Below are 44,232 nucleotides of genomic sequence, written 5' to 3'. Positions count from 1 at the left end.
CGATCCGCTCGGCCGGAAAGCCCGGATCGACCGGCAAATACGCAGCACCCGCCTTGAGCACCGCCCACACCGCCACGACCATCTCAACCGACCGCGGAACCGCAAGCCCCACAACACAACCCGGCCCGACACCACGACCGATCAGACACCGAGCAAGCCGATTCGCCCGAGCGTTGAGCTCCGCATACGACACCAACTCACCGCCGCACACCACCGCAGTGGCATCCGGCGACTCCGCAACCTGGGCCTCGAACAGCTCCGGCAAGGTCGACTCGGCTGCGACCACACCTTGCCCGTTCCACACCTCAAGCAGCTGGTACCGCTCTTCGTCGGTGAGGATGTCGATGTCCGCCACGAGCATGTCGGAGTCAGCCGCCATCGACTCCAGCACGCGCACCAACCGCCGCAGGACCAGTTCCGCTTCCTCCGTGGTGAAGCAATCCGGCCGGTAGTCCAGGCGCAACGTCAGCTGCTCGTCCCCCGGCAGCACCACCAACGCCAACCCGTAATGCGTCGAGTCGAGACCTTCGACGTTCGCGACGCGCAGCGAAGGCCCCGCTGCCGCTTCGACAGCCGTTCCTGGCTTGGTCGGGTAGTTCTCGAAGATGACCACCGAGTCGAACAGCTCACCAACACCCAGCGCACCCTGGATCTCCGGCAGCCCCACATGCCGGTACGGCATCAACCCGATCTGCGCGGATTGAACCTCCGCCAGCAAATCTCCAACACGCGTCCCAGACGACCACCGAACCCGCGCCGGAACCGTGTTGACGCACAACCCCACCAGCGACTCGACACCCCGGACCTCCGGGGGGCGAACCGCCACCACAGAGCCGAAAACCACGTCCCCGCAGCCGACCAACCCGCCGAGCAACACCCCCCAAGCAACCTGAACCACCGACGACAGCGTCACACCACGCTCAGCCGCCAGACACCGCAAACCGCCCAGCAAACCCGTCGAGACATCAGCCACCGCGCGACACGGCACCACTCCGTCCCGACCCGCGCCCGGAGCCACCAAAGTCGGCTGTTCCACCCCCGCAAGGGCATCGGCCCACACCCGAACAGCCCCCGGACCGTCCTGATCGGACAACCACGCCAAATACTCCCGCCACGCCGGAGCCGGCGGGAGCCCGCTGGCGTCGCCGTCGCGGGAGTACAGCTCGACCAGCTCATCGACCACGATCGGCAGCGACCAACCGTCGAACAGGGCGTGGTGGCACGTCATCACCAGGCGGACGCGGTCAGCGGCGAACCGCACCGCCATGAAGCGCACCAGCGGCGGTCTCCCCATGTCGAACCGCTCGTTCCGGTCCGCCGCAAGGACATCCGCGAAGGCGGACTCCGGATCGGCCGCCGCCACCAGGTCGAGCTTCCGCCAAGGCACCCGCACCCGCCGGGCGATCACCTGCACCGGCCCCCGGCCACCGCGGCGCACGAACGCCGCGCGCAAGCTCGCGTGCCGGTCCACCAACGCCTGAGCGGCCGCCCGCAACCTCGGGACGTCGCAATCGCCTTCGAGCTCGACGCACAGCTGGACGATGTAGACGTCGGGCCCTTGCTCGTCGTACCAGGCGTGGAACAGCAACCCCTCTTGCAGCGGGGTAAGCGGGAGAATGTCCTCGACTGCTGATTTCTTAGCGGTCACGGCAAACCTCACCAGTCCAGCCGGATTTCCACTGCAACGTTAGAACGCCAACATCCGAAAACAAACAGCTGCGATCACCCCAGGCGCACCTTTCAGCGACAGCGGAAACCATGCGACACCCACATGACCCGCACGGGATTTCACGAGTGCTCGAATGCCACCCGACAGCGAACGAAGCAACCGAATTCCGCATTATTGCAGCAATTCGAACACCGCCACCCAAAACGAGGTTGGAAATGCTCAACTCACCCAGCAGCCATCGGCGGCTCCAGGTTCCCGATCGCGACCAGGTAGTCCAGACAACTCGATATCAGTTCCGAGACGCCCACCGGAGGAGCTGTTTCCGAGCCGCCCGCCCGATCCGCCTCGAATGGGTGACCGACACGTCGGAGCGGCAGGTCCGGCGCCGGTCCTTCCTCGCCCAACAGCGGCAGGAACGGGAGCAGTGCATTCTCCGCGCCGGCTTCCACCGCAACGCGCAAATCCCTACGCCACTCCCCGTACGGCTTGCGCGACACCCGATACCCCGAATCGCTCAGCAGGTCCACGAGCTCCGCCCAGCGCACGGGCGGAGCACCCGGCAGGTGGTGCGCTCGGCCCAACCCCGTTCCGCTCAACGCGATTCGCGCGATGGACGCAGCGACGAAGTCGACCGGAACCGCGTCGACGAACAGGTCCAGCTCCGGCGCCGAGCCCAGCTGGATGCAGCCCTTCAGCCAGGCGCACAAGAACAGCTCCGGCGGGCAGGCCCCGGTCGCTCGACCCCCGACGACCTGCCCCGGGCGGTGGATCGCGACCGGGAGGCCGCGCCGCCCGGCCTGCGCGACGAGGCGGTCCGCCACCCACTTGGTCTGCGCACGACCGCTGATCACACCGTCCACATCAGGAGGTTCCGCCTCGCCGAAAGGCCGCACGCCCAGGGCATCGGGGAACACCTCGAGCGATGACACGTAGTGCACCGGTTTCACTCGACCTCGGCACGCCAGCCGCAGGACTTCCAATGTTCCCAGCACATTCGTCGTCTTGAGCTGCCGGTAGGAAAGCACGGCGCTGGTCCCGGCGCCGCTGTGCAGCACCAGATCGGCCCGCCGTGCCAGTTCCTCGTACGCGGGACGATCCAGACCGAGGTAGGGGCGGCTGAGGTCGGCGGGGATCCCGACCAGACGTCGTGCATCTGCCCTGCGCCACAGACCGTACGCGGCCAGGTTCTTCCGGACCCGGTTCACGGCACCGTCCCGGTCGCCAGCCCGCACGACGACGTGCACGTCGGCATCGGAGCGGTCCAGCACGTCGCGGAGCAGGAACGCGCCCACGAACCCGGTCGCGCCGGTCAGCACGACATTCCGGAAGGGCGCGACCGGCTCGGCTACCCGACCCGGCCGGACGTCGTCCGGCAGCAGCGCTTCCGCAGCCAGGGCGTCGGGGTCGATTCCGCGCGATCGGTCGCTGGGAACGGCTTCTTCGCCGACCAACCGCGCCAGCTCCGCGATGACGGGCCCCGCGTACAGCTCGTGCGGCCCGATTTCAACGCCGCACTCGTCCCGCACCCGGTCCAGCAAGGCCGCGGCGGTCAGGGAAGTGCCGCCCAGATCGAAGAAGTCGTCCGCGACGCCGACCCGGTGCACGCCGAGCACGTCCTGCCAGATGCCGACCAGCCGGGCTTCGACCGGACCGGTCGGCGCGGCGTACGCGGTTCCGGTCAGCCCGTCGGGAAACCGGCCGCCGACCTCGATCCGCCCCGGGACCATGGCTCCGGGAAGGCGCTCCCGGGCGAAGGCGCGCAGTGCCGCGCGGAACCCGGGCGCCCGCGCCACGGCCAGCGGATCGGTTGCCCCGGTTTTCATGTGCGCCGCTCCACCGGCTCGAAGGCAGCGTCGAACTCGTGCAGGCCGCCATGTTCCGGAACCAGCAGCCGGACTCTCGCGCCGTGCCGCTCACCGAACTCCACGACACTCTCCGGGTCGACGGCCGACGACCCGTCGACTTCCCACAGCAGCCGCTCCAGTTCCCAGGCCGTGGTGTCGTCCGCGACCCCGCCGAGCAGTTGGAGCAGTGCCCGCGGGCGCACCAGCCGGCGATTGGGGATGCCGTTGACGGTCAGCGGCCCGGTGCCGATCCGCTGGGCGAGGCCGTCCAGTCCGGCCGGGAGTTCCGACCAGGCCAACGCATCGGAGACCGGGCCGCCGGGTGGCTCGTCGAGCAGCAGGGTGACGTCGTAGCGGAAGCAGGTCGGCTCGTTGACTTCGTGACCGCGCTTGAGCTCGATCCGCGCGTGGCCGAACCTCTTGAAGTACGCGGGCCAGAGGCACAACTCCGGTTCGCCCGCGACGCTTCGCCAGATCGCCGCAGCGAGTTCCGCCGCCGACGTCAACGGTTGGCAGCGCTTGAGCTCCGCTGCCGCGTAGCGCGCGTCCAGTTCCGCCAAGCCCCGCACGTCGCCGACGAAGACCGCGCGCCGACCGACCCGGGCGGCCTCGGCGAGAACGCGCTCCAGGTATCCGGTGCTCGGGAAGTACTGGACGACGGAGTTCAGCACCACCACGTCGGCGCTGGCGGTCGGCATGCCGGCGAGCGCGGTGGCGTCGGCATGGTCGATGGCGACGTTGTGCGGTGGCTCGGGGCCGAGCGCCTGCCGAGCCGCTCCGACGGCCGACGAGGAGGGCTCGATCCCGCGGTATTCCGCGATGTGCGGGAGCAGCGCGCGCAGCAGCAGTCCGGGGCCGGCACCGACGTCCACGACCGACTGCGGCGCCAGGTCCGCGATGCGGCGCGCGGTGCGGTCCAGCCACGCGCGCATGTCCTGGGGCGGAATCGGTTCGACGGCACCGGTTCCCGGCTCGGCGCCGGCATAGATCCGTTCCCACTCCTGGCACCAACGGCGCACGTGGGCCGCTTCGGCGACGTGGTCGGTCGGCTCGGCAACAGGGGCGACCCGCGCGACCAGCTGCGCGCTACCGGACCGACCGGTGCTCGCGGTCACCTCGACGGATTCGACCTGGGCATGCTGGGAAAGCACGTTCTCCACCTCGGCGAGTTCGACTCGGTGCCCGAGGACGGTCACCCGGCGGTCATCGCGCGCCTGGAGCGTCAGGGTTCCGTCCGTTTCCCGGCGCACGCGGTCCCCGGTCCGGTAGGCGGCTCCGGATCCGCTCGCGACGAACCGCTGCGCGGTGAGCCCGGGCTGCGCGAGGTAACCCGCGGCGATCCCGGCCCCGCCGATCAGGAGCTCACCGACCGCTCCGACCGGCACCTCCCGCAGGTCCTCGTCCACCACCAGCATCTCGGTGCCCGGCAGCGCTCGCCCGATGGACACCGCCGCGTCCGGGCCGATCTCGTGGACCGCGGCCCAGGAAGTCGTCTCCGGTGAGCCGTATGCGGCGAACAACCGCACCCCCGGCAAAGCAGCCGACAGGCGTTGCGCCAGATCCGCTGGGATCGCCTCCCCGCCGACGAGCACCGCGCGGGCGCCCCTCAACGACTCCAGACCGGTCGGCTGCGCGGCCAGGAAGGAGGGTGTGCACTGCAGCAAGGTGACGTTGTGCCGCCGGACGAGCTGCGCGAACGAGTGCTCGGCGTCGGCCACCTCCTCCTCGTGCAGTTCTTTCAGCCGGTTCAGCGTGGGCAGGCCCGCGATCGCCTCGTCGACGGCGACCCCGAAGTCGATCAGGCACGCGATCTCGTCCGCACCCGCGGCTGCCAACCTGCGCACCACTTCGGCGCCCTCCGCCGGCGAACCGAACAGGCCGGACCGCTCCAGGTACCTGTCGAGCGCCAGGTCCAGCACGGATTCGAGGTCCGCGTCGGTGACGGCGGTCCCGGCGCCGAACAGCACCCGGCTGAGCTCCGCGGAGCTGCGGAGGTACTCCCGGAACGGGCCCCTCGCCAGCGCCTTCGCCCGCTCCGCGTCGTCGAGCAGGAAGGTGTGCACCATGACCGACACCCGGCCCGGCCCGGCGAACCCGTGCTCGGCCCTGGCGTTCCGGTACGCCGCGATCTTCACCGCCAGCTCGTCGAGGTCCTGCCCGAGCAGGTGGGTGAGCACGTTCACCCCGGCCGCCCCCGCGCGCTCGAAGGTCTCCACCGAGCCCGCCGAGGTGAGCCAGATCGGGGGCTCGTCCTGCACCGGCGACGGGAAGACCCGCACATCGACCTCCGCGCCGCCGCCGCCCCGCCGCCGAACCGGCTCCCCGCGCCACAGCCGCCGGAACTCGTCCAGCTGCTCGGCCATCCGCTGCTTGCGGCGCGGGAAGTGTTCCGGGAAGAACACGAAGTCGTTGGTGTTCCAGCCGGATGCGAACGCGAGGCCGACCCGGCCATCGGAGAGGTTGTCCACCAAGGACCACTCCTCGGCGATGCGGACCGTGTCGTGCAGCGGCGCGACCACGCTGCCGCACCGCAGCCCGATCCGCTCGGTCACGGTCGCCAGCGCCGCGGCCATGACCGCCGGGTTCGGGTACAGGCCGCCGAAGGAGTGGAAGTGCCGTTCGGGGGTCCACACGGCCTCGAACCCGTGGGCGTCGCCGAACTTCGCGGCCTCCAGCACCAGGCGGTAGCCATCGCGCCGCTGCTCGTCGGCCGTGGCGGCGGCGAAGAAGAACAGGCTGAAGCCGAGCGGGTGCTCGGCGGCGGGAGCCGGGTTCTCGATCAACCGGTCCCCGGCGACGACGACCTTCGCGCCGCAGGTCAGCGGCCACAGCAGTGCCAGCACCCCGGCGTCGAAGGAGATGCTGGTCAACGCGAGGACGACGTCCGATTCCGCGCAACCGATCCGGTCGCGCATCCCGGCGAAGCGGCCGAGCGCGTTGCGGTGCCGGACCACGATTCCCAGCGGCCGACCGTGCGGTCCCGATGTGTACGTGACGTACGCCGGGGACTCACCGTCCACAACGGACTCCGGTGGTGCGGTGGGCCGCCGGGCGATCTCCGCGGCGTGCGCGTCGATGCGCACGAGGTGGCGGGCGGGAAGCCCCGATGGGCCGGCACCACTGGTGATCAGGCAGTGCAGGTCGGCGTCGGATGCGATGCGCGCCAGCCGCTTCGCCGGTTCGGCGGGGTCGAGGGCCACGAACGAGCCACCGGCCTTGAGCACGGCCAACAGCGCCACGACCAGATCCGTCCCGCGGCGCAGACCCACGCCGACCAGGGAACCCGGCCCCGTGCCCAGCGCGCGCAGGTGGTGCGCGAGCTGGTTCGCCCTGGCGTCGAGCGCCGCGTAGCTCAGCTCGGACCAGCGGTGCGCGATCGCCACCGCGGCCGGGTTCCGGCGCGCCTGTTCCTCGACGGCGCCATGGATCGTGGACGCAGTTTCAATTGAAACTGCGGTCGCGGTGCCATCACGAACGCCGACCATGTCGCGCCCCTCCCGGCCTGGCCCGCATCATCGGTCTGCGGCGACCGGTTCGAGCTCGCCGGCCAGCCGCGCCCGCAACCCCGCCTTGTCGACCTTCCCGGTGCCGTTGCGCGGTAGGACGTCGCAGTGGTGCACTGCGGTGGGGAGCTTGAACCGCGCCAACCGCTCCCCGAGGAACGCGCGGATCTCCTCCAGGGTGGCCGCACCGTCCTGGCACACGACCACGACGGGGGTCTCGTCCCACTTCGGGTGCGGCACGCCCACCACGGCCACCTCGCGGACGCCCGGGAACTCGGCCATCAGCCGCTCGATCTCGGCGGGATAGATGTTCTCCCCACCGCTGATGATCACGTCCTTGAGCCGGTCGACGACGTAGAGGTGGCCCTGCTCGTCCAAGTGTCCGATGTCGCCGGAGTGGAACCAGCCGGCGTCGTCCACCGCCTTGCGAGTCGCGTCCGGGTCGTTCCAGTACCCGGAGATCACGTTCGGCCCGCGGACGCAGATCTCGCCGACCTCGCCCGGTTCGGTCACCGCGGCCCCTGTCGCCGGATCGATCAGCCTGATCTCGGTGTGCGGCATGGGGAAACCCGCCGATCCAGGTTTGCCGTCCACCAACTGCGGAGGCAGGTAGGTCGCCAGCGGCGCGGTCTCGGTCAGTCCCCACGCCTGCTGCAGCTTCACACCCCGCGCCGAGTAGTCGCGGACGAGCTGGTCCGGGACCGGCGCGCCACCGACGATCGCGGCGCGCAACGCCGACAGGTCGGCCCGCTCGAAACCGGGGGTCCGGGCGATGGCGTCGAACATCGTCGGCACCGCGATCAGGTTGGCCACCCGGTGTGCCACCAGGTCTTCCAGGCACTGCTCGGCGTTGAACGCGCGCCGGACCACCAAGGTGCCGCCGTGCGCGAAGGTGCCCATGGTGAAGCCGCTGAGCCCGGCGATGTGGAACATGGGCGCGATGACCAGGGCCGGGTCGCGGAACCGGGTTTCGATCGCGGTCGCCGTGTTGACCTGGTTCCACCACAGGTTCCCGTGGGTCAGCAGCGCGCCCTTGGGCCGCCCGGTGGTCCCGGACGTGTACATGAGCAGGGCGACGTCCGCCTCCCGGACGTGCACCGGTTCGTCGTCCCGGTCCGGCGGAGCCGCCGCCGACAAGCTCTCCCAGCGCGGGTGAGCGGGTTCGGTCGCCGAGTCGAGCAGGAAGCGGCGCACCGGGACCGAGTCGGCGATGCCGTCGACCAACGCCCGCTGCTCGTCCTCGACGACGAGCGTGTGCGCACCGGAATCGCCGAGCAGGAAAGCCACTTCGTCGCTGGACAGCCGGAAGCTCAGCGGCAGGAAGATCACGCCGAGGTGCGCCGCGGCAAGCGCGGTCTCCAGCAGCAGCGCGCTGTTCCGACCGAGGTAGGCGACCCGATCACCGCGGCGGAGCCCGCCATCGGAAAGCACCGCCGCCAACCGCCGCACCCGGGCGGACAGCTGCGCGTAGCTGATCTCGGTGCCCTCGTAGACGATCGCCGTGGTGCTGCCGGCAATCCGAGCCCACCGGTGCACGGCGGCGGCCGAACTTATGTTGCCTTCCCTCATCTCGCCCTCCAGGTCGCGCGGAATGGTCGTTCAGCCGCAGCCACCGGCATGCCCCTGGTCGCCGCCGAGGCCCGGGTCCAGCTCCGCGGCCGCAACGGGCACCGGCGCGGCGGCCGTGCCGGCCACCGACCGGACGAAGTCCGGCAACCGGTCCACTCCCCAGAACTTGTTGAAGCGGTCCACGAAGAACGGGACCCCGAACACGCCGTCCTCGTCGATGTCGAGCAGCGCTGCGGTCCCCCGCCGGCGCAGTTCCTCGTCGTCGACCGCGTTCGAGACGTGGTCCGGCGGCAGCCCGAGCTCGGCGGCGAGCTCCGCCATGGTGGCGCGGTCGCAGATGTCACGCCCTTCCTGCCAGCGGGCGCGGTAGGCGCGGTCGACGAACTCCCGCCCCAGTCCCTCGTCCAGCGCGACGAAGTACGCCAGGTGCGGTACTTCCCACACCGGGTCGCGGTCGACCGGCCAGGTCGGTTCGAGGCCGCGCTCGCGGGTGAGCCGACGCACGTCCTGGAGGATGTAGAGGCTCTTGGCGCGGGACATCGCCACGTACGGGAAGCTGCCGCCCGCTTCGGCCAGCATCCGCTCGCTGCGGGCGTCGGGTTCCCAGAACGGCCGCCACTCGACCGCTGCCGCCACCTCGGGGTGCCGGTCCACCAGGTCTCGGTAGGCGAGCCAGGAGTACGGGCTCCGCAACGAGAAGTAGCACCTGGGGACGCTGTTCTTCCTGGGCATGACGGGTTCTCCGCTCCTCGGCCGTCTCAGAGCCTGTTGGTGAATGGTCTGGGTGGGTGGTCGCTTAGCGGAACCTGAGAGGTTCCCTGGACTGTGGGTGCCCCTCCTTATGTATGTCCAATACGCGGCGGAGGGGCCGTCCTCGCCAGGAAACCTCTCAGAACCCGCCGATGGTCGTCTTGGCAAGGTGGATGCAAGCGGCTGCGCCGCTTCCAAAAGCGCGGACGGCATTCGCCGACAGGCTCTCAGATGAGGATGCCGCCATCGATCTGCAGCACGCTGCCGGTCACGTACTCGGCGGACACCAGGTAGCCGACCATGTCGGCCACCTCTTCCGGTCGGCCGAACCGCCCCAGCGGGATGTTCGCCGCCGCGGCCGCGCGGGTGCTCTCGGACAGGCCGGCGGTCATGTCGGTCTCGACGAAGCCCGGCGCCACCACGTTCGCGCGGATGCCGTACTTCCCGACCTCCTTGGCGAGCGCCTTGGTGAAGCCGATGATCCCGGCCTTGGACGCCGAGTAGTTGGTCTGCGTGGCGTTCCCGTGGACCCCGGCCACCGACGAGATGTTGACGATGCAACCCCGCCTGCGCTTCATCATCTCGAAGACGACGGCGCGGCAGACGTGGTAGGTGCCGTCGAGGTTGGTGTCCAGGACCTGGTGCCAGTCCTCGTCCTTCATCAGCAGCAGCGGGTTGTCCCGGACGATGCCCGCCGAGGTCACCACGACGTCGATGGGCCCGAGTTCCTCCTGGGCGTCGGCGACCAGCGCGCGCACCGCATCCGCCCGCGACACGTCCGCCTGCTTGGCGACCACCCGCGCCCCCAGGTCGCCCGCTTCCTTCTCCAGCAGCGCGGCCGCTTCGGGGTTCGACGCGTAGCAGAACGCCACGTCGAACCCGTCCCGCGCCAACCGCAGCACGGTCGCCCTGCCGATCCCCCGCGATCCGCCCGTGACCAGGGCGACCCGCCTGTCCGTCTCCGTCATCCGCCCGTCCCCTCCGCTCCGGCCGCCGCCGCGCCGGTCAGTTCGGATGCCGGTCGCAGCGCCATCACCACCTGGTCGATCTCCATCACGACCTCGCCGCCGACCGCGCTCTCCCCTTCGAAGATCGCCGTGTCGGTGAACGTCCGCGCCAAGCGGACCCGGTGCTCCACGACGTCGCCGGGGCGAACCCGCCCGGTGCGGCGCACGCCGGCGATCCCGCCGAAGAGCATCACCGCGCCGGTACGCACGTCGGGGTTCGGTTTCGCCCCCGCGATGAGCAATCCCGCCGCCTGGCACCAGGATTCGAGCAGCAGCACGCCCGGGTAGTCGTAGTCCTCGTCGTCGGCGTCGTCCCCGAGCTCCCGGTACCACGGCTCGTTGCAGGTGACCGCCTTCAGCGCGGTAAGCCGCTCGCCGGGGACGAGATCGACGACCCGGTCGACGAGCAGCATCGGGTGGCGGTGCGGCAGGATCCGCTTGATCCCGGCGATTCCGCCGCCCCCCGCAGTCACCGCGCCCGCCTCCGCGAAGCTGATCCGGACCTGCGCGGCGGGCCCGCGCTCGGTGGCGACCGAGGCGGCACAGGTCCAGCCGGCACTGCGCCGCCGCCACTTGAGGTCCGCGGTCAGCGAATCGCCCGGGAAGACGGGGCTGGTGAACCGGACCCTGTCGATGCCCGAGAGTTCCCACCGCCGCTCGGGTTCCGGGATGGCGGCCAGCGCGCCGCGGTGGACGAACTCGACGATGCACACCCCGGGGAAGATGGGGAACCCCGGGTAGTGACCGGCGAAAACGGGTTCGCCGGGCTCGACGACCATCGCGAGCTGCTCCTGGCCCGCGGTCTCGATCGCGCCCGCGATCGGGCTGCACGCCGTGCTCATCAGGCGGCCCCCAGTTTGGCCGCGAGCAGGTCGTGGGTCTTCGGCAGGGACGTCAGGCCCTGCACCTCGGGCTCGGTGAACTTCACCCCGTACTTCTTCTCCAGCACGACGATGACCTCCAACGCCAGCAGCGAATCGCCGCCGAGGTCCTCCACGAACCGGGCGTCGTCGGTCACGTCGGACACCTCGACGTCGAGCACCTCTGCGACGATGCGCCGCAGGTCCTCCAGGTCGATGGGCGTCGCGTCGGTGTCGGGCATCGTGTGCATCCCTTTCGTGGCGGTACTGCGCTGCAGAGCCTGTTTCCGAAATCGTCCTGCGTAGCGGTGCGGGCCGTTCTGGTCTGCGGGAAGCCCCGATTCACGTATGGCCGCTACAGCCCGGATCGGGCGGGGTCGACCAGCTCCAGCAGGGCCGCTCCGACGACGCCGTTCGATTCCGCCGAGGTGATCACGACCTTCCGGGCACCGCCTGCCCCGCCGTCCTCCGCGAGTGCGAGAACAGCAGCGACCTGGAACGCCGCGGACGCCGCGGATGTGTCCCCAATGGACTCCGCGCACGGCACGCGCCGGGGCGTGGCGGTGCCGAGCACGTCCGCGATGGCCGCGCGTTCCTCCTCTCCGTCGACGCCGGGTGCCTGCGAGTCGGCGACCGCCCAGATCTCCTCCGGCGCTACCCCGGACCGATCCAGCAGGCGGCGCAGGCCCGCCCCGAGGACCGGGCGGATCTCCCGCCCGTCCTTGGCGAACCCGAACTCCAGGCCGATGACTTCGGCGATGCCCGGCCTGCCGTTGTCCCGGGCGGTGCCAGCGCGCTCCAGCAACCACACCGCGGCGCCTTCGCCCAGCACGTTGTCCCGGCGATCGGTGGCGTGCCATTCGAGCCAGGCGCGCGCGGTCGAGAACTCCTCGACCGCCCCGCACAGCAAGGTTTCCGCCCGACCAGCCTTCTGCAGCCGCAGCGCGTACTGGAGGGCCAGCAGCCCGGTGGCCCTCCCACCGGCGATGGTGGTGTTGGGTCCTTTGAGGCGGTGCCAGATGGCGGACTGACCGGCGGCGCAGTTCATCACCGTGTTCGGGAAGCGCGCCGGGTCGACCAGGTAGGGCCGCTCGCCGACCAGCGAGTCCCGGGTGAAGTCCATCATGCTCTGGGCGCTCCCGGTGCTGGTCCCCAGCGCCAGCCCGGTGTCCTCGCCAACGCCCGGCAGCCGCTCTCCGCCGGCGCCGTCCAGCAGCCGGCCGACCGCGGCGACGGCCAGCCCGCTCGCCCTGTCCATCGAGCGGGTGCCGCGCCTGCCCAGCACCGACCTGATGTCGAAGCCGGGCACCAGGTGCGCCTCCTCGAACGGCACCCGCCACTCGTCTCGGTCGAGCCGGACCGCGGCCTTGCGCCCCGAGCGCACCCCCTCTGCGAACTCGGCGCTGCTCAACCCGAAGGGGGAAATGGTGGACCACGCGGAGATGACCGGGTTGCCGACGGCGGTGGTGGGGGCCATTCGTGTTTCCTCCGGCTTGACGGGCGGTTCGGGGCGGTCGGGCTCAGAAGAACCAGACCCGTTCGTAGTCGGGCCAGCGCGAAGCCGGCTCGTGCGCGGGAACGACGTGCACGCCGGGAACCAGGCGGTCCCGCGCGCTGGGGCCGAGGACCGCCAGGTCCGGCTCCTCGACCCAGACCCCGACGCCGTCGTCGAGCAGCTGCCGCAGCGAGTGGCGGGGGTCGGGCAGCGAGTCGAGCACCCGGCCGGCGATGCGGATGGCGGGTTCGAACTCGGTGTCCACCGCGTATCCCGCCGCCGGCCCGCGCAGCGCGATGTCGACACCGCCGCTCTGGCGGTGCAGTTCGCGGACGAAGTAGAGGACGTCGGCGAACTGCGTCTCGACCGATCCCCGGTAGGCACGCTCGATGATCATCAGGGTGCTTCTGCCCGCCACGCTCAGCACACCCCCATCGCCAGGACCTTGTCGGTCGCCTGCACGTGCTCCCAGAACCTGGCCGGCGGGCGCTTGCGCACCTCCGGGATCTGCTCGGCCGCGCCGCGGTCCGCGCAGCAGAAGCGGCAGACGTACCAGTTGAGCCGATCCGGGTGCGCGCTCAGCAGCTCGCGCACGAGCCGCGCCGTCGACGGGTGGTCGGCGTGCCGATCGGCGAAGTTGATCGGTTTGCTGTCGCCGAGGCTGACCCGGGTCAGGCCGGTGGCGTCGCCGCACGTCCAGACCTGCACGGCGGCGCCGCGGTCGAGCAGCGCATCCGCCAACCGGAACACGCTGGTCACCAGCTCGGTCTGGTGCGGCGTGCCGAGTACCTTCAGCAGCACGTCCGTGTGAGGAACCGCGAACACCATTTCAGTGCCACACCGCCCGCAGTCCCGTCTCCAGCAGTTTCTCGGCGACGTCGGCCATTTCCACGACCCGGACGCCGGGGACCAGATCTTCGGCTCGCACGGCCCGCTGCCGCAGGGAGAACGAATCCACCCAGAGTTCGCCGCCGTTGCGCAGGAATCCGTCGATGCTCGGCAACGCATCCCGCACCGCGGCCGGCGCGGCGTTCTCGATGAGCAGGAGCGACACCGCGTCGCCGCCTTCGAGCAACCGGACCGCGTCGCCGACGAACCGGTCGCACCCGGCGCCCGCTGGGGGGCCGCCGCTCTCGATCAGCAAGTACTCGTGCATGGGTCTCCGTTCCCGCGCCGCCTGGGCCCGTCAACCGCCCAGTGCGCGCACCACGCGCTCGTCGAAGTTGACCAGCCGCCAGTCGCTGCGGCTCTCGATCAGGGCGTAGCCGTGGGTGATCCGCCCGGTGGCGGTCTGCACGAGCCGGCCGTCGCGGACGACGTAGCAGTCCATCCGCGAGGTGTAGGTGAAGTCCTTGAAGATGCCCTCGACGGTGTAGATGGTGTAGAGGTCCTCCTCCATCAGGGCCTCGCCCAGGATCTGGATGTTCGAGTGCGGGACAACCGGGATCCACCGCCGGTCGGCCAGCAGCTCGCGGATGGAGATGCCGCGGTCGGCGAGGAACAGATCGACGACCTCCTCCATCTGCCGCAGGTAGCCCGACATCTGCAGCCGCTCGGTGAAGTGGCAGTACGGGTAAGGGATGCGCCACTTCCAGCCGAAGGCGTTCTCCCCGGCGGTGAGCCGCTCCAGCACCGGGTCGCCGCCGGTGGTCCCGCGCCCCTGCTGGAGCGCGGTGTTGTCGGCGGGCTCGACGGTCGCAGCGGGGCGCGCGGCGGGCAGGTGCGCGCCGAGCTCCGGCACCACGAAACCGGCCAGTTCCGCGGGTGGTTCACCTGCGGCGGGCAGGTAGTCGGTGGGGCGCAACGAAACCTTGACCTTGGCGACCACCGCCTTGGTTGGTTGCCCGGCGCGCTCCAGGCTCAGCGTGACGCGGAAGCCGAGCACCGGATCGCCCGGCTTCGTGACCGAGACGACCTCCGCATCGGCGAGGTCGTCCAGGTGCAGCGCGTGCAGGATGCGGGTGTCCAGGTCGACGATGTCCAACCCCAGGCCGTAAGCCTCGAACAGGCCTCGGGCACCCAGGCCCGCGCTGCGGAAGTGCTCCAGCACGGCCTCCTCGACGAGGTAGTTGACGTGCTTGAAGCCGATCCACGTGCAGATGTTGGAGCCCTCGTAGCGGGGCCGCAGCGCCACGTGGGTGGTGTTGGCGAACAAGGACTTCGTCAGTACCGGCTCGGTGTCGGCGGTCATCGGTTGCGCTCCATGTTGGGTGACGGGCTCCTGGCGGTGATCAGAGCCTGTTGGTGAATGGTCTGGGTGGGTGGTCGCTTAGCGGAACCTGAGAGCTTCCCTGGACTGTGGGTGCCCCTCCTTATGTATGTCCAATACACGGCGGAGGGGCCGTCCTCGCCAGGAAACCTCTCAGAACCCGCCGATGGTCGTCCTGGCAAGGTGGATGCAAGCGGCTGCGCCGCTTCCAAAAGCGCGGACGGCATTCGCCGACAGACTCTCAGGCCGACAGGGTGCGGAGGAACGTGTTTGCCAGATCGGCGAACGACTCCGCCGACGCGACCATCGGGAAGTGCTCGCTGCCCGGGAGGATGTGCACCGAAGCGTCCGGCAGCGCCTTGCCGAGGGCTTCCGAGTCGGCGGGGAACGCGATGGAATCCGACTCGCCGCCGACGACGAGGAACGGCATCAGCAGCCGTTCGGTACGCACCTCCGGCATCCGCAGGTAGGTGTCGAGGAACCGGATCCAGCCGTAGGGCCCGATGAGGTCGCGCACCTTCACCGCGATGGCCAGCCGCTGCTCGGGCGAGAGGCGCCTGCTGCCCGGCCGCACGCGCATGCCCGCGGCCAGGATCTGGTCGAAGTTGTGCAGGTAGTAGCCGATCGAATCCCAGTCGAAGTCCTCCGGTTCGGCGCGGTAGAGCGGCGAGACGAGGACGACGCCGCGCAGTTCCCGGCCCCCGACCGCGATCCGGCCGCTGGGCCCGGTGTCCTGCCGGTCGAGCCAACTGAGCACGGCGTTGGTCCCGAAGGAATGCGCGACGACCACGTCCGGACCGCCCGGCATTCGGGCGACCGCCTGGCCGATCCACTCCTCGACCGGCTGCGATGTCCAACCGGCGATTCCCGTGCCGCGCCAGGGCAGTTCGGCGACCCAGAGCTCGCACCTGGGGTCGGCCAGCGCGACGAACGCGTCCCAGATCGCGGCGTTGCTGCACAGCCCGTGCACCAGGAGGACGCGAATCGGGTCGTCGGGCACCTCCGCTTTCCTAGCGCACCGCACCGCGACCGGTTCTTGGCCGCCGAGAAGGGCTACCTGGCTCGGCGAAGCCGACGTGTCAGCACTCATCGCTCCCCTTTCCCCGCTGACCGCAACACCATTCCGGCGACCCCGTCGGCCGCGTCGTCGCCCGCGGTGACCAGCGCGGAACCGGCGCCACCGGCGCCGAGCCAGCCGATCGCGGCGGCGCACTGCAGCACACCGAGCGCGCCGGAAGCGAGCCCGAAGGCACCCGTGACGTCGTGGCGCGGTGTTCCCGGGGTGACCTCGGGCCGTTCGGCGGCGTCCGGGGTGAGCCAGATGCCGGGCGAGCCTCCGCCGGCGAGCACCCGGTCGACGCACGCGGCGACGCTGCCTTCCCGGCTGTACTGCCCGAGTTCGGCGACCGCCAGCGCACCGCGCGCCCGTGCCGCCTCGTCGCTCTCCACCATCAGCGCGACCGCGCCGTCCAGCAGGTCGACCTCGCCGGTGAGGGCCTCGACCACGTGGTTGCGCGTCTCCACCCCGACGACGAGAGCACGCTCGCACCGGCCGGCGGCGACCAGCGCCGCACCCCAGTGCACGGCGTCCAGGCCGGCGGTCGGGCCGTTGCAGAGCATCAGGTTCGGGCCGCGCAGGCCGAACTTCATGGCGACCGACGACGCGACGACGTTGCTCGAAGCGTTGGGCAGGGCCATCGGGCTGATGCGATCAGTGGACTCCTCGGCGATGGCCGACGCGATCTCGCAGACGGTGTCCAGGTTGCCGAGGTTCGAGCTCGCCACGACGGCGACCGATTCACCGGCGACGGTCAACTCGCCGTCCGCCGGGCGCAAACCGGCGTCGGTCAGCACCTCCGCCGCCGCGCACAAGGCGAGCTGCGAGGCGCGATCCTTGTAGCGCAGGCCACGGCGCCCGATCCGGGCCCCGGGGTCGACCGGCTCGCCGCGCTGCCCGTCGGTGCGCAGCAGCGCCGCGAGGTCTTCAGCGCCGGGCAGTGCCAGGCCGACACCCGTGATGACGATCCGCATCAGCCGTCCATCCCTTCCACGACGGCGACCGCGTTGACACCGCCGAAGCCGAAGGCGTTGACCTGGGCCAGCCTGAGGTCCGGGTACCGGCGACGGTCGCGGACGAACCGGAAGCGCTCGGCGTCGGGCGTCGGGTCGGTCAGGCCGGTGGTGGGCGGGACCTGGCCGGATGCCAGCGCCAGCACGGCGACGATCAGGCTCAGCAGCCCCGACCCGCCCGAGGTGTGGCCGGTCATCGACTTCAGCGCCGTCAGCAGCGGCAGCCCGACGTCGACGCCGAAGACCTCGCTGAGCGCGGTCGCCTCCGCCTCGTCGTTGAGCGGGGTTCCCGTGCCGTGCAACAGGATCAGGTCGATGTCTCGCGCTTTGACGCCGGCCAGCTCGTGCGCCGCGCGAATGGCGCCGGCGATGCTGTGCGCGTCGGGCGCGGTCGCGTGGGCCGCGTCGCAGTTCATGCTCGCGGCGCGCAGCCGGCCGCTGGCCCCGGCCAGTGCCGCGGGGTCGTCCCGGCGCAGCACCACGGCCGCCGCCCCGTCGCCCATGAGCGTGCCCCGGCGGGCCCGGTCGAACGGCCGCACGCGGTCCGGTGGATCGAGCTGGACCCGGTCGAGCAGCCCGAACATGCTTTCCGTGACGGTGTCCACGCCGGCGACGACGACGGTGTCGGCGAGCCCGGCGGCGATCATGTCGCTGCCCATCGCCAACGTGTGCAGGGAAGCCGAGCAGGCATTGGAGAACGTGTAGGTCCGGGCGGCTCCGAAGCGCTCCCGCAGCGCCGTGCCGAAGTGCAACCGGTCGAGGTCGAACTCCGCGCCGTCGCGCCACTTCAGCTCGACGGACCGCAGCTCGCGCAGCCCGGTTCCGACGAGCACGGGAACGTCGGAGAGGTCTTCGCCGAGACCGGCATCCCGCAACGCCTCGGCAACCGCTCGCAGCAGCCAGTCCGTGGCGCGCGACGGCACGTCACCTCCCGACGCCGGGCGGTCATCGATCTCGTAGGCGTTCTTGGCGCGGAACTTGTCGCTGTCGAAGCCGCGCAGCGGCGCCAGTCCGCTGCGGCCCGCGCAGAGCGCGTCGAAGACCTCGTCCGCGGTGTTCCCGACGCTCGCCACCGCTCCGGTGCCGGTGATCAGGCAGCTCATCGGGAACGCCTCTTGTGCGCGCAAAGCCTTGTCACACCCGCTCCTCTTCGTACTTGCCGTAGATCACGACGGCGTTGTTCCCGCCGAACGCGAGGCCGTTGTTCTGCACGATCCGCGGCTGCGCCTCGACCGCCTCGTTGGGCACGCAGTCGACGCCGCACTCCGGGTCGGTCTCGACGTGGTTGATCGTCGGCGGGATGAAGTTCTCGGTGATCGCGAGCACGCAGGCGATCGAGGCGAGCGCACTCGCAGCGCCCATGGTGTGCCCGAGCATCGATTTGATGGAGATCGTGCGCGGGGCGGTGTCCGCGCCGAACACCCGCCGGATCGCCGAGGCCTCGGTGACGTCGTTGGCCTTGGTCCCGGTGCCGTGCGCGGAGATGAAGTCGACCTCGCCCGGCTTGACGCCCGCGTCGTCGAGGGCGAGCCGCATGCACCTGGCCACGCTGTCCTCGTTCGGCGCGACCTGGTGGAACGCATCGCAGTTGAGCCCGAACCCCAGCACCTCGGCGTGGATACGGGCCCCGCGGGCCAGGGCGGACTCCAGGCTCTCCAGCACGAGGACGCCCGCGCCCTCTCCGGTGAGGATCCCCTTGCGGTCCTTGTCGAAGGGCTGGCACCGCTCCGGGGCGATGGTCCCGATGCGGTAGAACCCGGTGAACGTCTTGCGGCACAAGGCATCCGCGCCGCCGCAGAGGGCGAAGTCCACGTCGCCGGCCCGGATGGCGTCAAAGCCGTAGCCGATGGCGTAGTTCCCGGCGGCACACGCGGTCGGGAGGGTCACCGCCTCGACATCGCGCAGCCCGAACTCGTCGGCGACCGCGGTCGAGAGCCGGCCCGCCGGGACTCGCGCGGCCACGGCCGGGTCCATGTCCCCCGGCCCGGACCGCAGCTCGGTTTCGACCAGCTGGTCCAGGTCGCGGGCCTCGCCGTCGGTCGTGCCGATCACGCTCAGGCAGCGCCGCTCGCGCAGTGCCTCTTCGCTGAGCCCGGCGTCGTCGACGGCCATGCGGGCCGCGGCGACCGAGAACTGGCTCGCCCTGCCGAGGCCGTCGGGCGCGATGTTGCGAATCCACCGCTGCGGTTCGAAATCATCGATCTCACACCCCAAGGAGTGCTCGTACCCGCTGGTGTCGAACGCGCTTATCGGTTTGACCGCGCTGTCGCCCGCGCGCAGCCCTGCCAGGAAGTCCGGCACCCCGATCCCGATGCTGGAAACCGCACCGATACCGGTGATGACAACGCGATGGGTCGCGGCGTCGCGCATGGTTTCCTCGCCTCCTAGGCGTCATTGCGTGGGCGTTCGGCAGGAGATTTCCAAGCCGGGAGGAGGATCCCGACGATCTGGGCACCGCCGGACCGGCTACTCGTCGGCTGCCTCGACGAATACCGAGTACACGCCGTTGAGGTTCACCATCCGCCCCAGTTCGGACTGGTCGATGACGACGCCGAACTTCTTCTCCAGGGCCGCGAGGATCTCGATCGCGCGCAGGGAGTCCGCGTCGTGCTCCTCCTTGAAGAGGCTCACGTCCGTCAGCTCGTCGGGATCGATCTCCAGGATGTCGCAGACGATGTCCTTGATCTCTTCCTTGCGTTCTTCCAAAAGCGCAGCCATAACGCCCCTTCCGCACCAACTCGTGGTTCGCGACCTCCGCGCGAGCGTGGCTCGACGCTATTGCCGGCCCCGATCGAACAACAAGGCCTGCGGCCACAAGCTGCCACCGGCCGTCGGCCGCGCGCCGCCGAACCACCTGGTTGGCAACCAGCTGTCACTCGATTCCATTGGTGCACAAGCGGAAACCCACGATCAACGCGCCGTCACGACGCGGGCAGCAAGCCGATCTCGGCGGCCCGCACACCGGCTTGGAAGCGCGAGTTCGCCCCCAACAACTCCACGATTTCGGCGACGTAGCGCCGGTACGTCCGGACCGACACGGCGAGTTCCCGCGCGGCCACCTCATCGGTGTGGCCGTCGTAGAGCATCTTCAACACCCGCTGCGCGAACTCGGTGTGCGCCCGGCCGCCGAAGTCGACCGGCTTCGCCACGGGACGCGCATTGCGCCAAACATCGGCGAAGAGGTCCTCCAGCGCACGGATCACCGGCGCAGCGCGGACGACGACCGCCTGCCCGTCGCACGTCGCGTCCGAACGCACCAGCGCGGTCCGCCCGTCGACGACGACGGCCTCCAGCGAACTGATCCGACCGAACCGGGCCTCGAACGGCGCCCGCTGCTCGTCACCGGCCCGCAAGAGCGAAAGATCGAGAACCGCGGGGGCGCAGAGCAATCTGACCCGCACCTGGTCGCCCGCGAAGCGGGCCAGGTTGCGCAGCACCGAACGCGCCGACATCCTCCACTCCGAGTTCGAGGCGAGCACCACTTCGACGTTGTTCCGCGCCCGGCCGACCAGGTTCGTCATCGCCTCCAGCGCCGCGTCGACGTCCCGGCCCACGACCCGGAACGCCGGGTCCGATGCGGATTTCTCGCGATGCTCGGCGACTGTGGCCCCAATGAGCGCACGCACTTCCAGCAACGCCTGCTCGATCCCATCCGCCAGGTGCCCGAACGCCGCCTGCTCGCAGGCACGCCCGTGCGCCGCCTGGTCCCCGACCATCGAATGCTCCACCGCGTTCGCCTCTCCGCCCACCCAACCCGAGATGTTCACGAATCCTGCGCCGGACCCCGCGCGTCCAGCAGGCCCGCTTCGACCGCCAGGGCACCTGCCTGGAACCTCGATTTGGCCCCGAGCTCCTGCATGATGCAGGCCACCTGGCGGCGGTAGGTCCGCAGCGAGATGCCGAGCTTCTGCGCCGACTGGCTGTCGGTGTGCCCGGCCCGCAGGTGCTCCAAGATCCGCCGCACCGGCTCCACGCTCCGGCGTTCGAGGGGAAGCAGGTGGTCCGGCAGCGGCCTGCCGGTATCCCAGGAGGCGACGAACAGCGACTCCAATGCCCGGACCACCGCGGGCAGGCGGATGATCGACGCCTGCCGGTCCGCGTCTCCCGCATTCGACCGCAGCAACGCGATCCGGCCGTCCACCAGGACGACTCCCTGCAGGGGGCTCCGGGAGAGCTTGATCTCGCATTCCGGCCGACGCATCATCTCCACCGCGCGGTCCACCCGCAAAGCTTGCGGAGCGCTCAGCACCCGGACGCCCACCTCCGCACCGATTCCTGTTGTCAGGCAGAGGAGTTCCCCATCGGAGGGGAGTGAGACCGCGATGCACACGGATCTCTCGGCCCGCGCTACCATCTCTTCCACCGCGCACCGCAGGTCCTCGTCGAGCCCGACCATCACGAAGGAGCTCTGCGACGATCTCCGGCGGTGTTCGTGCACCGCGGTCTCGATCAGCTCGTTCGCCCGCAGCAGCGAACGTTCCAGCCCGTCGTCGACAGCGCCGACGTCGTCGACAGCGCCCCGCCGTTCCCTGGCGGCTATCTCGCGCAGGCCTCCTACCGAACCTTCAGAAGCGAAAGCCAACTCGAACACCATTCAACTCCTGGCCCATCCAAGTCGCATTCGATCAGCACGAACTGCTAACAAGCCCACCCGACCTTCCCGCGAGCAGCAGGAAGGAACCGCTTCGCCGAGCGGCGAAACCACAGAACCGAAAGAGCACCGAACACGCGGAAGAACGGCGCCCGCCGCACACTCCGAGAAGCGGACTACGCCGTCTTGACCGAGATCTTCAGCCACCCACCTGGGCCGACACTAGCCAGCGAGCGGGAAGCCCACCAACCATCTTTCAGTCCAGGGTGAATCGTCACCGCGCTACCGCTTCCCGGTGCCCGTCCTCAAAGCCGAACGCGAACCGAGGAGCGCGGCCGGAACGCGTGCCGGTCGTGCGGCGCCCACCGGGGAGCCGGTCTCGCGGCAGGCTCCTCGGCCGCTCCCACGACGGACGACGCCCCACTCCCCGCTGCCTGCCGCCCGCCGCACGATGCGGCGGCTGGCGGCGAATTCCTCGCGCGCACGAACATGATCCGCATTCGGAACAGGCGCACCTCCACCGTCCGAATGACACGATCGCCGCAGGAGCGGAAGCCCTTCGGCCGGACGAGCCGACGGCCGCCCGGCGCGCCGGCACCGACGGGATTGCTCATCTGCACACCCCCGACGAATGTGATTGCGGCCTCAGCGCCGCAAGCGCGATGGTGCTGGCGCTTCTCAAGAAAAAGCTCTCGATTGTGATCTGGCACACACAACGCGGCCGTCACCTTTCACACTGCCTCGAAAGGATTGCCGGAGCCCGTTCGAGTGCTCCAAGCTCGCGTGACCTGCCACTCGGGCAACCGGCGACAAGACGAACTCACCGGATGAAAGGAATTGACGAGGGGTCACCAAGCGTCGGCGCGATGCGAACTCAGCCGATGCCGCGATTTCGCCGCACCTCCGCCATCTCGGCCCGAAACGGCCACGCCGCGGCCCGAGCCGATCGCGCGGGCGGATCAGGCCGAACAGCACCCTCGCCGCATGTTCCGACCTCCGGTGTTGCGCCCCCGCCTCGGTCGGCCACGCGTCGACGACTCCGAGCCCTGCCTTCCTCGACTGCCCAGGGCTGCGACGAAATCAACAAGCCCGTGGCCACAGCCCCGGTCTTTCCAGCTCCGCCGTTCACATCGGTGCAATGTGGACTGTAACGGCCTGCACATTCCGGCAGATCGAACCAACAGGCACGGCCATCGAGGTCGAATTGGTGCCGCGATCACCTCGCGGCGAATTGATCACATCAGTGCACGCCGCCGGCTGAACACTTCTTTCGCCATGAATGTCCCCTGTGGTCACGTGCGGCGGCGCCGGGGCCGACGGTGGCAGGTAACTGCCACCCCTCCGAAGCGCCGTCCGCCGACACTCACGGCGGTGGCAACTTGGTGTCCCAACGCTTGTGCACAAGATCGCGATCTCCCTACATTCTGCACATTCTCGCAGGAAATCCGGAAGGAGTGAGAACAGCGGCAGCCGAAGATGGCGCGGAGGACGGCACGAGAACCACCGGCCCCGGCGCGAAGCCCGGCAAGCCGATCAGGATCGTCCGGCCGTCAGCGGGACCCGAATCCGGTCCCGCCCAGGGCACTCGCCCGAACGGCATGTGAAAAGCGTGACCAACAGCCCTCACCACCGCCCTCCCCGGGCCACCCCGGGGACGGCCGGCGTCCTCGCGCTGGATCCAGGCCTGGACTCGGTGACGCGAGGGCGATCGTCGCAAGGTCCCGATAAGTCACCCCCGTGGAGCCCAGAATGAGCAGTGAATCAACGACAGACGTGCTGGTGATCGGCGCCGGACCGGCGGGCCTGACGCTCGCCAACTACCTGGCGCTCCAGGGCGTTTCGGTACGACTGATGGACCGGGCCCCCAGCCCGCCCGTGCGGTTGTCGAGCTCGGTGCACGGTCCGGGATCCGAAGTCATGCAGCGGATGGGTTCGCTGGGCAACCTGCCCAACGAGACGCCGCTGCTCACGAGGGCCACCGCCCACCTCGGGCTCCAGCCGATCCGGCTGCGCTACACCACGCCGGGCAAGGAGAACCTGGCTCCCCCGATGCTGATCAACCAGGGCAAGATCGAGGCGGCCATCCGGGAGCACTGGGCCGAACTCGGCGGAGCCGTCGAATGGGACTGCGGACTGGTCGACATCGAGCAGGACCCGACCGGCGTGACCGCGGTGCTCGCCAACGGCGAGCAGGTCCGCGCCCGCTGGCTGGTCGGCTGCGACGGTGCCGAGAGCATGGTCCGGAAGGCCGCCGGGATCGGCTACATCGGCCGCAGCAAGCGCTACCTGCTGGTCGACGCGCACATCGACTGGGACCTCGACCGGGGCGGGCTGACGAGCTGGATCCACCCCGACGGGCGGGTCGGCGCGATGCCGATGATCGACCCGGACGGCGCCAACAACCTGTGGCGCCTCCTGGCCCTCGACCCCGACCAGGGAACCGAGAAGCCCACCGACGACGAGATCGTTTCGCGGGTGCGGACCGTGCTGGCCGAGCGTTCCCCCTACGGCGGCATCGAGTTCCGCGACACGACCACGAAGCTCACGTTCGTCTCGCACGCCAGGATCGTGGACAACTACCGCGAAGGACGCGTCCTGGTGGCCGGCGACGCCGCCCACCCGCACGTACCGTTCGGCGGGCCCGCGATCCACACCGGCATGGGCGACGCGGAGAACCTGGCCTGGAAGCTCGCCCTCGTCATCCAGGGCAAGGCGAGCGAGGCGCTGCTCGAGACCTACCAAGGCGAGCGCCGCCCGATCGCGGCCGAGATCGTCCTCGGCAAGACCGCGCCCAGCCAGATCGAGAAGATGCGCAACCCGATCGTGCGGTTCGTGCGGGACCGCGTGGTGGCACCGATCGTCAAGATCCCCGGATTCGAGCAGCTGACCACGTTCTCGCATTCCGAGCTTTGGGAGACCTATCGGGACGGCCCGTTGGGCGGCGGAGCTCGCTTTGACGCCAAGCCACGGCCCGGCGACATGGTGGGCGACTTCGAATGCGTTCGCTCGGCGGACCGCCGCCGCACCCGGCTGTACGACGAGTTCCGCGGGCGGTGGGTGCTGCTCGTGCCCGCAGGCGGCGCGGATCCGTGCGTCGACGTGGTCCGGAAGCGGCTGGGCGAGGAGCACTTCGCGGTGCTGGAGCGCAAGGCGTCGAACGCCGCCGGCAAGAAGGCCCGCGCGGAGGCTGACGAGGTCTGGTTGGTGCGCCCGGACGGTCACCTGGCGTGGCGCGGCGAACCGCAGTCGGCGGGCCTCGACGAGTGGCTGGAGGGCATGCTGCGGTACGGCCGGGCGAAGAACAAGTGACGCTGCTCCGTGGACGGGCCGTTGAGCTGGCCTTCGCGGCGCGCGACGTCCTCAGGGACACCGCGCCGCGGGGCCGGCTCCTCGCCTGACCGAGACACGGCCAATCGGGAAGGGCCTTCGCAGGATCAGTCCTGCGAAGGCCCTTTCGTCATCACTGTCTTCATAGCACGCGTTGCAGAAAGTCCCTGGTTCTGGTCAGTTCGGGGTTGTCGAGGACCTTCCCCGGCGGACCGGTTTCCAGCACCTCGCCGCCGTCCAGGAACACGACGGTGTCGGCGACCTCCCGGGCGAAGCCGATCTCGTGCGTCACCACGACCATCGTCTGGCCCGCCGCGGCCAGGTCGCGCATCACCGCCAGCACCTCCCCCACCAGCTCCGGGTCCAGAGCGCTGGTCGGTTCGTCGAACAGCAGGAGCTTCGGTTCCATCGCCAGCGCGCGGGCGATGGCGATGCGCTGCTGCTGGCCGCCGGAGAGCTGGCGCGGGTAGGCGTCCTCGCGGTCCGCCAGGCCGACGCGGCGCAGCTTCTCTCGCGCCCGCACCAATGCGTCCTTCTTGGACAGACCGAGCACGCCGACCGGCGCCTCGATCAGGTTCTCCAGGACCGTCAGGTGCCCGAACAGGTTGAAGCTCTGGAACACCATGCCGATCCCGGCGCGCTGGCGGGCGATCGCTCGGTCGCCGAGCTCGTGCAGCCGGCCCGCCGACTCGCGGTAGCCGATCAGCCCGCCGTCCACCTCGATGCTCCCGGCGTCCACCTTCTCCAGGTGGTTGATGCAGCGCAGCAGCGTGCTCTTGCCCGAGCCGGACGGGCCGATCACGCAGGTCACCTCGCCCTGCCGCACGGCCAGATCCACGCCGCGCAGCACCGGCGTGGCGCCGAAGCTCTTGTGCAGACCGGAAATCCGGAGCATCAGCGGGCTCCCTTCAGCACGGCGCGCAACCGCTGCAGCGGCGTCGGCGGCAGCTCGCGGTGGGCACCGCGGGCGTAGTGGCGTTCGACGTAGTACTGGCCCGCGGTCAGGATCGACGTGATCACGAGGTACCAGACGGTCGCCACCAGCAGCAGCGGGATCACCAGGTAGTTCCGGTTGTAGATCAGCTGCACCGAGTACAGCAGGTCGTGCACCGCGATGACGCTGACGATCGAGGTGCCCTTCAACGTGCCGATGAGCATGTTGCCCGCCGGCGGGATGATCGCGCGCATCGCCTGCGGGAGCACGATCCGGCGCAGCACGCGCATCCTGGTCATACCGAGTGCCTGCGCGGCCTCGCTCTGGCCCGCGTCGACCGACAGGATCCCGGCGCGCACCACTTCCCCGGCGAACGCGGCCTCGTGCAGCACCAGGCCGATCACCGCCGTCGTGGTGCCGCCGAGCAGGTTCACGGTGTCCACCGCGAACCACGGGCCGATGCTCAGCGTCGGGTACAGCGCGCCGATGTTGAACCAGAACAGGAGTTGGACCAGCAGCGGGATGGACCGGAACAACCAGGTGTAGGTCCAGCTCAGCCAGTTCAGGACGGCGTTCCCGGACAGCCGCATGACGGCCAGCACGGCGCCCAGCGCGAAGCCGAGGACCATGGTGACGGCGGTCAGCCACAGCGTGAGCCAGAGGCCGTTGAGCACGGCCGGGAGCGTGAAGTAGGCGGCGACGACGGGCCACTGGAAGTTCGGGTTCGTGGCCATCGAATGCACCACGAGCGCGAACACGACCAGCGCCGCGACGGCGGCGATCCACCTGCCGGGATGCCGCGCGGGCACCACCGGCGGCGGGGCGACGGTGGCGGGCCCGGCGTCGGGCACCGCCTGCAGATGCGTTGATCGGGTCATCAGGACTTCCCTATCGTGCGGCGAATCCCGCGGAGATCAGCACGCCGATCCCGCTGAAATCGCGCTGCTTGGACGAAAAGGAGAGGAACGCCTCGCAGGAAACGGCCGCCGAACAACGTCGGCGGGGTCCACCACCGCCTGACACGCTAGCCGCCCCGGCCGCCGGGTCAAGGCCGTCCCACAGGTTGATCGTCGTTGACACCCACCCGGCCTCCGGCGATTCTCGTTGCGTGACCAGGCAACTGCGTTTGGTGAAACGCGCCCACATCGACCTCGCCCTGGTGTGGTCGGCCGCTTGTCGCGGCTGACGTCTCCCCCCTTCTCCTTCGCGCCGTCAGCCGCTGCAGAGCGCTATTTCCAAACTCAACTTGCGTGGCGGTGCGGATAGCGGAACCTCAGACGCCGCCTGGCTGTGGGATCCCCGACTTACGTATGACCAATACGCGGCATCGGGGCTGTCCTCGCCAGACGACGCCTGAGAACCCGCGGCGGTGCGAGTTGCGAGGGTGGGCTAAGCGGCTTCGCCGCTTCAAACACACAAAGCCCGCGCTATCACACCCGACTGCACCACATCCAAACCAGCCTCTGCAGCTGACCGCCTCGCACGGGCCGTCCACCACCACCACCGCGCCCGATCGCTGCACCCGAAGGGTTCACACCGAATGCTGCCCCGTTTCAGAACGATCGTCGTGATGCTGGCCGCGGCCGGCTTGCTCGCCGGATGCGCGCCCGGCGCGATCCCGACCGAAGCCGCGCCCGGTCTCGATGCGACCGCCGACGTGGTCTCCGCAGTTCCCAAGGACGAAGCGATCGCGGCGCTGCTGCCGCCGGACGTCAGGCAGGCCGGGGCGCTGACCTTCGGCAGCTCGCTCGACGGCAGCCCGCCCGGCGCGTTCTACCTGTCCGACAACCGAACCGCGGTCGGCGTGGACATCGACATCGCCGAGGCCGCCGCCCGCGTGCTCGGCGTGCGGATCGACCGGCAGGACGCCGCGTTCGACACCATCCTGCCCGCGCTGGGCAGCGGCAAGTTCCAGGTCGGCACCGGCAACTTCGGGGTCACCGAGGAGCGCAAGAAGACCGTCGACTTCGTGACCTACCTCAACGACGGCCAGGGCCTCGCGGTCCGCCAGGACAGCGATCTCGCCCCGGTCACCGACGTCACGCAGCTGTGCGGGCGCACCATCGGCACCGGCGCGGGCACGACGTTCGAGACGACGCTCAACGCCCACCAGCACCGCTGCGGCGAGCTGGGCCGGCCGGCATACCAGGTGCTGGTCTTCAAGGAGATGAGCGCGCAGTACTCCGCCCTGCAGCAGGGCAAGGTCGACGTGCTGATGAGCACGATCAACGGCCTGCGCTACACCGTGAGCCAGCAGCCGAACCTGCGGTTCCTCAACGAGTTCCGGCGCCTGAACGTCGGATTCGCGCTGCCGAAGGACTCGCCGCTGGCGCCCGCGTTGCAGGCTGCGGTGAACAAGCTGATCCAGGACGGCACCTACGAGCGGATCGTGCGCAAGTGGGGCGTCGAGGCCTCGGCGATCAGCACCTCCGAGACGAACCCGCCGGAGCTGCGCTGAGCCGGTGACGCGATGAAAAGGGCGCTGTTAGACCGTGGAGGCCGCAATGGGCAAGGGCATCAGCGCCGCGCCCGGACGATCCACGCGGTCAGTCCCGGACGACGATCCGGGTGCCGCTCTCGGCCGGTGCGGCCACGTGGCCGCACCGGCTTCTACAGCCGTTGCAGTCCGGCAAGCACGTCGGCGAGTAGCTTCCACGTAACCCTCGGGCGACTGCGCGCGACGCGTTTCGCTGCGGCGCGCTCGGCGTCGAGTGCTTTCTCGTCGGCGAGCGTCGGCGGGTCGATGTCGGCGATCTCCGGGAGGGTAGAACGGCTGGCGGTCGGCGGTTCGGCGGCGAGATCACCAGTCCAGCTCACGGTGTACCCGGCCGCGATGATGCCCGTGCGGCGGTGCTTTGCCGCTGCCATGCCTACGAAATCTCCTCGAACGCGATCTCGATGCACTCCGAGCACATCGGCCATCCGTCCGGCGGGCGCTCGTCCGGCCCCCATCCGATCTCTCCGCAGAGCCCCGAGACGACCGTCCCGCCCCCGTACGGCTTGGTCGACTCGTTGGGCTTCGCCCAGTGGACGACGCGCTCGCGCCAGGACGGCGCGTACAGCAGCATCACGCCCGACGACTCGACGATGACGTCCGCCGGGGACGCAGCCAGAAGCTCCCGGCTCGACGGCGCGCTTTCGAGCTCAGCGCGTGCGACCGGCGGCGCTTCGCTGGTGAGCGCAGCGAACATGAGGCACGTCGGGCACGGGTTGCCCGTGAACGGCTCGACGATCTCGGCTTCGTCCGGCGCGAGCCGGTCGCCGCACGGCGACACCCACACGAGGTGATCGACGCGGTAGGCGTGCACTTCCGGCGGCCGATCCGGCGGCGCGTACTCCGGGCGTAGCCGCGCCAGGATCACCGCCCCTGAACGCTGGCCGTTCACGCTGCACGCCCCGGAAAACGGCGGCGGAGCCGTTCCTCCCGACGCTGCGCCTCCGCCTTCAGCGCCTGCTTCTCCCGGTGTCCCGGCAGCCACCACACGATGAAAAGCGGAACGAAGATCACCGACCAGGCCAGCAGCCCGAGCAACATCGCCAGTGCCTCATGCATGCCTCGAACATCGACACCAGACCGCGCCAGACCTAGGCATTCGGGTTGGGCAGGTTGGGGCAGATCGGGGCGCCTGGCAGCATCAACAGCATGGCCCGCGCCCGTAACGATCGACTCCGCGCAGCCCGTGAGGCGACCCCCTCGCCACGGGTGCCAGGGGAACCGTTGTCCCGTGCTGAGCTCGCCGAAGCCGTCAACGCCTGGGTTACTCAGCACACCCGACGAGCCGGAGCCCTCGACGCGCACTACATAGCTCGGTTGGAACGCGGCGCGGTGCGCTGCCCCGGACGGGACTACCGCGCCGGGTTCCGGGCCGTGCTGGGTGCCGCCGATGACGCCGAACTCGGGTTCTCCACCAGCACCCCACCCACCGGAAAGGCTCTGCGAGCGTCAGAGGATCACCCCGAACTGGCCCAATCCGGGTTGATCCTCCCGATAGCCGATCAGGACGCACCCGCAACAAGTGACTACCTCGACGAAATGCGCCGGACGATCTCCCACCTCGTCGCCCTCGACGGCGTGCACGGGGGAGCCGAAGTCGCCCCGATCGCCCTGCGGTGCTTCCGGCGGGCGCAGGGCATTCTCGGCGAAGGCCGCTACGTACCGGCGATCGAACGGGACCTCGAAGCCGTCACTGCCGAGCTCGGCGAACTCTCCGGATGGCTGCTGTTCGATGCCGAACGGCACGACGAGGCACGGGCGGTCAACGCCGAAGCGCTCGAACTCGCCCACATCGCAGGCGACACGTCAATGCAGTGGTTCATCCTCACTAACCAGGCACTGGCCAGCGTGCACGTCGGCCGTGACCGCGAAGCACTGCGGATCTCGACCCGCATGAGCGACCGGGCCGAACTACCGGGCCGCGTCCGGGCACTGTTCGACGTGCGCGCCGCCCGCGCCCTGGCCGCGCTCGGCGACGAGACCGAAGCCCTGCGGGTATTCGATCGTGCCCGTTCCGCATTCACCGACGGCACCACCGGCCGCGATCCGGTCTGGTCATGGTGGTTCGACGAACGCGAACTCGCCGGACACGAGGGGATGGTGTACGCCAGCCTCGGCAACCACGACAAGGCACTCCCGCGCCTGGCGGCCGCCGTCGAACGTTCCGAAGGACGCGAACACTTCCGGTGGGCGCTCTACATTCACCGGGCGAACCTGCTCAGAGCATCCCTGCTCGCCGGATCATGGTCCGAAGCCGAACGGGTCGCCGCCGACGTGGCTTCGATGGTCGGCGAGATCGCATCGGCACGGACAGAAGGCATTCTCCGCCGGACCGTGGCACTACCAGAGCAACGCCCAGCGTTGCCATCCACCCTTAGCGACGCACTCGACCACATCGCACACCGAGTCTCATAACGTGCGCCCGTTCGGCGTTGTGGCTGCCCGTCAGCCCGCCCGGTGCGTCTCGGGAATCATGCCGACAACAGGAACAAGCGGGGCGGCGCCCTTCTGCCTCGTGCCGCTAGGCCGTGCGGCCGAGGACGGTGGAGTGCGGGACACCGTCGAGGGCCTTGGTGAACTGCTCGATGACGTCGGCCAGCGGTCCGGCGCTGTCCGGGTGGACGCTGAGCTGGTCTTCGACCACCGAGATGTGCTTGTCGAGCAAGAAGAAGCTCTGCACCGCGTGGCGGGCGCCCAGCGAGTGCACCACCGGGCGCAGCGCGTAGTCGATGGCCAGGACGTGGGCGACCGTGCCGCCGGTCGCCAGCGGCAGCACCGCCTTGCCGGCGAAGCCGAACTGCGGCAGCAGGTCGAGGAATGCCTTCAGCAGGCCGGAATAGGCCGCCTTGTAGGTCGGGGTGGCCAGCACGACGCCGTCGGCCTCGGCGACCTTGCCGATGGCTTCGGCGATCGCCGGAGCCCGGGTGTCGGCGCCGAGCAGCGAATCCGCGGGAAGGCCGCGGACGCGCAGGTGGTCGGCGCTGCGGCCGGACGCCGCGATGCGCTGGGCGATGTGCTCACCGATCCGTTCGGTCTTCGAGGTGCGCGACGGGCTGCCGGAAATGACGAGGACGCTGGACACACGTGCTCCCTGGGTCCGAGATTTCAGTCCGATGTGGACTACCTGCTGATCCGGATCTCCACCGCGGTGCGGAGCCCGGGCTGGCGGAGCGCTAGGAACGACACGCTTGGGCCGACACGCGGCGGAAATCCACGTGCCGCCGCTTCGTGAGCACCGGGAACATCACGAATCAATCGCAACAGAGCACCACCGGCATGTCAATGCGGGCATCCACCCGTCCCACCAGCCGGACGCGAGGCGGCGCACCGGGCGGGATCGACCCGCCGGACGGCCTGATGGACACAGTGGACGATCAGTCGGCGAACAGGTCCGGGAGCGGGCGGCGGTCGGCGCGCGGCACCGGGATCGCCAGCGGGTAGCCGATCCGCATCAGCAGTTGCGGCATCCCGCCGAGGCCGAGCTCGACGCTCAGTCCGGCGCGGACCTCCGACAACCGCAGCGGTTGCGTCATCACCGACGCGACCAGGCCCAGCCGCGTCGCCTCCAGCCAGGCCCGCTCCGCGGCCTCGCCGGCCATCAGCTGGTCCCGCGGGCCGTCGGTGATCGTGCTGAAGACCAGCACCGATTCCTGCGCCAGCGACCGGGCGATCTGCGCCTGGTCCGGCAGGCGGGTGGCGCCGGTCGCCAGGCCGGTCGCGGGCACGCCGCGCGTGGGCAGCACCTCCGCCGGCAGCCCCTCGTCCGAGACCGGCCCGATCCAGGCGCCCAGCTCGCGCTGGTAGGTCTTGTCGGCGTGGTTGGTGCGCGCGGCGTGGGCGAGCAGGCGCGCCAGCGCGTGCTCCTCGGCGGGCCCGTCCACCCAGGTGGCCTGCGTGGTCGCCGCGGCCGCCACGGCGGTGCGCGCCAGGTGCGGGACCGGGCGCGCGGCGAAGGCGCGCCGGAAGCTCGCTCGGCGGCCGATGGCCTGGCGGCGTTCCCGGTCGATCGCGGTCGCCGGCCGCCGGTGCATGCCGATCACGGCCGCCTCGCCGTCGTCGGCGTGCCAGTGGACGTCGGCCACCCAGCCCAGCCCGCGCATCGCGATCGCGAGGTTGGCGACCGCCGCGCCGCACGACATCCGCCGGTCGCGGCCGTCCGGGTCGTGGTGGGCGAGCTCCGGAGTCGAGCGCAGCCGCAGCACGGCGGCGCGCCCCTGCACCCGCAGCGACCAGGGCTGCGTGTTGTGCACGGAGGGCGCGCGGCGCACCGCCTCGGCCAGCACCGCCACCTCTTCCGGGGTCCACGGCCGCTCGTCGGCGGATTCGGGCGGCTGGCGGCGGAGCATCGGGGGCCAGCTCATGCCAGTCCCGCCTCTCCGCGTTTCACAGTTGTGGTTGCGTCCGGCTCAATCCCGCGTTTCGCAGTTTCTTGTGGCTGGTTTGCGTCACGTTCCCCTGAGGTGCGGTTGAGGACGACTCGGGTTGACACAGGGCTACTCATGCGTTGATCACCTCCACGCGTCGGCAAACACCACGACAGTGCCGTCGGCGGCGGGCACCGAGCAGAGGAGAAGGTCCCGGTTGTGACCGGCCCCGCAGTCACAGCGCGTGATCACCGGTGGCGATCTGGCCAACTCGATCGGCGAATTTCGGCGTTTTGGCACTGGCGTACCGGCGGGTGCTGCGACCAAGCTGGGGGCGCGATACCGAAGGAGGACTGCATGTCGACAGCACCGCGCGACACCGCGTTGTGGCACCCGTTCGCGGACATGTTCCAGGTCAAGAAGAGCCAGTTCTGCGTCAGCAAGGCAGACGGGGTCTGGATCTACGACCAGGAGGGCCGCCGCTACCTCGACGGCACCGCGAGCCTGTGGTACGCCAACGTCGGCCACGGCCGCACCGAGATCGTCGAGGCCGCCGCCGCGCAGATGCGCGAGCTCGAGTCCTACTTCGTGTTCAACGACTTCACCAACCCGCCGGCCGAGGCGCTCGCCGACCGGCTCTCGCAGCTCGCCCCGATGGACGGCGCGAAGATCTTCCTCACCACCGGCGGCGGCGAGTCGATCGACACCGCCGCGAAGCTGGCCCGGCAGTACTGGGCGCAGCGCGGGCAGCCGCAGCGCACCCACATCCTCAGCCGCGGCAACGCCTACCACGGCACCAACGGCATGGGCACCAGCATCGGCGGGATCGAGGTCAACCAGGCCGGGTTCGGCCAGCTCGTGCCGGAGGTCGGCCGGGTCGCCCACGACGACGCCGAAGGCCTCCGGGAGGCCATCGACCGGCTCGGCGCCGACCGGGTGGCGGCGTTCTTTGCCGAGCCGGTGATGGGCGCCGGCGGGCTGTACCCGCCGGAGCCGGGGTACCTGGAGGCGGTCGCCAAGATCTGCGCCGAGCACGACATCCTGTTCGTCGCCGACGCGGTGATCTGCGGGTTCGGCCGGGTCGGCACCTGGTTCGGCGTCGAGCGGTGGGGCCTGCAGCCCGACATGATCACCTTCGCCAAGGGCGTGACCAGCGGGTACCTGCCGCTGGGCGGCGTGGTGGTCGCCGAGCGGGTGGCCGAGCCGTTCTGGAACCACCCGGGCCGCCCGTTCCGGCACGGCGCGACCTACTCCGGGCACCCCACGGTGGCCGCCGCGGCGCTGGCCAACCTGGACATCCTGGAGCGCGAGAAGCTGCTGCCGCGGGCCGACGAGCTGGAGCGCCCGCTGCACGACGCGCTGCAGCAGCTGGCCGACCACCCCGCCGTGGCCGAGGTGCGCGGCGGCACCGGCCTGCTCGGCGCGGTCGAGCTGGCGCCGGAGGTGCTGGCCGCCGACCCCGGCGCCGTGGGCCGCGCGCAGACCGCGATCCGCGACCTCGGCGTGATCGTGCGCCCGCTGGGCAAGGCGCTGGCGGTGTCGCCACCGCTGATCATCAGCGAGTCGGAGATCGACCTGATCGGCAAGGCGATGCGGGAGGGCCTGGACTCCCTCGCATGACCCGATCGGGGTGCCCGCCGACCGCGGGCACCCCGGCGGGGCACCGGGCCCGGGCACTGCCGTTGCGGAACCGATACGTACCGGTCTGTACCAACCGCGATTCGTCACGTACGTTTCTGGCCAGACCACCGTGCCCGGCCTGCCCGGCGCCGACGCGTTCCGCACTCGGCACCGGAATTCGCTGCGCTGGAACGGGGTTCCCCGGAGATCGTCCACAACAGACAGTCAAGGGATGGCGGACAGATGCACCGAGCCACCTGAGGCACCGCACCGGGCGGGGCCGAGCGGTCGCCGCGTGGTGCGCACGCCGGAGAGATCGACAAGCCAGCCCGGAACCGAGCCGCGAGCGGTGACACCACTAGTCCCGCCCCTGAAGACAAGCCACCCGTTCGAGTTGGCAAGATAAGGCTCACGGGTGAAGGCGCGCAGCGGACGCGGATGGAGGACGACAACCAGGTGAACACCCAGACCGCCCAAGTCGACGACCTGCGACTCATCGCGCTGCCCAGCGCGGTGAACTGCGCTGAGATGTTCGTCCGGTTCACCCTCGCCGAGTGGTCCCTGCGGGAGCTGATCGACGAGACCTCGCAGCTCACGACCGCGCTGGTGACGGCAGCCGTCGACAGCGCGAACCCCGAGACCCCCGGTTTCATCACCGTCCGCCTGCGGCTCAGCGGCGATAGCCTCGTCGCCGAGGTCGAGGACGAGCTGGCGAACGTCCCGCCGGCGCTGGCGCCGGGATTCGCCGGCGGCCGCTGCGGCGCGACCGCCCTGCGCGGCGGCGGCACCCTCGTGTGGTGCGAGCTGCCGCTGCCGGGTGGCGTCTCGGCGAACGCCGTGCCGCTGCCGCGCCGCTCCCGCAGCAGGCGTGCCCAGGCCGAGCACCAGGTCGACGAAACGGCCGAGATCGATCCCGAGGTGATCAAGCGCCTCCTCACCGGCCTGAGCAACAGCGACCTGACGTAGAGCAGGGCACAGGTCATTTTGCGTAGCGGTGCGGGTGGCGGAACCTCAAACGCCCCCTCGGTCCGGGATCCCCGACTCATGTATGCCCAATACACAGCGCTGGGGCTGTCCTCCCGAGGCGACGCCTGAGAACCCGCGGCGGTGCGAGCCGCGAGGGTGGGCTAAGCGGCTGCGCCGCTTCAAAGACGAACCAGGTCCGAGGCTTGCCTGATCAAGGACGATCAGCTGCAAGTCCCACGAGGCAAGCCTGGATCGTCAGGGCTCGTTTGGTCGGCGCCGGTTGCGGGCATGTCCCCTGGCATGGACCATCTGACCTTCCGATTCGAGTTGGCGCAGCAGCTGCGGGTCGACTCCGTGCGGGCGAGCAGCGCCGCCGGGTCCGGGCACCCCACGTCGTCCATGTCGGCGGCCGACCTGATGGCCGCGCTGCTGGACGGGCACCTGCGGCTGGACTTCGACCACCCCGAGGACCCGCGCAACGACCACCTGATCTTCTCCAAGGGCCACGCGTCCCCGCTGTACTACTCGTGCCTGAAGGCGGTCGGCGCGATCGACGACGCCGAGCTGCTCACGTTCCGCGAGTTCGGCAGCCGCCTGGAGGGCCACCCGACGCCGGTGCTGCCCTGGGTCGACGTGGCGACCGGCTCGCTCGGCCAGGGCCTCCCGATCGGCGTCGGCCTGGCGTTGACGGCGCAGCGGCTCGACCGGCTGCCCTACCGGGTGTGGGTGCTCTGCGGCGACAGCGAGCTGACCGAGGGGTCGATCTGGGAAGCGCTGGAGCACGCCGGGCACGAGCAGCTCGACAACCTCATCGCGCTGATCGACGTCAACCGGCTCGGCCAGACCGGGCAGACGATGCACGGCTGGGATCTCGACGCCTACGCCGCCCGGGCGCACGCCGCCGGGTGGCGGGTGCTGCAGATCGACGGCCACGACCCGGAGCAGGTGGAGGCCGCGCTGAAGGACGCCGAGTCCGGCGACGGGCGGCCGGTCGCCGTGCTGGCGGCCACCAAGAAGGGCAAGGGCGTCGCCGAGGTCGAGGACCGGCCGGGCTTCCACGGCAAGCCGCTGGTGCACCCGGAAGAGGCGATCCGCGAGCTCGGCGGCAGCCGCGACCTGCGGGTGACCTGTGCGAAGCCGACCGGCGACGAGGTACCGCACGTCTTCGCGGCGCCCGGTGGCGGGCTGCCCGCGTTCGAGCCCGGCACCGAGGTCGCCACCCGCAAGGCCTACGGCGAGGCGCTGCGCGCGCTCGGTGACCGCCGTGGCGACGTCGTCGCGCTCGACGGCGAGGTGTCGAACTCGACCTTCGCCGAGCTGTTCCGCGACGCCCACCCGGACCGCTACTTCGAGATGTACATCGCCGAGCAGCAGCTGGTCGCCGCGTCGATCGGCATGCAGGTGCGCGGGTGGGTGCCGTTCGCCTCGACGTTCGCCGCGTTCCTCAGCCGCGCCTACGACTTCATCCGGATGGCCGCGGTGAGCCGGGCGAACCTGCGCCTGATGGGCTCGCACTCCGGCGTGTCCATCGGTGAGGACGGGCCGTCGCAGATGGCGCTGGAGGACCTCGCCGAGTTCCGCGCGGTGCACGGCAGCACGGTGCTCTACCCGTGCGACGCGAACCAGACCGTGCAGCTGGTCGCGGAGATGGCCGACCGCGACGGCATCAACTACCTGCGGACGACCCGCGGCGCCACGCCGGTGATCTACGAGCCCGGCGAGGAGTTCCCGGTCGGCGGCTCGCGGGTGGTGCGCGACGGCGACGACGTCACGCTCGTCGGCGCGGGCATCACCCTGCACGAGGCGCTCGGGGCGGCGGAAACGCTTGCGCGGGAAGGCATCCAGGCCCGCGTCATCGACCTGTACTCGATCAAGCCGGTGGACGTCGACGCGCTGCGGCGGGCCGCCGCCGAGACCGGCGGGCTGGTCACCGCCGAGGACCACTGGCCGGAAGGCGGCCTCGGCGAGGCCGTGCTCAGCGCCCTCGCGGGCACCGGGGCGCCGGTGCGCGTGCTGGCGGTGCGCGGCATGCCGGGCTCGGGCACGCCGGCCGAGCTGCTGGGGCAGGCGGGCATCGACGCTCCCGCCATCGCCCTCGCGGCCCGCGAGATGGTCGCCGTCTGACCCGCCAGCCCCATCCGCGCCGTCATCGCCGTGCCGCGTGTGCGCGCCGCGCCGGAGGGGTAGCCGGATGTCGACCCAACCGGTTCGACGGGCGGGGGGAACGATGCCCGTACCCGATCGCGGAGAACTCCTCAGGTTCCTCTGCCACGTGCGTTTCCCGGCCACCAAGCAGGAGATCTACCAGCAGTGCGTCGCGCTGGGCGCACCGGCGGCGCACCTGGAACGCCTCCGAAGCCTGCCCGACGGCATCTTCGTCGAGCCCAACACCGTGCTGCAGGCGCTTCCCCATCCGACCCCGTGAACCGTCCATATAAGATAAAACGGCGGTCACTCCCCGCGTTTCCGCCTGGCGTGCCACCAAACGCCGAACACGACGGCGGCGGTGCCGAGGACCAACGCGAGAGCGGTCAGCACCAGCTCGCTCACCAGGCAGAGGACCGCCAGCAGCGCGACGAGGACGAGAACCAGGAACACCAGGAGCCGGCGCACGCCACTCCAGCTCTGGCCGCTGTCGAACCGGGCGAACTTCTCCGCCAGCCGAGGATCGCCGGACACCAGCTCGGATTCGATCTCGGCGAGCCTGTCCCGCTCGTGCCTGCTCAACATGACGAGCTCCTAGCTACGTTCCCTTCGACCCCAACGAGGTACCCGCCCCCCACCTGCCTCAAGCCCTTCAAGCCTGGCACGCCGGAGTTCGCCGACCTACGCGGCAGCCGGGTGATTTTCGGGCACGCACAGCGACGATGCCGATCACTGATCGTTGCCATCCGACGCGCGCGAGCGCGCGGCCGGCCCCACGCCGACCGCGCGCCCGCGGCTGGATCGCTATCGGTCAGGGCGTCGAGCAGGCGCCTGCGGCGCACTCGGACAGCCAGTTCGAAAAGTCCTGGTCGTAGCTCGAGCCGATGGTGCGGGTGAGGAAGTCGCGCGCGCCGTTCCAGTCACCCTGGCGGTAGTAGTTGAGCACGGTGCCGAGCTCGGCGCGGTGCCGGTCGAACATGTACCGGACCGCGAGATATCCCCACCGGTAGACCCGGTTGGTGTCGGCGTTGTAGGCGGTGTCCCACAACTCGCTCAGACTGTAGGTGCCCTTGCCGGCCTCGTCGATCGCTTCCTGGTACGGCAGGTTGCGGTAGGAGTAGGAGATGTACTCGCCGACTCCCTCAATCCACCACACCGTGGGCGTGCTGGTCGACGCCGCGAAGTCGCCGTACATGTTGAAGCGCCCGTCGAGGTAGTGCGTGTACTCGTGGTTGAGGTTCCAGATCTCGAAGGTGGGCCGCTGCCATTCGGCCTCGTAGGCGATGAACCGCGGCAGGTTGCCCGGCTTCGCGGGGTCGCCTTCGAGGTACATGCCGCCGTTGTTGGTGCTGATCCCGAAGATCACGCCCGCGTAGGTCTGGTAGTCGGCGCTGGAGTCGAACGCGACCACCTCGATGGTCGTGTTGTTGTCGTCGGCCACGGGCTGGCCGCCGTCCTGGACCAAGGCGTGAAAGAAGGCGTCCTGGCCGGTGAGGCTGGTACAGCTGGCCGCCAGTTCCTCGGCCGACATCTGCTGAGCGCGGATGCTGATGCTCGGCGAGCAGGTGTGCTTGACGGTCAGGACCGCGTCGGTCAGCCGCTGCTGCAGATCGCAGGTGCCGTATTCGCCGCAGTTCTGCTTGTCGTAGTAGTCGGTCATCTGGGCGACGCTCACCCACAGCGGCGCGGTCGGGCCGGTCATCTGACTGCGGCCGAGCAGGTCCTTGAGCATCGGCCGGACCTTGTCGCGCAGCGCCTCGTGCTGCACGAAGCGCCCGAGCTCGAGGCCCGCGTTGGCGGTCAGGAAGCGGTTCTTGGTGCCGAGCAGGTCGAGGTGCTGCGTCGCGAAGGTGTACACGGTGTCCAGCACGCTGGGGTCGGCATGGATCGCTTCGACGAAATCCGGGAACTGGTGCCCGCGGAACAGCACGGTGTAGACGCTGTTGACCGCGTTGACCATCCAATAGAACTGGTCGTAGGACGAGTCGTAGGCGGTGAGCAGCCGCTTGACGACCTCCAGGTAGCGGCCGTTCTCGGTGGAACTGTCGATCAGAATGACCGATTCGGAGAGAATCTGGCCGCTCTCGTCGCTGACCGTTCCGGACTTCGGGTTGCCGAAGAACGCGTCCAGCGCGGCCTGGATCGCCGCCTTGAGCGCCGGCCCGTACTCACCCACGCTTCCCGGGTCGCCCCACTGGACGTAGTACCCGGCGCGCAGGAAGAGCACCAGCTGCAGGGTGTTCGTGCTGTTGTCGCCGGGATAGGCGGCGACGTTGTCCCGGAGCGCATTCGCGACCGTGACCATCTGCTCTTCCCGGAACGCCCCGTGGGCGTCACCGCCGGTAAGACGGAACAGCGTGTTGATGCAGTCGGGGGTGGCAGACTGGATCTGACGGACGAGTTCACTTCCGGTATTGCCGGTGAACTGTGACGGATCGCAGTCCGGCGCCTGCACCTCAGCCTGCATCGAAGGGCGCGGCCGGAACGGGAAGTCCTGCACTTCAAAGTACTTGCGCCGCTGGGCGGAGTCGTCCGCGGGCAGCGGCGGGCGGTCCTTGGCCTCCAGCGTGCGGGCCGGGCGCTTTTCCGTTGGCGCGGTGGGCTTTTCGGCCGGGCCCGGCGCCGACTGCGCGACGGCGGGCGAAATCAGGGCCAAGACCAGGCTGAGCAGCATGATCCAAAGCGCGGCAGGGCGCCGGCTCCGGGCGGCATGAGGCGGTCTTTTCGGCACGTTCGACCTCCTAGCGAGGAAGATTCCGGTCAGGGGGCGGAGCGGGATACCGGTCTCCCGGCTCCTGGAACGTGCGCACGTTGCGGGAATTCTGTCATCGGAAGGACATCTGGCCCCATAAGCGGCGCTATACAGTTCGGCTATGACGATCGAGATCCGGCAGCTGCGGATGATCTGCGCGATCGCGGAGGCGGGCAGCATCACGCGCGCCGCCGCCAGGATGGAACTCACCCAGCCGGCGCTGAGCAACCAGCTGCACGCGATCGAACGGATGCTGGGCGATGCGCTGTTCGTCCGGAGCAGGACCGGCGTCGTGCCGACGGAGTTCGGGCGGCGGACCCTCGATCGCGCCCGGATCGTGCTGTCGGAGGTCGATTCCCTGTTCGGCGGTGCGAGCGGTCCGCAGGCGTCGACCGAGCCACTTCACCTGGGATGTGCCCACATAGCGTGCATTTCGAGCATCGTGGACCGCGTCCAGGCCGCCCCGCTGGGGCGTTCGGTGATGCTGCACGTCGAGTCTTCCGCCGCGGTGCTGGCGGATTCGCTCACCAGCGGCCGGCACGACGCGGCCCTGCTAGGCATCATGGCGGGTTTCGACGTTCCGCTGGAGCGGCCGGTCACCAGCCGCGTGCTGGTCCCGCGCTATCCGTGCTTCGTCGCGCTGGCCGCCGACCACCGGTTGGCCGACCGCGAACAGGTGCGGCTGGGCGACCTGCGCGACGAGGCGTGGATCGGGCCGCCCGGCGCCGACGACGGTTCGCTGGCCGCGCTCCGCGCCGCGTGCCTGGAAGCCGGTTTCGAGCCCCGGATCCGCTTCGAGGCGCCCAGCGGCGGCGGCCGCGAGCTGGTCGCCAACGGCCACGGAATTCGGCTGGTGGAGCCCACCTTCGCCGCGCCACCGGGCACCGTCGTCCTGCCACTGGAAGGAGATCCGCTGGTCGCGCGGCTGGTGGTGGCCTGGCGGCCGGACCGCATCACCCGGGAGCAGGCGGACCTGCTCTACCGGGAGATCGCCCGCGCCTACCTGCTGCACGTCGCGGACAATCCGCTGTTCTACCAGTGGTGGCAGGCCCATCCCGAGATGCACCCGGTGCTCTGAGCCGGAATTCCCGCTCGCCTGGCCGAAGGTTGCCCCGGCGCAACCGCGAGAGGTAGACAATGTCCATGATTGCGCCTCGCTCCTCATCTCCCTCGCGCGGAATTCCGCGGTGTCCGGCCACTTCCCGAACCGGCCGGTGAGCGGGGCGTGGCCGTCGACGATGCGGTGAACTCCGATGCCGCCACTCGGACCCGGCGGCTCGTGCAGCGCCGGGCCATCCGCGTGCTGATCTGCTCGCAGGTCCTGGCCGGTGCCGGGCTGTCCTCCGGTGTGGTCGTCGGGGCGCTGCTGGCCGAGGACATGCTCGAATCCAAGCGCTGGGCCGGCATCACCAGCGCGCTGTTCACCCTCGGTGCAGCCGCCGCCGCACTGCTGATCGGCCGGTTGTCGCAGCGCGGCGGCCGCCGCAGCGGCCTCTCGGCCGGCTACGCCATCGGCTCGCTCGGGGCGCTCGGGATCGTGGCGGCGATCCTGCTGGACAACGCCGCCCTGCTGCTGATCGCGTTCCTGCCCTACGGCGCGGGCACTGCGACGAACCTGCAGGCCCGCTACGCGGGAGCGGATCTGGCAGATCCCGCGCACCGCGGGCGCGCCCTGAGCATCGTGCTGCTGGCGACCACCGGCGGCACGGTCCTCGGCCCGAACCTCACGGAAGTCACCGGCTCAGCGGCAGAATCCGTTGGCCTGCCTGCGTTGTCCGGGCCGTTCCTGCTCTCCGCCGTCGCTTATGGCGCGGCGGCCGTGCTGCTGGCCGCGCTGCTGCGACCGGACCCGCTGCTGACCGCGCGAGAGCTTGCCGCCCAACAGGATTCCGGCCCGGCGCAGTCCGGCGGGAACGGGCCTCGCGGCGGCCTGGCGCTCGGTGCGGGGGCGATGGTGCTGACCCAGCTGGTCATGGTGGCGGTGATGACCATGACGCCGATCCACATGCGCGACCACGGTCACGGGCTCGCCGAGACCGGCTTGGTGATCGCCGTGCACATCGCGTGCATGTACCTGCCGTCGCCGCTGACCGGCGCGCTCACCGACAAGTTCGGCCGGCGCGCGGTGATCGCCGCCGGCGGCGTCGTGCTGCTGGCCGCCGGGCTCGTCGCGGCGTTCGCCCCGGAGCACTCCGTCGCCGGGCTCGCGATCGGCCTGGGGCTGCTCGGGCTCGGCTGGAACCTCGGCCTGCTGGGCGGGACCGCGATGGTCACCGACGCCGCCCCGCTCGCGAACCGGGCCAGCATCCAGGGGCGGGTCGACCTCGCGGTCTCGCTGGCCGGCGCGACGGCCGGGCTCTCCAGCGGGCTCGTGATGGCCTCGACGAGCTACAGCGCGCTGGCCATCGGCGGCGGCGTGCTCGCCGTGTGCGTGGTGCCGTTCCTGATCCGCATCGGTCAGGCCGCGGAGTAGTGCACGACCCCTTCGACCTTCTCCTTCGCGAGCTTGCCCTGCAGGCTCAGCACGTCCAGGTGGGCGGCGGTTTCCAGCACCGCCATCATCTGGTTGAAGGGGTCGCCGAGCTCGTCGAAGCTGCGCTCGCGGCGGGTCCAGGTCAGCGCCCGCGCCGCCTCGTACGCGGTGCTCGCGCCGTTCACCACGACGGCCGCCATCGCGTCGAGGCGGGAGTCGTGGTGGTCGAGCAGTTCGTCGACGCGCCGGTGAACGCTGTCGGTGGCCGGGCCGTGCGCGGGCAGCAGCCGCATGTCGGGCAGCGCGCGGACGAGCCGCAGCGACGCCAGGTAGTCGCGCAGCGGGGTCTCGGTGGGGGCCTGCTCGAACCCGATGGACGGCGTGATGTGCGGCAGCACGTGGTCGCCGGCGAACATCAGCCCGGCGGCGTCGTCGATGAAGACCAGGTGGCCGCGGGTGTGGCCGGGCGTGGCCAGCGCGCGCAGCGGCCGGTCGGCGAGCGTGATGTCGGTGGACTCGCCGATCCACTCGTCGGGTTCTTCCCAGAAGTGCGGGCCGCGCGGGCCGTCGTCGCGGGCGGCGATGACCGCGTCGCGCACCGGCTTCGCGCCGCATTCGGCGAGCAGCTCGATCTGTTTGGCCAGCGGCCGGTGCCCGGGGTCCTTCAGGACGTTGATGGTGTGGCGCTCGTCCTCGCCCAGCAACACCTTGGAGCCGTACTCCCGCCGCAGCGCCACCGCCTGCGTGTAGTGGTCGCGGTGCGCGTGGGTGACCAGGAACCGGCTGATGTCGCCGAGCCCGGCGCCGATCTGGCGCAGCGCGGCGGCGAGCTGCTCGCGCGCCTCGTCCAGCGCCCAGCCGCCGTCGACGAGCGTCAGCGTGTCGCCGTCGGCGATCGCGTAGACGTTCACGGCGCGCAGGCCGTCACTGGGAAGGGGCAGCGGGATCCGGTGCACGCCCGGCGCGACTTCGTACGCGCCCGGCTCGATCCACTCGTGCCGCGAGTCGCCCATGACCACACCTCCAAGCGCGCGCCCACCTGGGCGGTCCATCAGGAGTACCACACCCATACCAACCAGTCAGTACGCCTGTGATGACATCGCGGACCCGGATTCCGGCCCCGCCCGGCCGCCGTGCCCGCCACCGGCCCGGCCGCCGCCGGACGCGGGAAGGCGCGGGAATCGCGGCCGAGCTGGGAAATTTAGCCACGCGAACGGCCCGGCGGACCACCGGCCGGATCGTCCACACAGGACACCTGCCACATGAGACGACGCCGAATCGTGGCGTTCATCACGTTCGACCGTTCGTCGATCCGCGAACACCCGGCCAGGCACGGCGTTTCGGCTGGTCACGGGCCCGTGTGCACTTCGTGTCGCCATAGCAGCAGAAAGTGCGCACGGGCATCTAGCAGGGCAAACGCCCCACTGGGCGGATCACCCGCCCCGGAGGCCATCGGCGCCGGCGCCATCCGACGGACGCGAAGCGTGGCATGTTCGTTCCAGAATGGGATGTTGACTGCCGATATGGAATGGATGTTTCATTCTGTGCCGATGGGTCGCCTCCCGGTGGCTCCGCCGTTCGCCGCCAGCT

The 44,232-nt window shown here is 70.3% G+C and carries 39 protein-coding genes; 9 read left to right on the top strand and 30 right to left on the bottom strand.

Annotated features, from left to right (window positions below; all coding sequences use genetic code 11):
• The 20 genes from E1288_RS25000 to E1288_RS24900 form a co-directional block, all read right to left on the bottom strand.
• Nucleotides 1-1,648, bottom strand: a 1,648-nt coding sequence (locus E1288_RS25000; RefSeq protein ID WP_165968241.1) for a condensation domain-containing protein, incomplete at its 3' end; no start/stop codon positions are given.
• 245 nt (nucleotides 1,649-1,893) lie between these two features.
• On the bottom strand, nucleotides 1,894-3,492 hold the full coding sequence (locus tag E1288_RS24995; protein ID WP_132489069.1) for a thioester reductase domain-containing protein: 1,599 nt from the start codon (nucleotides 3,490-3,492) through the stop codon (nucleotides 1,894-1,896).
• Complete coding sequence (locus E1288_RS24990; protein ID WP_132489067.1) at nucleotides 3,489-6,998, bottom strand: MupA/Atu3671 family FMN-dependent luciferase-like monooxygenase; 3,510 nt, start codon at nucleotides 6,996-6,998, stop codon at nucleotides 3,489-3,491. Before E1288_RS24990 ends, E1288_RS24995 begins: the two co-directional genes overlap by 4 nt.
• A 27-nt stretch (nucleotides 6,999-7,025) precedes the next feature.
• Nucleotides 7,026-8,585 (bottom strand): acyl-CoA synthetase, encoded by a 1,560-nt coding sequence (locus tag E1288_RS24985; RefSeq protein WP_132489065.1) that lies wholly within the window; start codon nucleotides 8,583-8,585, stop codon nucleotides 7,026-7,028.
• 30 nt (nucleotides 8,586-8,615) lie between these two features.
• Complete coding sequence (locus tag E1288_RS24980) at nucleotides 8,616-9,317, bottom strand: 2-hydroxychromene-2-carboxylate isomerase (protein ID WP_132489063.1); 702 nt, start codon at nucleotides 9,315-9,317, stop codon at nucleotides 8,616-8,618.
• A 245-nt stretch (nucleotides 9,318-9,562) separates the two neighbouring features.
• Complete coding sequence (gene fabG, locus E1288_RS24975) at nucleotides 9,563-10,303, bottom strand: 3-oxoacyl-[acyl-carrier-protein] reductase (protein WP_132489061.1); 741 nt, start codon at nucleotides 10,301-10,303, stop codon at nucleotides 9,563-9,565.
• Nucleotides 10,300-11,184 (bottom strand): 3-hydroxyacyl-ACP dehydratase FabZ family protein, encoded by an 885-nt coding sequence (locus E1288_RS48135; RefSeq protein ID WP_207954544.1) that lies wholly within the window; start codon nucleotides 11,182-11,184, stop codon nucleotides 10,300-10,302. The genes fabG and E1288_RS48135 overlap by 4 nt, the downstream gene beginning before the upstream one ends.
• On the bottom strand, nucleotides 11,184-11,444 hold the full coding sequence (locus E1288_RS24960) for an acyl carrier protein (RefSeq protein WP_132489059.1): 261 nt from the start codon (nucleotides 11,442-11,444) through the stop codon (nucleotides 11,184-11,186). Before E1288_RS24960 ends, E1288_RS48135 begins: the two co-directional genes overlap by 1 nt.
• Nucleotides 11,445-11,557: 113 nt before the next feature.
• Nucleotides 11,558-12,679 (bottom strand): beta-ketoacyl synthase N-terminal-like domain-containing protein, encoded by a 1,122-nt coding sequence (locus tag E1288_RS24955; RefSeq protein WP_132489057.1) that lies wholly within the window; start codon nucleotides 12,677-12,679, stop codon nucleotides 11,558-11,560.
• 43 nt (nucleotides 12,680-12,722) lie between these two features.
• Nucleotides 12,723-13,094 carry a hypothetical protein gene (locus tag E1288_RS24950; RefSeq protein WP_132489055.1) on the bottom strand — a complete coding sequence of 124 codons (372 nt, stop codon included), beginning with the start codon at nucleotides 13,092-13,094 and terminating at the stop codon, nucleotides 12,723-12,725.
• Between the two features lie 23 nt (nucleotides 13,095-13,117).
• The gene (locus E1288_RS24945; protein WP_207954543.1) at nucleotides 13,118-13,522 is read right to left on the bottom strand and encodes a hypothetical protein; all 405 of its coding nucleotides are present in this window, start codon (nucleotides 13,520-13,522) and stop codon (nucleotides 13,118-13,120) included.
• A 4-nt stretch (nucleotides 13,523-13,526) separates the two neighbouring features.
• Nucleotides 13,527-13,853, bottom strand: a complete 327-nt coding sequence (locus E1288_RS24940; RefSeq protein WP_132489051.1) for a hypothetical protein — start codon at nucleotides 13,851-13,853, stop codon at nucleotides 13,527-13,529.
• Between the two features lie 30 nt (nucleotides 13,854-13,883).
• On the bottom strand, nucleotides 13,884-14,888 hold the full coding sequence (locus tag E1288_RS24935; RefSeq protein ID WP_132489049.1) for an acyl-CoA thioesterase family protein: 1,005 nt from the start codon (nucleotides 14,886-14,888) through the stop codon (nucleotides 13,884-13,886).
• 259 nt (nucleotides 14,889-15,147) lie between these two features.
• A complete protein-coding gene (locus E1288_RS24930) occupies nucleotides 15,148-15,906 on the bottom strand; it encodes an alpha/beta fold hydrolase (RefSeq protein WP_165968240.1) in 759 nt (252 codons plus the stop codon).
• An 86-nt stretch (nucleotides 15,907-15,992) separates the two neighbouring features.
• Nucleotides 15,993-16,937 (bottom strand): beta-ketoacyl synthase N-terminal-like domain-containing protein, encoded by a 945-nt coding sequence (locus E1288_RS24925; RefSeq protein WP_132489045.1) that lies wholly within the window; start codon nucleotides 16,935-16,937, stop codon nucleotides 15,993-15,995.
• Nucleotides 16,937-18,079: a beta-ketoacyl-[acyl-carrier-protein] synthase family protein gene (locus E1288_RS24920; RefSeq protein WP_132489043.1), complete on the bottom strand. Its 1,143-nt coding sequence runs from the start codon at nucleotides 18,077-18,079 to the stop codon at nucleotides 16,937-16,939. Before E1288_RS24920 ends, E1288_RS24925 begins: the two co-directional genes overlap by 1 nt.
• 31 nt (nucleotides 18,080-18,110) lie before the next feature.
• Nucleotides 18,111-19,346, bottom strand: a complete 1,236-nt coding sequence (locus E1288_RS24915; protein ID WP_132489041.1) for a beta-ketoacyl-[acyl-carrier-protein] synthase family protein — start codon at nucleotides 19,344-19,346, stop codon at nucleotides 18,111-18,113.
• A 96-nt stretch (nucleotides 19,347-19,442) separates the two neighbouring features.
• On the bottom strand, nucleotides 19,443-19,694 hold the full coding sequence (locus tag E1288_RS24910) for an acyl carrier protein (protein ID WP_132489039.1): 252 nt from the start codon (nucleotides 19,692-19,694) through the stop codon (nucleotides 19,443-19,445).
• 203 nt (nucleotides 19,695-19,897) lie between these two features.
• The gene (locus tag E1288_RS24905) at nucleotides 19,898-20,692 is read right to left on the bottom strand and encodes a helix-turn-helix domain-containing protein (RefSeq protein ID WP_132489037.1); all 795 of its coding nucleotides are present in this window, start codon (nucleotides 20,690-20,692) and stop codon (nucleotides 19,898-19,900) included.
• A 47-nt stretch (nucleotides 20,693-20,739) separates the two neighbouring features.
• A complete protein-coding gene (locus tag E1288_RS24900; RefSeq protein WP_132489035.1) occupies nucleotides 20,740-21,570 on the bottom strand; it encodes a helix-turn-helix transcriptional regulator in 831 nt (276 codons plus the stop codon).
• 1,746 nt (nucleotides 21,571-23,316) lie between these two features.
• Between E1288_RS24900 and E1288_RS24895 the strand changes: the two genes are divergently transcribed.
• Nucleotides 23,317-24,876 (top strand): FAD-dependent monooxygenase, encoded by a 1,560-nt coding sequence (locus tag E1288_RS24895; RefSeq protein ID WP_132489033.1) that lies wholly within the window; start codon nucleotides 23,317-23,319, stop codon nucleotides 24,874-24,876.
• A gap of 160 nt (nucleotides 24,877-25,036) precedes the next feature.
• Here E1288_RS24895 and E1288_RS24890 read toward each other — a convergent pair whose 3' ends face one another.
• On the bottom strand, nucleotides 25,037-25,789 hold the full coding sequence (locus E1288_RS24890) for an amino acid ABC transporter ATP-binding protein (protein WP_132489031.1): 753 nt from the start codon (nucleotides 25,787-25,789) through the stop codon (nucleotides 25,037-25,039).
• Complete coding sequence (locus tag E1288_RS24885; protein ID WP_132489029.1) at nucleotides 25,789-26,706, bottom strand: amino acid ABC transporter permease; 918 nt, start codon at nucleotides 26,704-26,706, stop codon at nucleotides 25,789-25,791. The genes E1288_RS24890 and E1288_RS24885 overlap by 1 nt, the downstream gene beginning before the upstream one ends.
• Before the next feature lie 662 nt (nucleotides 26,707-27,368).
• Between E1288_RS24885 and E1288_RS24880 the strand changes: the two genes are divergently transcribed.
• Nucleotides 27,369-28,286 carry an ABC transporter substrate-binding protein gene (locus tag E1288_RS24880; protein ID WP_132489027.1) on the top strand — a complete coding sequence of 306 codons (918 nt, stop codon included), beginning with the start codon at nucleotides 27,369-27,371 and terminating at the stop codon, nucleotides 28,284-28,286.
• A gap of 152 nt (nucleotides 28,287-28,438) precedes the next feature.
• Here the strand turns inward: E1288_RS24880 and E1288_RS24875 are convergent, their stop codons facing one another.
• From E1288_RS24875 to E1288_RS47145, 3 genes are read right to left on the bottom strand one after another with little or no spacing between them, the layout of a single operon-like run.
• Nucleotides 28,439-28,696, bottom strand: a complete 258-nt coding sequence (locus E1288_RS24875; protein ID WP_132489025.1) for a hypothetical protein — start codon at nucleotides 28,694-28,696, stop codon at nucleotides 28,439-28,441.
• A gap of 2 nt (nucleotides 28,697-28,698) precedes the next feature.
• Complete coding sequence (locus tag E1288_RS24870; protein WP_132489023.1) at nucleotides 28,699-29,214, bottom strand: DUF3039 domain-containing protein; 516 nt, start codon at nucleotides 29,212-29,214, stop codon at nucleotides 28,699-28,701.
• Nucleotides 29,211-29,381 carry a hypothetical protein gene (locus tag E1288_RS47145; protein ID WP_165968239.1) on the bottom strand — a complete coding sequence of 57 codons (171 nt, stop codon included), beginning with the start codon at nucleotides 29,379-29,381 and terminating at the stop codon, nucleotides 29,211-29,213. Before E1288_RS47145 ends, E1288_RS24870 begins: the two co-directional genes overlap by 4 nt.
• Nucleotides 29,382-29,546: 165 nt before the next feature.
• Between E1288_RS47145 and E1288_RS24865 the strand changes: the two genes are divergently transcribed.
• Nucleotides 29,547-30,737, top strand: coding sequence for a hypothetical protein (locus tag E1288_RS24865; protein WP_132489021.1), 1,191 nt, complete (start codon nucleotides 29,547-29,549; stop codon nucleotides 30,735-30,737).
• 106 nt (nucleotides 30,738-30,843) lie between these two features.
• On the opposite strand, the gene ssuE is transcribed toward E1288_RS24865, so the two are convergent.
• Nucleotides 30,844-31,404 carry an NADPH-dependent FMN reductase gene (gene ssuE / locus E1288_RS24860; RefSeq protein ID WP_132489019.1) on the bottom strand — a complete coding sequence of 187 codons (561 nt, stop codon included), beginning with the start codon at nucleotides 31,402-31,404 and terminating at the stop codon, nucleotides 30,844-30,846.
• A gap of 292 nt (nucleotides 31,405-31,696) precedes the next feature.
• Nucleotides 31,697-32,683, bottom strand: a complete 987-nt coding sequence (locus tag E1288_RS24855) for an Acg family FMN-binding oxidoreductase (protein ID WP_132489017.1) — start codon at nucleotides 32,681-32,683, stop codon at nucleotides 31,697-31,699.
• Between the two features lie 360 nt (nucleotides 32,684-33,043).
• Here E1288_RS24855 and E1288_RS24850 point away from each other — a divergent pair, with 360 nt between their 5' ends.
• The 4 genes from E1288_RS24850 to E1288_RS24835 all read left to right on the top strand — a co-directional run bounded on the left by E1288_RS24850 (nucleotide 33,044) and on the right by E1288_RS24835 (nucleotide 37,697).
• The gene (locus E1288_RS24850; RefSeq protein WP_132489015.1) at nucleotides 33,044-34,306 is read left to right on the top strand and encodes an aminotransferase family protein; all 1,263 of its coding nucleotides are present in this window, start codon (nucleotides 33,044-33,046) and stop codon (nucleotides 34,304-34,306) included.
• Nucleotides 34,307-34,762: 456 nt separating this feature from the next.
• Nucleotides 34,763-35,272, top strand: coding sequence for an ATP-binding protein (locus E1288_RS24845; protein WP_132489085.1), 510 nt, complete (start codon nucleotides 34,763-34,765; stop codon nucleotides 35,270-35,272).
• 300 nt (nucleotides 35,273-35,572) lie between these two features.
• The gene (locus tag E1288_RS24840; protein WP_132489013.1) at nucleotides 35,573-37,396 is read left to right on the top strand and encodes a transketolase; all 1,824 of its coding nucleotides are present in this window, start codon (nucleotides 35,573-35,575) and stop codon (nucleotides 37,394-37,396) included.
• Nucleotides 37,397-37,499: 103 nt separating this feature from the next.
• Entirely contained in the window at nucleotides 37,500-37,697 is a 198-nt protein-coding gene (locus tag E1288_RS24835; protein ID WP_132489011.1) for a DUF2795 domain-containing protein, read from the top strand.
• A 26-nt stretch (nucleotides 37,698-37,723) separates the two neighbouring features.
• Here the strand turns inward: E1288_RS24835 and E1288_RS24830 are convergent, their stop codons facing one another.
• Both E1288_RS24830 and E1288_RS24825 read right to left on the bottom strand, forming a co-directional pair.
• Nucleotides 37,724-38,002, bottom strand: coding sequence for a DUF3040 domain-containing protein (locus E1288_RS24830; RefSeq protein WP_132489009.1), 279 nt, complete (start codon nucleotides 38,000-38,002; stop codon nucleotides 37,724-37,726).
• A gap of 226 nt (nucleotides 38,003-38,228) precedes the next feature.
• A complete protein-coding gene (locus E1288_RS24825; protein WP_132489007.1) occupies nucleotides 38,229-40,091 on the bottom strand; it encodes a collagenase in 1,863 nt (620 codons plus the stop codon).
• Between the two features lie 199 nt (nucleotides 40,092-40,290).
• Between E1288_RS24825 and E1288_RS24820 the strand changes: the two genes are divergently transcribed.
• Both E1288_RS24820 and E1288_RS24815 read left to right on the top strand, forming a co-directional pair.
• Entirely contained in the window at nucleotides 40,291-41,247 is a 957-nt protein-coding gene (locus tag E1288_RS24820) for a LysR family transcriptional regulator (protein WP_132489005.1), read from the top strand.
• Nucleotides 41,248-41,394: 147 nt separating this feature from the next.
• A complete protein-coding gene (locus E1288_RS24815; protein ID WP_235883783.1) occupies nucleotides 41,395-42,642 on the top strand; it encodes an MFS transporter in 1,248 nt (415 codons plus the stop codon).
• On the opposite strand, the gene E1288_RS24810 is transcribed toward E1288_RS24815, so the two are convergent.
• Nucleotides 42,627-43,655 (bottom strand): MBL fold metallo-hydrolase, encoded by a 1,029-nt coding sequence (locus tag E1288_RS24810; RefSeq protein ID WP_132489003.1) that lies wholly within the window; start codon nucleotides 43,653-43,655, stop codon nucleotides 42,627-42,629. The two genes, E1288_RS24815 and E1288_RS24810, sit on opposite strands and share 16 nt — an antisense overlap.
• Nucleotides 43,656-44,232 lie beyond the last annotated feature (577 nt).

The organism is Saccharopolyspora elongata (genome assembly GCF_004348985.1).
Taxonomy (GTDB): domain Bacteria; phylum Actinomycetota; class Actinomycetes; order Mycobacteriales; family Pseudonocardiaceae; genus Saccharopolyspora; species Saccharopolyspora elongata.
The sequence above is the reverse complement of the archived record's forward strand: the minus strand, read 5'-3'. Positions and strand labels throughout refer to the sequence as shown.

Excerpts from the sequence above, each read along its gene's own strand:
- E1288_RS24995 (WP_132489069.1), bottom strand. The coding sequence starts at position 3,492 with ATGAAAACCGGGGCAACCGATCCGCTGGCCGTGGCGCGGGCGCCCGGG.
- E1288_RS24990 (WP_132489067.1), bottom strand. The coding sequence starts at position 6,998 with ATGGTCGGCGTTCGTGATGGCACCGCGACCGCAGTTTCAATTGAAACT.
- E1288_RS24985 (WP_132489065.1), bottom strand. The coding sequence starts at position 8,585 with ATGAGGGAAGGCAACATAAGTTCGGCCGCCGCCGTGCACCGGTGGGCT.
- E1288_RS24980 (WP_132489063.1), bottom strand. The coding sequence starts at position 9,317 with ATGCCCAGGAAGAACAGCGTCCCCAGGTGCTACTTCTCGTTGCGGAGC.
- fabG (WP_132489061.1), bottom strand. The coding sequence starts at position 10,303 with ATGACGGAGACGGACAGGCGGGTCGCCCTGGTCACGGGCGGATCGCGG.
- E1288_RS48135 (WP_207954544.1), bottom strand. The coding sequence starts at position 11,184 with ATGAGCACGGCGTGCAGCCCGATCGCGGGCGCGATCGAGACCGCGGGC.
- E1288_RS24960 (WP_132489059.1), bottom strand. The coding sequence starts at position 11,444 with ATGCCCGACACCGACGCGACGCCCATCGACCTGGAGGACCTGCGGCGC.
- E1288_RS24955 (WP_132489057.1), bottom strand. The coding sequence starts at position 12,679 with ATGGCCCCCACCACCGCCGTCGGCAACCCGGTCATCTCCGCGTGGTCC.
- E1288_RS24950 (WP_132489055.1), bottom strand. The coding sequence starts at position 13,094 with ATGATCATCGAGCGTGCCTACCGGGGATCGGTCGAGACGCAGTTCGCC.
- E1288_RS24940 (WP_132489051.1), bottom strand. The coding sequence starts at position 13,853 with ATGCACGAGTACTTGCTGATCGAGAGCGGCGGCCCCCCAGCGGGCGCC.
- E1288_RS24935 (WP_132489049.1), bottom strand. The coding sequence starts at position 14,888 with ATGACCGCCGACACCGAGCCGGTACTGACGAAGTCCTTGTTCGCCAAC.
- E1288_RS24925 (WP_132489045.1), bottom strand. The coding sequence starts at position 16,937 with ATGCGGATCGTCATCACGGGTGTCGGCCTGGCACTGCCCGGCGCTGAA.
- E1288_RS24920 (WP_132489043.1), bottom strand. The coding sequence starts at position 18,079 with ATGAGCTGCCTGATCACCGGCACCGGAGCGGTGGCGAGCGTCGGGAAC.
- E1288_RS24915 (WP_132489041.1), bottom strand. The coding sequence starts at position 19,346 with ATGCGCGACGCCGCGACCCATCGCGTTGTCATCACCGGTATCGGTGCG.
- E1288_RS24910 (WP_132489039.1), bottom strand. The coding sequence starts at position 19,694 with ATGGCTGCGCTTTTGGAAGAACGCAAGGAAGAGATCAAGGACATCGTC.
- E1288_RS24905 (WP_132489037.1), bottom strand. The coding sequence starts at position 20,692 with ATGGTCGGGGACCAGGCGGCGCACGGGCGTGCCTGCGAGCAGGCGGCG.
- E1288_RS24900 (WP_132489035.1), bottom strand. The coding sequence starts at position 21,570 with ATGGTGTTCGAGTTGGCTTTCGCTTCTGAAGGTTCGGTAGGAGGCCTG.
- E1288_RS24895 (WP_132489033.1), top strand. The coding sequence starts at position 23,317 with ATGAGCAGTGAATCAACGACAGACGTGCTGGTGATCGGCGCCGGACCG.
- E1288_RS24890 (WP_132489031.1), bottom strand. The coding sequence starts at position 25,789 with ATGCTCCGGATTTCCGGTCTGCACAAGAGCTTCGGCGCCACGCCGGTG.
- E1288_RS24885 (WP_132489029.1), bottom strand. The coding sequence starts at position 26,706 with ATGACCCGATCAACGCATCTGCAGGCGGTGCCCGACGCCGGGCCCGCC.
- E1288_RS24880 (WP_132489027.1), top strand. The coding sequence starts at position 27,369 with ATGCTGCCCCGTTTCAGAACGATCGTCGTGATGCTGGCCGCGGCCGGC.
- E1288_RS24875 (WP_132489025.1), bottom strand. The coding sequence starts at position 28,696 with ATGGCAGCGGCAAAGCACCGCCGCACGGGCATCATCGCGGCCGGGTAC.
- E1288_RS47145 (WP_165968239.1), bottom strand. The coding sequence starts at position 29,381 with ATGCATGAGGCACTGGCGATGTTGCTCGGGCTGCTGGCCTGGTCGGTG.
- E1288_RS24855 (WP_132489017.1), bottom strand. The coding sequence starts at position 32,683 with ATGAGCTGGCCCCCGATGCTCCGCCGCCAGCCGCCCGAATCCGCCGAC.
- E1288_RS24850 (WP_132489015.1), top strand. The coding sequence starts at position 33,044 with ATGTCGACAGCACCGCGCGACACCGCGTTGTGGCACCCGTTCGCGGAC.
- E1288_RS24840 (WP_132489013.1), top strand. The coding sequence starts at position 35,573 with ATGGACCATCTGACCTTCCGATTCGAGTTGGCGCAGCAGCTGCGGGTC.
- E1288_RS24835 (WP_132489011.1), top strand. The coding sequence starts at position 37,500 with ATGCCCGTACCCGATCGCGGAGAACTCCTCAGGTTCCTCTGCCACGTG.
- E1288_RS24830 (WP_132489009.1), bottom strand. The coding sequence starts at position 38,002 with ATGTTGAGCAGGCACGAGCGGGACAGGCTCGCCGAGATCGAATCCGAG.
- E1288_RS24825 (WP_132489007.1), bottom strand. The coding sequence starts at position 40,091 with ATGCTGCTCAGCCTGGTCTTGGCCCTGATTTCGCCCGCCGTCGCGCAG.
- E1288_RS24820 (WP_132489005.1), top strand. The coding sequence starts at position 40,291 with ATGACGATCGAGATCCGGCAGCTGCGGATGATCTGCGCGATCGCGGAG.
- E1288_RS24810 (WP_132489003.1), bottom strand. The coding sequence starts at position 43,655 with ATGGGCGACTCGCGGCACGAGTGGATCGAGCCGGGCGCGTACGAAGTC.